The organism is Methyloglobulus sp., assembly GCF_964779595.1.
In genome coordinates, this window is record NZ_CBAROL010000001.1 from 57,672 (window position 1) to 114,928 (window position 57,257).

Genomic DNA, 57,257 nt, shown 5'->3' on the forward strand with positions numbered 1-57,257 from the left:
TAACCTTACTACCGTCAATTATTTTGCTTTTTTCGACGATGCCCACACAAAATCCGGCGAGATCGTACTCACCATCGGCGTACATACCGGGCATTTCAGCGGTTTCACCGCCTACCAATGCAGCTCCTGCCAGTTCGCAACCCGCACCTATGCCTTCGATAACAGCGGCGGCGGTATCGACATCCAACTTGCCAGTGGCAAAATAATCGAGGAAAAACAAGGGTTCTGCGCCCTGCACGATGATGTCGTTGACACACATCGCCACTAAATCAATTCCCACAGTGTTGTGGATGCCGGACTCAACTGCCAACTTTAATTTTGTGCCTACACCATCCGTACCGGATACCAAGATGGGGTTTTGGTAGCGGTCTAAAGGCAGTTCAAACAGGGAGCCAAAGCCGCCCAACCCTGCTAATACACCGGCTGTTCGCGTTCGTGCTGCGATGGGTTTAATCCGCTCGACTAACGCACTCCCAGCGGCAATATCGACTCCGGCACTTTTATAATTCAGACTTTCTTGATTTTGTTCGCTCAATGGTGGTTCTCTTGCTAAAATTGCTGTTGCTGGTATTGTACAAGACAACATAAAAGAAAAATAATCAAAGCGGCTTTGCTCCCCATTTTGGGGCAACAATTATTATCAAAAATCAACACACACCGAGGATGGACGATGAAAATACTCACCATAATAAAGTTTTTAGCGTTGCTTACTGTGACTCTGTGCAGTTTTGAAGCGTATGCTTACGAAGATGACAAAAAAAAAGACATCTGTAGAAACCCGAAAGTCCAAGAGTTTACCCTTCCAGAATATATTGGGGTGCAAAAAAAGGAAGCGCCAGCTGAGACGGATTTTAGCTTTATTGTCTCCGGCTGGACAGATGTAAAAAAAATAAAATTATTGGCTAAAGACCAACCTATTCCATTTACTGTTGAAAGTACTGATACTTTTCATAAGGTTAAGGCAAAATTACCGGCTGCGTTAACCGGAAAAGTTATTCGTATTAATGTCCGCATTCCAGCATTATTAGGTTGTTATACATCAATGGGTTGGCTGATTAAAGTGGCTGGTGCGCCAGCACTAGAAACACCTAAAGCGTCAGCAACAACTGATCCTGCTGTTCAAAACGACGTAGTTTCACCACCCGCTAGTTCAACACCCATTCTACAAAATCAACAAAACATACAAAATGCAGTTTCACCTTAAGGGGTGCAATTGTTCACACTTTAAAAAGGGCGGATTCAACTCCGAAGTGCAATCTTAGTAATCATGCGGCTTCTAGCAAATTATCTGCAAAAAAGACCGCATGGGGTGTTCTGTAATTCAGGGTTTTCTGGGGTCGGTGGTTGAGTTTTTCCATCACGTTGTCAACGTCTTTGTCCGTTATGTTCTCAAAACGGCTGCCTTTGGTAAAGTATTGCCTGATCAAGCCATTGGTGCTTTCGTTCAGGCCGCGCTCCCACGAGCTGTAAGGGTGGGCAAAGTAAACCTCCGCAGCCAGCGCCGCCTTGATTTTTTCATGCCCGGCAAACTCTTTGCCGTTGTCTGCGGTGATGGTCAAGGTCTTGTCCAAATAAGGTCTTAGCAACGTGATGGTGGCTTCTGTCACGACTTCGGCGTGTTTGCTGGTCACCTTTTTGATTAAGGTAAACTTGGATACCCAGTCAACTATTGTGACCAATGCGCCTTGATGATGTTTACCGATGACGGTGTCTATCTCCCGACCTCCAGGGATGGAGGAAGTGCAGCGGCGGGTAGGGAACCCGCAGTGCCAATCGCCAAGGCGGGTTTTTTCACTGACTATCAGTGGACGGTCATCAATACTGACCCGGTTCCTGATCTGCCCCCGCTTGTCCTTAGAACCGTATTGCTTGCGTTTCTTGCCGCTGTACCGAAGGTGCTGGTACAACGTGCCGCCATCCGACTTGTCTGTCCAGATATGCTGATAGATCCGCTCATGACTAATCGCGATGCCTTGTGTTTGTTTTAACCAGCCTGAAACCTGTTCAGGACTCCAGTTGATGCCAAGCTTAGCCTCAATCAAATCAATAACTGCCCATGTCATTTTCAACGGCTTCACCGCCCGTTTCCTTCGGGTTTCGGCCTTGCGTTGCGCCTGTTTGGGCCTATAGCCCCGCTTGCCTGTATTGCGTTGCAATTCACGGCATATCGTACTGGGCGAGACATTAACCAACCCCGCTATGGCTTTTTGATTCTTACCGGCTTTCTTTAATATCTCAATCTGGTATCTTAGGCCTTGTGTTAGCTGACTATAGTTTTTCAAGTGCTTTCTCGTCTTTGGTCGGATTGAAAAAAGATTGAAACTATATCAGCTAACCTTCTTCATATCCTGTTAAGGGCGATTGCACTTCAGAGTTGAATCCGCCGTTTCTTAAGTTACTATTCTTTTGGAGGACAGTCATGGGCCGAACAATCACGTTTTTATTACTGTGTATATTTTTCACTGCTTACGCCCATGCCAAACTACTAACCCCAGAACAAGTCCCTGAACCCCTAAAACCCTGGATTAACTGGGTCTTACAAGATCAGCCTGAGCTTGCCTGTCCATTCATCTACAACAGTTACGAGCAAAAACGCTGTAGCTGGCCTAGCCAGTTGGACTTGGATTTTACTGCCACTAAAGGCACGTTTGCGATTAGCTGGGATGTCTACAAGGAAAGCTGGGTGACGCTACCGGGCGATCAAAAACATTGGCCGCAAAATGTCACCTCCAATGATAAGGCTGCGACCGTGCTGGACAGGAATGGCGTTCCGTCCATAAAACTGGCGGCTGGCACTTATCACATCAAGGGCGATTTTTTTTGGGATGCGATTCCTGAAAGCCTAAGTATTCCAGCAGATACTGGGCTTATCAGCCTGAGTATTAATAGTGCAGCGATACCCATGCCCAGCATCAGAGATGGGCAACTGTGGTTGACTGAAAACGACATCGGCCAAAAAAAACCGGAGAACGTCCAAAACAGCCTGGACATCCAGGTGTTCAGGAAAATCGCCGATGACGTGCCGATGCAAGTGACGACCCGCTTGGTGCTGGAAGTCTCAGGCGAGCAGCGCGAAGTCAAACTGGCGAAGCCCGTCCTCAACGATTTTATCCCATTGAGTTTGCAAAGTCCGCTGCCGGCTCGTATTGAGCCAGATGGGCAGTTATTGATACAAGTGCGTCCAGGCCGTTGGCAGGTGGATATTGAAGCCAGAAGTATCAAGGAAACCAATGCCATTGCCTTGGCTGCAAGCAATCCAGACTGGCCGAGTTCGGAAATCTGGATGTTTGACGCCCGTCCTGATTTACGTGTTGTTGAGGTCGAAAAGCTGGTGTCGATTGATGCCAGCCAGACCAATGCACCTGAGGAATGGCGGCATTTGCCCACGTATAAAATCAACCAGGGCGAAAACATGGACTTGAAAGTCATCCGTCGGGGCGATCCCGAACCTGAGCCTAACCAACTGTCGATCAACCGGAAATTGTGGCTGGATTTCGACGGCGCGGGTTACACCATCAACGACACGATCAGCGGCAAAATGACCAAGGGCTGGCGGCTGGATGCCTTGCCGGAAATGCAGTTGGGTAAGGTCAGCCTGGACGGCAAAAGCCAGTTGATTACCCTGACGGGATCCGGCAAGCAGGGCGTAGAAGTCAGGAAAGGCACGATTGCGCTGGATGCCGATAGCCGTAGCGTGGGCAATATTAGGTCGATAAGCGCCGTGGGTTGGGCGCAAAATTTCAATCAAGTGAACGCGGAATTGAATTTACCCCCAGGCTGGCGTTTGCTCGCCACCAGCGGGGTTGATAATGTGCCGGATACTTGGATAGCACGGTGGACCTTACTGGATTTGTTTTTGGTGTTGATTGCGGCATTGGCAACCAGCCGCTTATTTGGTCGGCTGTGGGGGTTGTTTGCCTTGTTGACGCTGGTTTTGATTTGGCATGAAGCGGGTTCACCCCAGTATGTCTGGCTCAATATCCTGGCAGCCACGGCGTTGTTAAAGGTACTGCCGCAAGGCAAGTTTTTGACCGGCATCACATGGTATCGCAATGCGTTTTGGCTGGCTTTAATCCTGATTGTCGTTCCGTTTATGGTCAACCAAGTGCGGACGGGGCTTTATCCACAGTTGGAATATCCGTGGCAACAGGCGGTGTTTCCGACCATGCCTAGCCCTACGCCTATTGTGATGAACCAGGCGACATCGGCAATGGATGCCGCCGCGCCCGCAGCCGAACCCATGCAGGAACAGGAAATGGCGAAATCCGTCATGCCAGAACAGAAAAGGAAATATGCTTCCAGTGGTTTAGCCAGTCCATCATACGAGTTAAGTACCGATTTCAGCCGCTACGATCCCGATGCCAAAGTGCAGACCGGCCCCGGTTTGCCGCAGTGGCAATGGCACCAGGTGCATTTGTCCTGGAATGGTTCGGTGGATTCTGGGCAGGAGTTGCGCTTATGGTATCTCTCTCCCACGCTCGTGATGTTGTTGAATTTCATTCGGGTTGCCTTGGTCACTGTACTGGCTATGCTCATGTTTGGTTTGGCTGAAAAGCTTAGTTTCAAATTCAAAGCCGCAGCCCCTGCCTTATTGTGGTTACTGCTGCTACCGCTCATGGCTATGCCAACCCAAAAAGCCTACGCGGATTTCCCAACACAAGAAGTGCTGGATGAACTGAAAAACCGCTTGCTGGAAGCCCCCGACTGTCTCCCTAACTGCGCCCAGATTCCGCACATGCAGGCGACGATAGACGATAAGGTATTGGCAGTTACCTTACAAATCCACGCCCAACAATCCGTTAACGTGCCGTTACCCGCATCTTATGAACAATGGTTTCCCAACCAAATTACGGTTGATGGCAAAGCCGCATTAGGGCTGTACCGTAGTAATAATGGCCTTTGGCTGAATGTACCGGAGGGTAAGCATGAAGTCGTCCTTCGTGGTGTGCCGCCGTTATTAGCGACATTTACCTTGCCATTACCCTTAAGGCCGAATCACGTAGTGGTCACTGCAACCAACTGGACTGTTAGCGGACTGCAAGACAACGGTCAGGCAGACAATCAATTACAGTTCAACCGCACCAGCAAGGAAGCCGATACCGCTAAAAGCACTAACCTTGCGCCTGGGATTCTGCCACCGTTTGTCAAGCTCGAACGCACTTTACAACTTGGTTTGGACTGGCGGGTAATCACCCAAGTCATCAGGCTGTCGCCAGCCGATTCTGCGGTTGTAGTGGAGATTCCCTTATTGGCTGGGGAATCGGTGACAACGCCTGGTATCCATGTCAAAAACGGCAAAGTCGAAGTCAATATGCCCGCGCAACAAGGTGTTATGCAGTGGGAATCGACGCTGGAAAAGTCCGAAAAAGTTACGTTTTCCGCCGCACAAACCAACCAGTGGATAGAAATTTGGAAAGCCGATGTCAGCCCAATCTGGCATATTGAGGCCAGCGGGATTACCGTCATCCATAACAACAACGAAGGACAATGGCTACCGGAATGGCATCCTTGGCCGAGCGAAACATTGGTCTTGCAAATAACCCGCCCCAAGACGCTGGAAGGGCAAACTTTAACCATAGACAACAGCCAGTTATCAATAAGGCCGGGCAAACGCGCACTGGATGCGGATTTAACAATGAGCATCAGGAGTTCGCAAGGTTCGCAACATACATTGACATTGCCGGAACAGGCCGTGCTGCAAACCGTGGCGATAAACGGGCAAACGTTGCCACTACGGCAAGAAGGCAGGAAGCTCATGTTGCCGATTAATCCTGGCAAACAGGATGTGACTTTAAGTTGGCAAGAACAGTCCGAAATCTCAAGTGTCACGAAAACACCACAGCTTGATTTAGGGCAACCAAGCGTGAATACCCGGCTTAATATCGGTTTAGGTCAAGACCGCTGGGTATTGTTTGTTTGGGGGCCAAAACTGGGGCCTGCGGTGTTGTTCTGGGGTGTGCTGGTGGTGATTGTTATTTTGTCTATGGGTTTGGGCAAGATACCGTTAACGCCCTTGAAACACTGGCAATGGTTCCTATTGCTGCTCGGATTAAGCCAAGTGCCAATGGAATCAGCATGCTTGGTGGTTGCCTGGTTGATGGTCTTGGGTTGGCGCGGGTTGCGACCCAATAACAATTTCAAATACTTCAATCTGTTACAGGTAATAATCGGCGTGTTCACCGTATTCTCCCTGGCAATACTGGTGTTTGCGGTGGAACAGGGCTTACTGGGCGGTTCACCAGATATGCAGATCACGGGCAACCAGTCTTCCGCTTATAACCTCAATTGGTATCAAGACCGCAGCCCATCTACCTTGCCGCAAGCAACTGTGGTATCTGTTCCTCTTATGGCTTATAGGTTGCTGATGTTGGTTTGGTCGTTCTGGTTGGCAGCGTCACTGCTCAACTGGCTGAAATGGGGTTGGAACTGTTACTCTACCAATGGGCTGTGGAATAAAAAAGTAGAGAAAAAAGAAAGCACAAAGACGGCTTCAGGACAAAAAGATTCAAGTAATTGAATTTATAGGCATTTACTACGAAAACTGATGGCGTATTGTATAAGTTGACGGAAAAAGTACTGAATATTTTAGTGGCTGATGACAGCAAAGATGTTTGAACTGAGGATCTTGCCCCCAATTTAATATAAGTGTACTTATGGAATGCTGATGAACGTACGCAACAAGAATGCCAGTACGTAGGGTTTCAAGATATTTGATTAAATCAAATTAATTATAAGCAACAAGTAGATTAACCATGTCAGCGTTCTAACGACACTGACATGGCTTTCTGAATTAAATCAATGGCTTCAAATCTTCAAAAGCTTTTGCTGCTTTTGTCAAATGTTCTTCGATACCTTGCATTGAGTTATTCTTCGCCATCGTTCTGGCTTTTTTCAATATTTCGTTAGCGCGTGAGCGTTCTCTGTCAACCACGTCGTTTGCATTAACTTCTTTGCTGTAATCCATGCCTTGTTTGATGATTTTGTAAACATCATCACCTTTTGCACCAGATGCGACAGCAGCTTGTGCTTCCTTGATTTTACCGATTACCAAGTCAATAGCATCGGCTGGTGAATACGAAACTCTGCCCTCACCAGCTTCTGCTAGAACGGCTGTTGAAAAAGCACCCATAGCCATAGCAATGAGGGAAGAAAGCACGATTGTTTTTAAGGTTTTCATATTTGGACTAATCCTCAAGTGTGTATAGCGTTGTTTTGGTCAATTATTATGCACCGCTTGCGATTCTATCATGTTTGGTAAGCTTTTACCCCAAAGTGGCTAAAAAGTTAGGTGATGAAGACTAACAAATCAATATTGATGGCAACAGAACAGGATTAAATTGGTTGTCTAATCATCATCTCTTTTAACATCAATATGAATGTCACCGAATTCATCCTCGGTTAATAGGAATAAAATAGGCGCACAGCAAACTGAACAATCTTCATAATAACTTTGCTCCCCTGATGAATCATCCACCAGAACAGTAATAGATTCACCACAATAAGGGCAATCGATAAAAGCCTCTTGTTGGAATAGCACTAAACGCTTCTAAGCAGCTTATCCAGCCAGGATGCTGGCAACAGACGTTTGAGGAAGGCAAAAAGATAGGTGGGGAAAGTGACGAAATAACGTATTTTGGGGTTTGCTGATTCTACGGCATGTATAACCTTATCCGCGACGGCTTTGGCTGGAAGAGTGAACGGAACTGCCGCGCCTTCTGTTTGCAAGCGTTCTTCCATACGTGCGTAGGTGGCTTTATGAAAGCTGGATTCGGTAGCTATGTTCTTTTTGTATAAAGTAAAAGAATTTTGCCTGAAATGGGTCAGGATAGGACCAGGTTCTATAAGTGAAACCGAGATGTTGCTGCCATGCAATTCCAAGCGCAAGGTATCTGCCAAGCCTTCCAGGGCATATTTGCTGGCGTTATAAGCACCTCGGTAGGTCATGGCGACCAGCCCCAAGATCGAACTATTGTAGATAATTCGTCCATGACCTTGTTTACGCATAATAGGTATTAGCAGATTGGTCAGTTCATGCGTGCCAAACACATTGGTTTCAAACTGAAATCTTAGGACTTCACGGCTTAAGTCTTCGACGGCTCCTGGCTGACCAAAAGCAGCATTATTGAATAGTACGTCAATGCCATTGTCAGTCAGTTCTAAAGCTTTTTTGACGGCTTTTGCAATGCTTTTACTGTCAGCCAAATCCAACTGAACGGTCAGGAAACCTTCTTCTTGCAAACGGGCAACATCTTCCTCTTTTCTCGCACTTGCGATAACTTTATGACCACGGGCTTTTAATTCAATAGCGGTGGCATAGCCAATACCGGTCGAACAGCCGGTAATGAGTATGGTTTTCGGCGGTATCATTGCGAATTTGTTGCCAATTCCTGCTCAGAGACATAGAATTTTTTCGCCGAGCTGCAATCCACAAGGATTACCAACCCATCTTTCGTACTTTTATCACTTAATTCCACGGATTCAACCCGTCCACATTGACCTGTGGCGAGCGACTTTTCAGCCGCTTGTCGTCTAAACCGTTCAATATCTGGCAGTCTATTTTGGTAAATTTTAACTAGGGGTGTTAAATCATCAAACTTATAGGGCGGAATGGCAAAGGCTGAATATTTTTGGGGATTATTTTTTATCAAAAACTGGTTTTTAGCACTTTCATCCAGAGTACTTTGTTTTAATTGCGTTTGTTTTTGGATTAGATCTTGTTCTTCAAGTTTTTTTTGTGCCTCTTTAGCTTCCTGTTCTTGTTGCGACAACGCTTTCTGGTTTTCTTGTTGATTAAGATCAGTGGAACCGCCTGTTTTCACATTCAGCTCGACTTTGTTTTGTCCTTCCGCACAGGGTTTTGAGCGATAGGTTTTATTGCCACTGGCATCCGTGCATTTATAAACGCCCGCTGATAATGGCATGGAAACAAGCAATCCCAAGGTTAGCAGTGTAAATTTCATTATTGCCTCAATTAGTACGTAAAAGTTCGTCCGTTAGAGTATAGAAGATATATTAGCCAAGGTCATCGCAGAAAGTGTTTTTTTCTTGGAAATGCGAACTTGTCCACAAGAATAATACCGTTGTAATCAACATTATAATAGTAAAAAACCAAAAATAGCTGGCACCCGCGAGTTTGCTGGTGCCATCGGCATTGTGAATAAAAAAATTGACCGCGCTGGTGAATAGATTGCCAACGGCTATCGACAAAAAATAAAATGCCATCACGAATGATTTCATGGTGTTAGGTGCTTGTCGATAGGAGAACTCTAGGCAAGTAATGGAGATCATGACTTCTGCCGAGGTGAGTATGAGGTAGGCGATAAGCTGCCAGCTAATGTTAGGGATATTGCCTTGGTCTAATTGCATTTGAATAAGACTGGCAGCAGCAAAGGCAATGACTGTGAGAAATAACCCGATGCCCATTTTTCTTATAGCGGTAAGATTAAACAAGGTATTTAAAAAGGGATAGAGGATGTAAGTGAACAGCGGTGTCAGTAACATGATGAGCAATGGATTCGCTGCTTGAATTTGTGATGGCAGCAATTCAACCCCAAAGACAACGCGATCCATTTTTTGGGCTTGCAATATCCACGATGAGCCAATTTGTTCAAAAAGTGCCCAAAAAACGGCAATAAAGATGTAAACAGACGCTAATTTTGCTAAAGTTGTCATTCCATATCGACTGAACATTGCTTTTATAAAGCCGATACCCGCAGGCTTAATATGGACGAACTGATAACGTCCAGACCAGAAAATAACGGTTGCAACCAACATCAATACGCCTGGAACTGCAAATGCTACCGATGCACCGTAATGTTGCAGTAGCCAAGGGCTAATTAACATGGCTGCAAAAGCCCCCAAGTTGATAGAAAAATAAAACCAGCTAAATACTTTACCAATCAGATGCTGATTATTCTCTCCAAATTGGTCGCCAACGTGGGCAGAAACACAGGGTTTTATGCCGCCAGCACCCAAAGCAATTAGACTCTGACCAAGTAGTAAGCCCATAAGTGTACTATCAATAGCCAAGGCTAAGTGACCTAAGCAGTAAACCAAAGATAGCAAAATGATGGTTCGATATTTGCCTAAAACGCCATCAGACACCAACGCGCCTAACATGGGCATAAAATAAACCGCCGACACGAATAGGTGGAAATAGCCTTGCGCTTCTTGTTCGGAGATGACCGCCAATGCGCCCATGCTGTTTGTCATATATTGTGTCATGAACACAACCAGAATAGCCCTCATCCCATAATAGCTAAACCGTTCTGCCGCTTCATTCGCCACTATATAGGGGATGCCTGTCGGTAGTGTGGTTTGGTGCGGTTCAGGCTGGTGTTTATAGGATTTCATGGCATATTACAGGCGATATGTTCTTTGGCATCAATAATTTCAGATTCAAATTTGCCCATAGATGCCTCAGTCCCGTAAAGGCTTTTGGGTAATGTCGGGCATTTGCTGAGGGTGTAATAATTTTAGGCAATGCAAAGCTAGGCTGCATCAAAATCTTATCCACATCCAGGTGGTCGTTAAACTAGGATTACGGCGGAGCTGAATCGTTTCCATGTTGTGCATGAGATGTTTATTTAGCTCAGTGCTTCCTGCAACTTTTGATAAATTCCCCCAAAACTGCCATTGCTCATCAACACAAAATGTCCGCCATAACTCGCTTCCAATTTGAGTTTTTCGATGATTTCATCCAGCGTCCGACAGATTTCAATATTCTCGGCATATTTAAGCAGGCCGCTTAAGTCCCAGCCCAGGTTGTCCGGTTGGTACAATATGGCCTTGTCGGCATCGTGTAAGGACAGTGCCAGGGTTTCTGTATGAACGCCGAGGCGCATGGTGTTGGAGCGTGGTTCGACGATGGCGATGATGCGTTCTTGACCAACCTGTTTCCGCAAACCGTCCAAGGTGGTTTCAATGGCGGTGGGATGGTGGGCGAAATCGTCATAAATCGTCACACCATTGATCTTGGCGATGACTTCCATGCGCCGTTTGACGTTTTTAAACTCGGCTAATGCAGCGATTGCGTCTTTAGGCAGGATGCCAATATGTTTGGCGGCAACAATGGCAGACATCGCATTGTAAACATTGTGGTCTCCAGTTAACGACCAATCGACACAGCCTTGCTCAATGCCATCAAAGCTGACTTTGAACTGGTTGCCGTCGGCTTTGACGAGTTCGGCATTCCATTGTGCGTTACCATTAATTGAAGTTCGTGCTACAGGGGTCCAACAGCCCATTTCCAGGATGTCGTCTATATTCTTTTCGCAGGCAGGGCTGATGATCAAACCTTCTCCGGGAACTGTCCTGACCAGATGGTGAAATTGTTTTTTGATGGCATCCAGGTCAGGGAAGATGTCGGCGTGGTCGTATTCCAGGTTGTTCAGGATTGCCGTGCGTGGGCGGTAATGGACAAATTTCGAGCGTTTGTCGAAAAATGCCGAATCGTATTCGTCCGCTTCTATCACAAAAAAATCCGACTCGCCCAACCGTGCGGAAATACCGAAATTCAGCGGTATTCCGCCGATAAGGAAGCCGGGCTTGAAGCCATTATGTTCCAAAATCCAGCTTAACATGCTGGTGGTCGTGGTTTTGCCGTGCGTCCCCGCAATGCCCAGCACCCACCGATTTTGCAAGACGTGTTCGGACAGCCATTGCGGCCCGGAGATGTAGCGAATACCTTGGTTGAGGACGGCTTCGACTTCGGGATTGCCACGCGATATGGCATTGCCGATGATGACCAAATCAGGCTTATTCGCCAAGTTTTCGGCATTGTAACCTTCCATCAGGTGGATGCCTTGCTCTTCCAGTTGCGTACTCATGGGAGGATAAACATTCTGGTCAGAACCTGAAACTTGGTAGCCAAGTTCCCGCGCAATCAGCGCAAGTCCGCCCATGAAAGTACCGCAAATACCTAGAATATGAATGTGCAATGCTTTAGTCCTATTTCTGTCTTTAAGATTGGTGAATTATTTTTAAGTCGATTTTTGTTATAAAATGCAAGCTTATATTAATAGGCTTAAGAGAACTTATAAAAATTCAAAATTCGCCTACTCCTTCTCCCTTGAGGGAGAAGGCTGGGATGAGGGGGATATAAACGCATGATTTTATTCTCCTCATCCCAGCCCTCTCCTCCTGGAGAGGGGGTTTTTGAGGTTCTCTTAAATTATAACAAACCGCAAATAAGCAGTATCATCCGATAATGACCGAAAAAAACAAAATTTTAGTTGAAGCAATTCCGCATTTTATTGAGGCGCAATCATCGCCCAACGAAGGACGTTATGTGTTTGCTTACACCATCACCATCACTAATGCGGGCATAATCCCCGCAAAATTATTGAATCGGCACTGGCTGATTACCGATTCCAACGGCAAAATTCAGGAAGTCAGGGGCGAGGGCGTGATCGGCGAACAGCCTTACCTTAAGCCAGGTGAGTCTTTCCGTTACACCAGCGGTGCGATGCTGGAAACGTCAGTTGGCACCATGCAAGGGCAGTACACCATGATTTCCGATGAAGGCGTTAATTTTAATGCCAGCATTCCCAAATTTACCTTGTCCATCCCAAGGACATTGCACTAATTAGATGGCGATCTACGCAATCGGCGACGTGCAAGGTTGTTACGATGAACTATTAAGGCTACTCGATACCATTGCATTTAATGAACACAATGACCAGCTTTGGTTTGTCGGCGATCTGGTTAACCGCGGGCCAAAGTCGCTTGAAACCTTACGGTTTATCAAATCATTAGGCGATTCAGCCATTGCCGTTTTGGGCAATCATGATATGCACCTGCTTGCTGCTGCCTGTTCAGTGCCATCAAGCAATACCAAAGCAGCACTCAAAGAAGTGTTAGCCGCGCCCGACCGAGATGAATTAATCGACTGGCTGCGGCATCGCCCCTTATTCCATCACAATGACCAGTTTTGTATGGTACACGCTGGTATTCCGCCGCAGTGGGATTTTAACCAGACCAAACAAATGGCACAAGAGGTTGAAAAAGCCTTACAAAGCAACGATTACAAAATCCTTTTGAAAGCCATGTACGGCGATAAGCCCGACATTTGGTCGCCCATGCTGCACGGCACGCCGCGCTTGCGGTTCTCCATTAACTGCTTTACCCGAATGCGTTATTGCGATGCGGAAGGAAGGGTGGAGATGAATTTTAACGGCTCGCCAGGATCGCAGCCCAATCACCTGATGCCCTGGTTCGCTGTACCTAATCGGAAAAGCTTAGATATGAAGATTGTCTTCGGGCATTGGTCTAGCTTGGGTTATTACGAAGGACACGACTGCTACGCTATCGACACAGGTTGTCTTTGGGGTGGGCAGTTGACGGCATTGAAGTTGGGTGAGCGGGTGGAGCGGTTTAGTATTGATTGTTCGGACACTAAAAATAAAGTTGGCAAAATTTAAAGCCGTAATTACCGCAATTTTCCTCAAGGAAAGCAGAGCATTGCTCAACCTTAACCTGTTACTCCGTTACTACAGTGACTGCCTCGTCTTGAATTCATTGAATTGAACGAAAGCCAGCTATGAATTCTTTATTTAAAGTTTGACTCAAAAGGGAGTAGTCATAGACAATACCGTGTTTCGATTCGTATTATTAACCCTTGCCAAATATGAGTGATAGTGTTCGCTCCCAAAACAGTTTAGTTGCAGTCCGAGGTTTATCGTTTTCGCGGGGTGACAATAAAATCTTCAAAGATGTGTTCATGGATTTTGAGCGCGGCAAAATTACCGCCATCATGGGGCCTAGTGGCACGGGCAAAACCACGTTGTTAAAGCTGATTGGTGGGCAATTACGACCAGCTCAAGGTTCTATCACGGTGGATGGCAGCAATGTCCACCGTTTACGCAGAAACGAACTGTTTGTGTTACGTAAACGCATGGGCATGTTGTTCCAAAGTGGCGCGTTGCTAACAGATATGAATGTTTACGATAATGTGGCTTTTCCGTTGCGTGAACATACCCATCTTTCTGAATCCATGATCCGAACGCTGGTTTTGATGAAGCTCCAAGCAGTTGGCTTGCGCGGTGCAAGAAACTTGATGCCGAACGAGCTCTCGGGCGGTATGGCGAGACGAGTTGCTTTGGCACGGGCTATCGCCCTGGATCCGATGATGATTATGTACGATGAACCATTTACTGGGCAAGATCCCATCTCCAAAGGGGTATTGGTGCATCTTATCAAGTCGTTAAACGCTACTTTAGGCCTGACTAGCATAATCGTATCTCATGATGTGCATGAAACCTCGGCGATTGCCGATTACATTTATGTGGTTTCGGACGGAAAAGTGATTGGTGAAGGCACGCCTACAGAAATAAAACAATCATCGTCAGAATGGGTCCAGCAGTTTATGGACGGCTCTGCCGATGGTCCCGTGCATTTTCATTATCCTGCCAAAGATTTACAGGACGATTTGATGTCCACCGGAAAACGTTATTAGGTTTGCTGCTTAAACATGATGGATTTTATTCAAACTTTAGGTAGAAATACCCGTGGCAGCTTTACCAAGCTGGGACGCGCAACGTTTTTCCTTGTGCAAACGATCACTGGGATTATCGAGATACTGCCGCGCCCTCGACTGCTACTTAAGCAGCTTTATTCAGTGGGCGTATTATCCTTTTTGATTATTTCTATTTCCGGCTTGTTTGTCGGTATGGTGTTGGGTTTGCAGGGTTTTTACATCCTATCCGATTTTGGTGCGGAGGAAACCTTGGGCGTGATGGTTGCCGCATCGTTAGTACGCGAATTGGGGCCGGTAGTTTCTGCCCTTCTATTCGCCGGACGCGCTGGCTCGGCCTTGACGGCGGAAATCGGCCTGATGAAAGCGACGGAACAATTGTCTGGCATGGAAATGATGGCGGTCGATCCAATCAAGCGCATCATATCGCCCCGCTTCCTAGCAGGTGTTATCTCCATGCCGTTGTTGGCGGCCTTATTCAGTGCTATTGGCATAATTGGCGGACAAATTGTCGGATCCGGTTTGTTAGGCGTTGACGAAGGTGCTTATTGGTCGCAAATGCAGGCTAAGATTGATTTTCAGGATGACATTATTAATGGCGTTATCAAGAGCCTGGTGTTTGGCTTTGTGACCAGCTGGATCGCCTTGTTTGAAGGCTATGATGCTATCCCTACTTCCGAAGGTGTTAGCCGCGCAACCACGCGTACCGTAGTAAATTCCGCTTTCAGTATTTTAGGTTTGGATTTCATCCTCACCGCACTTATGTTTGGAGACGATTAACATGCAGCACAGCAATACTCAGGACACGCTGGTCGGACTTTTTGTCGCGGCTGGTATTGCCGGATTATTTTTTCTTGCCTTACAAGTCAGCAACTTAAGTTCATTTACGGAACAAAAAGGCTATACCATTACCGCACGTTTTGAGAATTCCGGCGGATTAAAAGTTAAATCGCCCGTTTCTGCCGCTGGGGTCAAAATCGGTCAGGTCAGCGACATCAGTTTTGACCCAAAAACCTACGAATCCGTGGTTAAAATGCGGATAAATGCACAATACAACAGCATTCCCGATGATACGACAGCCAGCATCTTCACAGCCGGATTACTAGGTGAACAGTATGTCAGCTTAGAACCCGGTGGCTCTAGCGAGCATTTAAAACAAAATAGCAACATAGAAATCACTCAATCGGCAATTATTCTCGAAAAAGCCATCGGTCAGTTTCTGTTTAAATCCGCCGAAGAAAAGAAATGAGCAAACTGAGCATTGTTAATGAGGGTTCAGGGAATTTTATTGTCGATGGTGATCTCACTTTTTCTGCGATGGATAAAAAAACCGTCAGCTCATTTGCATTTTTAACCACGTCCAAACAAATCACTGTTGATTTAGGTGGCGTTGGCAATGCTGACAGTGCTGGACTCGCGTTAATGATTGAATGGGTAAAATATTCCCGCAGTAAAAGAGTACAATTGCGCTTTAGAAATATTCCCGAGCAACTCTTAAATCTGGCTAAATTAAGTGGACTTGATAAAACAAGTTATTTTATTTCAGCTAAGTCTGGGTTAGCCGTCACAGAATAGCCTGCGTAGATAATCAAAAAATAACACACTATGGATAAATTAATCATTACTGGCGGCAATCAACTCTGCGGCGAAATTCGCATATCCGGTGCTAAAAATGCCGCATTGCCCATTTTGGCGGCAACACTACTTTCCCATGCACCTGTCAGCATTGGAAATATCCCGCATCTTCATGATATTACAACCACGATGGAGCTATTGGGTCGAATGGGTGTGAGCTTGATGGTGGATGAGAAAATGAATATCGAGGTGGACAGCAGCACCATCAACAGCTATGAAGCACCTTATGAGCTGGTTAGAACTATGCGGGCATCTATACTGGTTTTAGGGCCTTTGCTGGCACGTTTTGGCGAGGCTCATGTATCTTTGCCAGGTGGTTGTGCTATCGGCACACGTCCGGTGGACATCCACATCAGTGGTCTTATCAAGATGGGCGCAGACATTACCGTCGAAGGTGGCTATATTCATGCCAAAGCCAAGAGGCTAAAAGGCTGTCGTTTAGTTCTCGATCAGGTAACAGTTACTGGTACGGAAAATTTGATGATGGCGGCTGCCTTGGCGGAAGGCATTACCATTATGGAAAACGCGGCAAGAGAGCCAGAAGTCACTGATTTAGCACACTTTCTCAATAAAATGGGAGCAAAAATAACCGGTATTGGCACGGATGTGTTAGTTATTGAAGGTGTTGAAAAACTGGGGTTAGAATCCATTCATTACGACATCCTGCCCGACAGAATAGAAACAGGTACTTATCTGGTCGCTGCTGCCATTACTGGTGGCAAGGTCAAACTCAAAAATACCCGTCCAGATATTCTGGATGCTGTTCTGGACAAGCTGATTGAAGCGGGTGCTGAAATTACCTCAGGCGAGGACTGGATTGCTCTCGATATGCACGGTAACAAGCCGAAAGCGGTGTCTTTACGTACTGCACCTTACCCCGCTTTTCCAACTGATATGCAAGCCCAGTTCATTGCAATGAACACAATCGCAAACGGCGTGGGCATTATTACCGAGACAATTTTTGAAAACCGCTTTATGCACGTGCAAGAGCTGCAACGTATGGGCGCAGATATAAAGCTGGAATCGAATACCGCTATCTGTACCGGTGTCAAAAAGCTAACTGCCGCACCTGTTATGGCTACCGATTTAAGGGCTTCAGCCAGTCTAGTCATCGCCGCGCTTGCCGCCGAGGGTGATACACGGGTAGACAGAATTTATCATATAGACCGTGGTTATGATCACATTGAAGAAAAGCTGTCGCAATTAGGCGCAACTATACGTCGAGTACCAAACTAATTTTATGCTAACAATTGCTGTATCTAAAGGCAGAATTTACGAAGAAGCTTTACCTTTTTTGGAAGCGGCTGGCATTACGCCCACAGATGATCCCGAAAAATCCCGCAAACTGATCCTATCCACAACGCGGGACGACGTGCAACTCGTCATCATCCGTGCCACCGATGTCCCCACCTTCGTCGAATACGGTGCAGCCGACATGGGCATAGCAGGCAAAGACATCCTCCTGGAACACGGCGCAGAAAGCCTTTATGAACCCCTGGATTTGGGTATTGCTAAATGCCGCTTGATGACGGCGGCACATAAGGACGCACCAATACCCAAAGGACGGATTCGTGTCGCCACCAAATACGTCAAAATCGCTCAACGCTATTTTGCCAGCCAGGGCATACAGGCTGAAATCATCAAGCTGTACGGCTCGATGGAACTTGCGCCGCTGGTTGGCCTAGCCGATTGCATCGTCGATCTGGTCGATACCGGCAACACACTACGCGCCAATAACCTGGAGCCACGGGAATTAATAATGAACATTAGCTCACGGCTTGTGGTCAACAAAGCTGCCATGAAAATGAAAAATCACGCCATAGCCAAATTGCTCGAACAATTTGAAGCAACGCTCGCCAAAAGGTAAGCCTATGTCAGAGATTACAATCACCGAACTTGATGCCGCATCCCCAGATTTTGCTGGGCAATTGCAGCAATTGCTGGCTTGGAATGAAACGGAAGATTTTGATATTCATCGGCAAGTTCTCGATATTATTGCCGACGTACGTAGCAATGGCGACAAAGCCGTTATTGCTTACACAAACCGCTTCGACCACCGCCAAGTTAGTGCTGCATCTGAGCTGGAGTTAAGCCAAGCCAGCTTGAAATCCGCTTTTGAAGCGATACCAACAAACCAAGCCGCAGCCTTGCAGACCGCAGCGGACAGGATTCGCGCTTATGCCGAACATCAAAAACTGCAATCCTGGGATTATACCGAAGCCGACGGTACGGTATTGGGACAAAAGATTACGCCGCTGGATCGCGTGGGACTGTACGTGCCGGGCGGCAAAGCCGCTTATCCTTCTTCTGTGTTGATGAACGCCATCCCCGCCAAAGTGGCAGGGGTCGGCGAATTGATTATGGTGGTTCCAACGCCCAAAGGCGAAAGCAACCAACTGGTATTGGCAGCCGCTTATCTGGCAGGTGTCGATAGGATATTCACCATAGGCGGCACACAAGCCATTGCCGCGCTGGCTTACGGTACAGAAACCATTCCCCCTGTTGCAAAAATCGTCGGCCCCGGCAATATCTATGTTGCCATCGCCAAGAAACTTGTGTTCGGTCAGGTGGGTATTGACATGATTGCTGGCCCTTCGGAAATCCTGATTATTTGCGACGGCCTTACCAATCCCGACTGGATTGCCATGGATTTATTTTCCCAAGCCGAACACGACGAGAACGCCCAGGCGATTTTGATTAGCGAGGACAGAGCTTATCTTGCAGCCGTCAAGCAAAGCATCAACAACTTGCTGCCGACTATGGAACGCGCTGACATTATCCGAACCTCCTTGTCCAATCGTGGCGCACTAATTAAAGTCAACGACTTGCTGCAAGCCGCCGAAGTCGCCAATACCATCGCGCCGGAACATTTGGAGCTTTCGGTGGAAAACCCCGAAGCCTTAAGCCAACACATCCGCCATGCTGGGGCGATCTTCATGGGTCGTTACACGGCAGAAGCCTTGGGTGATTATTGCGCGGGGCCAAACCACGTCCTGCCTACGTCGAGTACGGCGCGGTATTCATCACCCTTAGGAGTTTACGACTTCCAAAAGCGCACCAGCTTGATTAACTGTTCTAAAGCGGGAGCAAAAGAATTAGGCAAAACCGCTTCTGTACTTGCGCGCGGTGAAAGCCTGACCGCTCATGCGCGTTCTGCTGAATACCGAATTTAGGTTTTTTAAAGTGGTCTTGCGAGATGGCTTTTAAATGAAAATCTAAAAATCCACTTTTTAAAGTCATTATGATTTATTCCCAAAATTTCAAAACCGCAGCGATAGCCTTGTGCAATGCCGGAAAATTCATCGACAGCAAGGGCTGGGTGCCAGCGACCAGCGGCAATTTTTCTGCCCGATTGCCGGATGGTACGATTGCGATCACGACATCAGGCAAGCACAAAGGCTGTTTGCAAGTCGATGATATTATGTTGATTGATGCCGATGCCAACGTGCTGGACGGCAAGAAGCCATCAGCGGAAACAGGTTTACATACCAGTTTGTACAAGCGTTATCCAAGCATACAAGCCATTTTGCACCCGCATTCGATCAATGCCAATTTGGTTTCAAGGTTATTTGGTGATGAGATTATTCTGGAAAATTACGAATTGTTGAAAGCTTTTCGGGGTATTTCTACACATGAAACACAAATTACGGTGCCGATTTTTGCCAACGACCAAGACATTCCGCGCTTATCTCAAGTGGTAAATAGCTATCTGGATGCCGCAACTGATTGTTATGCTTATATAATCGCCGGACATGGTTTATATACCTGGGGTGAATCCGTACCGGAAGCCCTGCGCCATCTGGAAGCGTTGGATTATTTATTGGATTGCGAATTGCGACTGCGCGGAGTCAAAAAACCATGAGCTTATTGATCATTTACCCCGACAGTTATTCAAAAAACCAACCGGAAAAAGGTATCCGCTACACCAATTTTTCCGATATAGAACGGGAACTTGCGGGCATTGATGTCAAGTTTGAACGCTGGACGGCCAATCGTGAACTGACTGCCGATGACGACCAGGAAACTGTCATTGCCGCTTATCAGGAATCCATAGACAAGCTGAAGCAGCTTTATGGTTTTCAATCCGTGGACGTGATTAACTTAAGCCCCGATCACCCGCAAAAAGCAGAATTTCGGCAAAAATTCCTAGCTGAACACACCCATGACGATTTTGAAGTACGGTTTTTTATCGACGGCTGTGGGCTGTTTTATCTGCATGTTAACGGCAAAGTTTATGCGGTCTTATGCGAGAAAGGCGACCTTATCAGCGTTCCCGCCCACACCACACACTGGTTTGACATGGGGGAGAATCCCAGTTTTAAGGTTATCCGCCTGTTTACCACGCAAGAAGGCTGGGTTGCCAAATTCACCGGAAGTGACATTGCCAAAGCCTTCCCTACGCTTGATGAAACAGTGGCTGAACTTAAATGATTAAAGCCATCGTCACCGATATTGAAGGCACGACCTCGTCATTGTCTTTCGTCAAGGATGTGCTGTTCCCTTATGCCCGTACAAAACTGCCCAATTATGTCCGGCAACACCATGACGAACCTTATATCAAGCAACTTCTAGTCGATACATGTGATGAAGCGAATATTTCACTATCCGCTGAAAATGCCATCGAACAGTTAATCGAATGGATAGACCAAGACAAGAAAATCACGCCGTTAAAAGCCTTGCAAGGCTTGATCTGGGAAGCAGGTTACCAGCAAGGTGATTTTAAAGGCCATATATACCAAGATGCGATAGACAATCTTAAGGCTTGGAAAGCTAATGGAATTTCCTTGTATGTGTATTCTTCCGGCTCTGTGTTGGCGCAAAAACTGTTGTTTGGGCATACCGAAGAAGGCGACTTAACACCGCTATTTTCGGGTTATTTTGACACCTTGATTGGCGGCAAGAAAGAAGCCGATTCTTACCGTAAAATCGCCATCGAAATCGACTTTCCTACACATGAAATCCTGTTCCTATCTGATATTAAAGAAGAGTTGGATGCCGCAAAAGCGGTGGGCTATCAAACGATTTGGCTTACTCGCGACAATGCACCAGACCCTCAAGCCGAACATCCACAAGTCAGTAGCTTTGATGATATTGCGTTAGATAGCTGATAAAACCAGTTTTACGCATTTTAAGCGGTAAGATTCAATTGTTGAGTTTTGCTAGCTAATCAAATAATGTTATAACTAAGCCACTCAAGTTTCGTTCTTGAGGGTTTCTTTAATGATTTTGGCTTAATACGAAATCTGTTCTTTGCTCTACGTAATAATAAATCCACAATTTCAATCGAGGAGTTAATTATGACCATCGCAAAAGTAAGTGAAATAACCTCCAGTTCCGCCAAAAGTTTTGATGATGCCATCGAAAAAGGCATAAAACGCGCCAGTAAGACCATCCGGGGCATTCAAGGTGCTTGGGTTCAAGACCAGAAGCTGGTTATTAATGACGGCAAGATTGTCGAATACCGTGTCAATATGAAGATCAGCTTTGTCCTTGATTGAATCAAGAACCCCTGAAAAAGTCCTTCGACAGGCTTAGGACGAACGGCAACGGGTTGATTCCGTTCGTGGTGAGCTTGTCGAACCATGAGTGGAATCAACTTGTTGAGATTCCTTAAACCGATACCACTTCAGTCATTTTTTCCGTTTTAATGTGGCTACCCCACAGTTCTGAGATCACCCCATCAGCTATGCCGTTTTCAGCACTGCTATAAAATTGCACAGAGCCTGTTTGTTGGCTTTCTGATGACAAGCCATGATGATGGAGCAAGTGGTGCAAACGCCTAGCAATGGCCGCGCCAGAATCAATAACTTTAATGGTTGCTCCAGCAATCTCCTGGATAATCGGCTTCAAAAACGGGTAATGGGTACAGCCCAACACCAGAATATCGGCATTCTGCGCCAATAACGGTTGCACATATTGGGCGACCAGTGCGCGGGTTTCCGCACTGTCGAGGTAGCCTTGCTCCACTTGGTCAACCAAGCCGGGGCAGGCTTGGGGGATAACCTGCACCTGATCGGCAAACCGGGCAAACAAGACCTGGAAATTGTTGCTATTGATCGTCCTGCTGGTCGCCAGTACGCCGATGATGCCAGTTTGGGTTTGTTCGGCGGCAGGCTTAACCGCTGGTTCCATCGCTACCATTGGTAAGTTGTAAATGCCACGCAATTCCTTGACGGCGGCAGCAGTTGCGGTATTGCAGGCTACTACGACAGTCTTGACCTTATGGCTTAAAAAAAACTCGAAGATGGCAGTAGACCGTTCCAGGATAAATTCTTTGGACTTATCGCCGTAGGGCGCATGGGCGGAATCGGCGACGTAGATAAGATCTTCTCGCGGCAGCAGATGATGAATTTCGCGCAAAACCGACAATCCACCTACGCCCGAATCAAAAACACCTATGGGATGATCTGAGTGCATCTACGGTTAAGTTTATGATTGTTATGTGAGTAGGTTACCAACATTCTGGATGAAAATAAGCTTATAAAGAAAACAACTCGCGCATTTTTTGCCCTGGACTTTCTGCCCGCATAAAAGTCTCACCCACCAAAAAGGCGTAAATCTCGTTATCCAGCATCAGTTGGACATCCTTTTGGGTATGGATGCCGCTTTCGGTAATGATGATTCGATCAGACGGAATCATTACCTTAAGGTCTAACGTCGTTTGCAAGGACGTTTCAAACGTACGCAGATTGCGGTTGTTTATTCCCATCAGTTTAGTATCCAATGCCAAGGCACGTTCCAGTTCTGCTACGTCATGCGATTCAACCAACACATCCATGCCCAGCTTGGTCGCAGTATCGGACAATTCTTGCATTTGCCCATCACCCAAAGCAGCAACAATCAACAAAATACAGTCCGCTCCCAAGGCACGGGTTTCATAGATTTGGTATGGATCAATCATGAAATCTTTGCGGATGACCGGCAAGGGGCAACGTTGTCGCACCATTTGTAAATAAGCCTCGGCACCTTGAAAAAATTCTTTATCAGTCAGTACTGATAAGCAGGTTGCACCGTTCATGGCATAATCTAAACCGATAGTGATAGGTTCAAAATTTTCCCGAATCACGCCTTGGCTGGGTGATGCTTTTTTGATTTCAGCGATAACCGCAGGTTTTTTTGTACCAACTTTATGCTGCAAAGCTTTATAAAATCCACGCGGCCTTTCAACGCCTTGGGCAATCTCTTCAAGATCGGCAATGCTCATGCGCTGTTTGCGATTGGCAACTTCTTCGACTTTTTTAGCTAGGATTTTTTTTAAAATGTCTGGGGTGTCGGTCATTGTTTTTGTTGTGTTATTTTTGTGGAATATTGAATCAGCGCTTCCAGCTTTGATAAGGCCGCACCGCTGGCAATGGCTTCACGAGCTTTGTTAATTCCATCAACAAAGGTGTCGGTGATATTCGCTGCATAAATCGCTGCACCAGAATTTAACAGCACGATGTCCAGTGCCGCACTGGGCTGATTATTCAAGACAGATTTTATCATGTCCAGGCTGGTTGCGGCGTTAGTTACTGATAACTCAGCTAAACTCGCCCGTCGCAAACCGAATTGCTCTGGCGTTACGGTATACGTCGAAACTATGCCATTTTTCAGTTCGGCAACATGCGTGGCTGAAGCAATGCTGATCTCATCCAGGTCATCGTCGGCACTGACCACCAACACATGCTGGCTGCCGAGTTTTTTTAACACCTGCGCCAATGGCTCTACCCAGTCTTTGGAAAAAACGCCGATCAGTTGGTTAGGTGCTGATGCAGGGTTAGATAAGGGCCCGAGCAGGTTAAACAGCGTTCTTACGCCCATTTCCTTGCGTACATTGATGGTGTGTTTCATTGCGCCATGATGTTTGGGGGCGAATAAAAAGCCCACTCCGATGTCGCGTACGCATTCTGTCACCTGTTCTGCCGATAAATCCAGGTTAACACCCGCCGCTTCCAGCACATCGGCGCTACCGCAACTGCTGGATACCGAGCGGTTGCCGTGCTTGGCTACCTGCCCATCCGCTGCGGCAACCACAAAAGCACAGGTCGTCGAAATGTTAAACGTATTCGCGCCATCACCACCGGTTCCGCAGGTATCGACTATATGATCGCCTGTTATCGGCACTTTGCTTGCCAGTTCGCGCATCACCTCAACGGCGGCGGCAATTTCATCGACAGTTTCGCCTTTGCAACGTAAGGCAATCAAAAATCCAGCAATCTGAGCATCGGTCGCACCGCCGCCCATGATTTGCCGCATCACATCCCGCATTTGCTCGGCACTGAGGTTCCGCTTATTTAATAAGGAGGCTAGAGCTTGTTTTATATCCATTTTGGCGTTGTTCATCAAACCTATCTTCTGACTGAAAATATGATGGCTTTATTAAAGCCGATCATAAGGTTTAGACCTAATAAAGTCAGCTGAAATGTGTTGTAATCCGTTCGTGCTGAGCCTATCGAAGCATGGGCGGACTACAACACATCTCACCAATTGAGTTAACCTTCTAAATCCCACCTACCCTTCGACAGGCTCAGGGCGAACGGAATTTAGAAGGTTCAGCTTTTTTTACGAAACTTTCTTCAAAAAACAGGTTTTGAGTATCAGCCCTTTGACTTTATCCGCATTGCATTCAATCAATTCTTCATCGTCAGTCAGGCGGATATTCTTGATGACCGTTCCGCGTTTAAGGGTAACGGAAGTTCCTTTTACTTTTAAATCCTTAATCACTTGTACAGAATCGCCGTCATTAAGTTCAGTACCGTTACTGTCTTTTATTGTCATGGTCTCTATAATATTTTAAATTACTCTACATCAATATGTACTTCATTGCGACGCAGGAATGACAACGTCCAAGGCGGATCAAAACCTGCTGAACGCGGCGAAGAAATGGCTTTGTAACCGTTAGCATCGAGCCAACTTTTCAATTCACTGGTTTTTTCATCAATCGCTTGCTCAGAAAGAAATCCGGTATAACTCAGGACGGCGACTTTCTTGCTCGGTATTTCTTTGAGGACAATCGTACAATCCAGCGGTACTGGTGCGGTTGCCAGGGTGTAATCTGCTGGCAAGACAAACGACATAAACCAAGTCTTGCCGGATTTCTCCTGAAACACCGGCGCAGTCATAGCAATTTCTTCCGATTGTTTTTCCTGAATAACAGGTGCGGTCATCGCAATTTTTTGCTGGGCTTTATTGTTGCCGGAAATGTAATCAAACAAGCGTTGAAATGCTTTTTTACTTGCTTCATCGTAACTCGCATCAACTTCCGTTTGTGCAGCCAAAAGCGGCTTATATTGCCTGATCTGGATGGTATCGTGTTTCTTAAGTACGTCATAACCCGCTTCTTCGACTGAGGGCATGCCGAATACGCTACAGGCAGCTAAAAACAGGGTGTTTAATAAGACTAATAACTTATTCATTGAAATCCTTCAATTGCCGGACAGGGGGATAATGCTCGGTACGCAGGTTTTTCCGTTAAGCGAGTAAAGGTGTAGGTTACTCTTCATAAAGATCTGTCTGAGATTCTTTGAGCTTTTGAGTATGCCGATATTTCTTTCCTTGTATGGTTCGATAGGATACATCACCGTCTGTTTTTTCTATGACTACTGGTACAGAGTAACCTGTTATTTTGATGTCTCCAATTTCGTCAATTTCACGATGTGTGATCAAAACGCACTTTATAAACGAACCATTTTGAAATGGTATTTTTTCTAGCAACACGGCATCTTTGAATTCTGAATCCTGCATGTCAAAACTAATCGGCAGCTCGTTATATATACCTTTCCATTTATATGACCCTTCTTTTAACACAGGGGATACTATTTCAATTACAGCATTATCATCCTTGTTAGATTTCAATTTATTGCTGGCTAGAATAAATTTTCTAAAATCAATTCGATTGACAGAAATTTCATCGGCAGTTGGATGCCAGTTTGAATCCAACGGAATAACCCCAATTCTTTTAACTTTTTGATGTTTTTCTAAGTGGGCATAAAAGTTAGACTTTCTTTTAATTATTTTTAGATTGCTGCTCACTGAATTGGCAGCATCTTTAAGAGTCTCTTTGCTATGTTCACCATCCTGCAACTCTTGCTTTAGCTTTTCAATGCTAAGTTTTTTCTCTTCAATATTTAATCGAGTTAGTTCTTTTTCTAAGTCTTTATCACTACGGTCAAACAATTGGACGGTAGTTATTATGATTGGGATCAAAACCAGAAGTACATTTATCTGAGCTGAATTATCACCAACAAACTTCCAAAAATCTCTAAACCCCCCTTCTTGATGCGCTTCTGTAATAAATTGTGCATCAATGTTCAGAATCTTAGCGGCTTCAATTAACAATGCCAGTAACTCAGACTCACATTTGTTGCGAAATAATGCATCTATTTGGTGACTATCGTCATCAAAGTAATAGTGAAGTTCTAGTCTATTAGAGCCTTCCATTTATGAATTTATTGTGGTTTTAAACATTTGCGTTATGTTTAGTGGCATCTATTATGTTACCAGCTACGTTTAACATAATACCACTTAATAAATATAGTAACCTATTGATATTATTTATAGTAATTGTCTTTTATTGGTAGCCATCAAAGGAAACCGTTCAGGGTGTTTAATCATTTCTAGTGTCAAATCAACATCAATCTTTTGCCAATAAAAATGCCCTTGCGAAACTTCTTCAACGGCGATAATGGCACTTACTGGCTGATTTTTAAACCAAGGAAAATCCTCGTAGGACATAAACAATTCTTCTTCATGTGCCAATAACCATATACCGTGACTGGAAATATGGGTTATTTCAACTGCCGAAATGTCTTTGCCATGCGCTAATGAGTTCATCATAATGACCTTCCACTAATCTCGATAACTTTTAACTGCTTTCTTGAGTATCGGTAATTTCTTGCCAGCTCAATTTCTGGCTCTAACCAAAACTTTGCTTCACCGTCTTCCGAAACAATATGGACATGCATTCTAGGCTCTTCTCTCGAAAAGAAAAAGAACCGAAAGCCAGCTTCCTTAAAGACGGTTGGACTCATCTTTCCAAAAAATTCCTCAACAAATCGTGACCATGCTCCGTCAAGATCGACTCGGGATGGAATTGTACGCCTTCAATATCCAAGGTTTTATGGCGAACGCCCATGATTTCGTCGATATTGCCTTGCTCGTCCTGCGTCCAGGCGGTAATTTCCAGGCAATCGGGCAGTGCTGCCTGTTCGATGACCAGGGAATGGTAGCGAGTTGCGGTGAATGGGTTAGTTAAGCCTTTGAATACGCCTTCATTCTTGTGATAAACCTGTGAAGTTTTACCGTGCATGATGCTTTTGGCATGGATGATGTTGCCGCCGAAGGCATAGCCGATGCTTTGGTGTCCCAAGCACACGCCCAAAATAGGAATGTGTCCGGCAAATTTTTCGATTGCTGCTACGGAAATACCTGCCTCTTTCGGTGTACAAGGACCGGGGGAAATCACGATTTTATCGGGATTTAATGCGGCAATTTCATCAACGCTGACTTGGTCGTTACGTAAGACGGTAACATCCGCACCTAACTCGCCGAAATATTGCACGAGGTTGTAGGTGAAAGAATCGTAATTGTCGATCATCACTACGTTGACTGCGCTCATGCTTGCCCTCCCTGTTGTTCGCTATCAAGCCCTGCTTCCGCCATGCTGACGGCACGGAACACGGCGCGGCCTTTGTTCATGGTTTCATCCCATTCGCTTTGGGGAATAGAATCATACACGATGCCCGCCCCTGCTTGAATATGTAGCCTATTGTCCTTGATAACCGCAGTCCTGATCGCAATCGCGGTATCAAGGTTGCCTGACCATGAAATATAGCCAACAGCACCGGAATACACCCCGCGCTTGACGGGTTCGAGCTCATTGATAATTTCCATCGCGCGTATTTTAGGTGCGCCGCTGACGGTGCCCGCCGGAAACGTCGCCGCCAGCACATCGAACGCATTCTTGCCTGACTGCAATTGTCCCGTGACATTGGACACAATGTGCATAACGTGCGAATAACGTTCGACGATCATCTTATCGGTCAATTCCACGGTGCCAATTTCAGCCACGCGTCCGGTATCGTTACGGCCTAAGTCGATCAGCATAAGATGTTCGGCGAGTTCTTTGGGATCAGCCAGTAACTCTTGTTCCAGTTCCAGATCCAGTTCCGGTGTTGCACCTCGACGGCGCGTACCGGCAATCGGTCTGACGGTAATCTGGTCATCTTCCAACCTAACCAGAATTTCTGGCGAAGAACCTGCAATGTGGAAATCGCCCAAATTAAGGAAAAACATATACGGCGACGGGTTTAGGCAACGTAAGGCGCGGTATAAATCCAGCGGCGGCGCACTATATGGGATGGACATGCGCTGGGATAACACCACCTGCATAATATCGCCATCGGTGATGTAATCCTTGGCTTTTAGCACCGCATTTTTATAGCCATCTTCCGTAAAACCGGAGACAAAATCCGATTCCCGCACTTTGGCAGGATTGGTGTGCTTGGCTGGCTCGGCTTTCATCTCACGCAGCTTTTTTGCCAGATTGTTCAAGCGCGTTACGGCGAGATTATAGGCGTTGTCTTCTGCTGGATCGGCATGGGTAAGCAATAGCATTTTGCCGGACAGGTTGTCGAACACCAAGATTTCTTCCGACACCATCAGCAAAATATCCGGGCAACCTAAAGGATCAGGCTTATCGACACGTAAACGCGGCTCGATATAAGCAATGGTTTCATAGCCAAAATAACCGACCAAGCCACCGCTAAAACGCGGCAATTCATCAATATCCGGCACTTTATAGCGCTCTTTGAAGTCTTCAATCCAGATTAAAGGATTATCATGGGTTACGCTTTCAAGTACCTCGCCGTCTTTTTCCAGCCGGATTTCATTGCCATTAACCTTAACCAAAGTCTTACAAGGCAAACCAATAATCGAATATCTACCCCATTGTTCGCCGCCGTGGACAGATTCAAACAGATAAGAATACGGGCCATCGGCCAGTTTTAGGTACGCGCTTAGGGGCGTATCTAAATCAGCCAGCACTTCTCGGCAAACTGGGATGCGGTTGTAGCCCTGTCTGGCGTAGGTGTTGAATTGTTCGGGGGTCATGAATGTTTATGCGAAAGGGAAAAAACTAATTATTAACTTTTATTATTTCAGTGACTTCAAGTCCAATACTTCTAGCTTGTTTAATGAATTCTTCCATATTTCCCACACCCCATTGGTTCGATATCGCATGTTGTGATCCATCAGGTAAAGAAACAATTTCATTTTCTGCTAAAAAATGACGTGGAATATTTGTTCGCTGAAAGATTTCTTTTGCCTCAATTAAAGAGGTAAATATCTTGACAGTTATATTCCCTTGAGGAAAAGCCGCTGATAGTTCAGATAGCGCATTTGGTTTATTATCTTTTATCCATTGATGTATCACAGCCAGAACCAATTTTCTTTTGTTATACTGCGTACCCATAAATATATAACGGGTAAAGTCTCTTTGCGACTCACGCGCTTCGCGCCTTTCTTCAGACTGCTGCCTAATTTTAATTTGGTAACTTTCAACTTCCGGCAATGGAATGATTTGTTGAACATCTATGAATACTTGATTTTCATATTTGTAAGGGATAATTCGAACACATCGAATATTTACATTTCTTTCATTTAGCCACATAACTGAAGTAGTCAGTTCTTTTGAAAAATTGGATGAGACTAGGATAATAAGCACATCCAAAGCAAAATTTTCTTCTTGTGGCTCGTCCCACCCTAGAAAATCCATTAGGCTATTTTTTGCATTTAGCTCACTATCTATAGATAATAAGTATTTTTGGTAAATATCAATTGCACGACTAAAAGTAAGCGTAGAAACCATTGCGGCATAACGTAATGCCTGCAATTCCATATAATCTCCCGTTTCATTTCTTTTTAATTCAATTACTACGAGGTTTGCTTGTTTATCGATAGCAAGCAAATCGATTCGACGAAATGATCCAGCCCATTCTGAAAACTCTTCGGATATAACTAAGCAATTAGGAGCAATTATATCGATTTGCCGTTTAAGGGCTGTTTGTAAATGATGTCTCTCTAACAGCCCTTCGGCACTAAAGGTCGTAGCCCCGATTTTTTCAAAAAAGTTATCTTTGAAACTATAAATAGTCATATAGCTCTTGAATTAACTACTAACCAACCTTCGCCATCTCCGCCCGCATCTCATCAATAATCGCCTTATAATCCGGCTTGCCGAAAATGGCGGAACCAGCCACAAAAGTATCCGCACCTGCCGCTTTAATCGCGCCGATGTTAGCACCATTAACACCGCCATCGATTTCCAAGCGGATGTTAAAACCGCTTTCATCAATGCGTTTTCTCACTTCACGCAATTTGCCTAAAGCAGAAGGCAGGAAGGATTGTCCGCCAAAACCAGGGTTAACCGACATCAACAAAATCATGTCCAGTTTATCCATGACATAATCCAGGTGGTTTAAGGGTGTGCCGGGATTGAACACTAAACCCGCTTTGCAACCGCAATCTTTAATCAACTGCAAGGTGCGGTCAATATGCACAGACCCTTCTGGATGGAAGGTGATGATAGACGCGCCTGCTTTGGCAAAATCAGGGATGATACGATCTACCGGCTCAACCATCAGATGTACGTCAATCGGTGCGGTAACACCATGTTTACGCAAGGCTTCGCAAACCAGTGGCCCGATGGTCAGGTTAGGCACAAAATGGTTGTCCATTACGTCAAAATGGACAACGTCTGCGCCAGCGGACAATACGTTATCGACTTCCTCGCCCAATTTGGCAAAATTGGCGGACAAAATGGAAGGGGCGATCCAGTTTTCGTTCTTCATGTTCTTTCCTCGTTCAGATTAATTGCTTATCAAATTGTGCGATTATATCTTGTTTTTGCGCTTTGGGCTTCGTATACGATAGACTCAGCAATCGTTAAGCCGTTCGTGATGAAGAGACAAACTCAAGCTGATCGGTTAACCTAAATTTACAGCTATTATTCAATCACTTATTAACACACTCGCAAATTATGAAATTAGTCACGTTTAGCCACAATCATTTTTCCCGTTTTGGCGCAGTTGTTGGTGACGAGGTGGTTGATGGCGTGGGTGAAACGAATATGCCAGGGGCAATGATTAATTTTATCTCGGCTGGCGAAGCTGCATTGCAAGCCATGCACAAACGCATTGCCAGCGGTAACCACCGGATTCCTTTAGCGGAAGTCAAATTACAAGCCCCTATACCCAGGCCAGGAAAATATCTGGCTATCAGCCTTAACTATGCCGACCATATCGCCGAAACCGGACGCGACAGGCCAGAATTTCCCAGTTTTTTTACCAAACAAAGCACGTGTGTGATTGGTAATGGCGATGCCATTCACCTGCCAAAAGTATCCGACAAGCTGGATTATGAAGGCGAATTGGCATTTGTGATCGGCAAACGCTGCCGCCATGTGCCTGTGGATGAAGCGCATAAGGTAATTGCCGGTTTTACGATTGCTAATGATGTGTCGGTACGGGATTGGCAATTCCGCTCGCCCACGTTTACGGTAGGCAAATCATTCGATACTTGCGGTCCACTAGGGCCTTGGATTGTGACTAGCGACGAAATCAGCGACCCCCATAATCTCAACATCAAAACCTGGGTAGATGAAGAATTGAGGCAGAATTCCAACACCCGTCACATGCTATTTAACTGCTATGAAATGATCGCTTACTTGTCGCAAGCCATGACTTTGGAGCCAGGGGATGTGATTAGCACAGGTACGCCCAGTGGCGTTGGCGTAAAGATGGAGCCACGGGGCTATCTGAAATCGGGGCAGACGGTTAGCGTTGAGATTGAAGGAATTGGGACGTTAAGTAATCCGGTGATTGATGAACCTTAAGTAATATCCCAAGAATCTTGATTATGTTCTTCGATAAGATCAGAAACGCCTAAGCTTTAGCGCTATGCTTTTCTGAGGTAGCTTCCAAGACTAGATTATCCGCTTTCCGTCTAGGCACAGGGAATATCACAGTCACCTTCAAACCCCCAAATTGCGATACACCCAGAGCCAATTCAGCACCGTACATAGTCGTAATCCGCTCTACAATTGAAAAGCCTAAACCGCTGCCTTGTACAGTTTGGGCGGTTTCTACGCAGCGGTGAAAGCGTTTGAGGGAATTTTCGTATTGATCTGATGGAATTCCTGGGCCTGAATCTTCTACTCTGAATTGCAACTGCTTTTCGCTGCCTTCCAGATAAATCATGATGTTGCCGTTAGCAGGAGTGTATTTGACAGCGTTATCAATAACATTTCTGACCAAAATCGTAATTAGCTGCGTATTGGCGAGGATAGGCGTGGCATTTTCTTCAACAAACTCCATTTGGATACGTTTTTTGTGTGCAGCAGGTTCAAGTTCGGTAATCACTTGAATAATTTCCCGGTTCAATAAGGTAACTTCTTTGGCAAGATATTCTTTACCGGATTCGATACGCGAAAAGGTCAGTAATTGCTGCACCATATTTGTCATTCTGTGAACAGCTTGCGAAATTCGCAGCAACGCCTGTTTGCGTACCGCATCGTCAGTCGTCCGCAATGCGACTTGTGCTTGGGTTAGCAGGCCAGCCAAAGGTGTTCTTAGCTCATGGGAAGCGTCTGCCGTAAAGCGGCGTTCGTGTTCAAAAGCTTGCTCAAGCTGTGCAAACAGATTATTGATTTCATTAACAACAGGAACAACTTCTTTAGGTAATTTTTTGGTATATAAGGGCTTGAGGAAGCCAGCTTCACGTTTGGATAATGCTCTTTCCAAGCGATTAAGCGGCTTTAAGGTATAGCCGACAATAAACCAGATAACCACGCCCAATAACGGCAACCCGACCAGAAACTGAGTGACTAACTGCCGGGAAATATCGTCGGTCAGTTGGGCGCGTATTTCCTCTTTTTGGCCGACATGAATGACGTAATCGCCGGTAGCATTGGTAATACTAAAAACATGCCACAAATGATCGTCGATGGTTGTTGCGCTGAAACCGCGAATAGATGAGGAAAACGCAAATTTAGGCGCGCTTTCTGATCGCAGCAGCAAGCCATTACCCTTAGACCATAGCTGAAAGGCTATTTTCCGTTCGTATTTATGACCAAAAGCATCGCTTTGCAGCATTTCATCAAAAACATCCCATAAAGGATCATCATTTTTAGCATCGTTAGCGCCTAAAACCGGAAAGTTTTGGGCAGCTTTTGAATGCAGCAACAAGCCGTCATTTTCAGATTTGAGTTGGTAGGCGATTTTCCGGTCATAATCTTGACCTGATGCGTCGGTTTGGACGAGTTTTAAGCGTTCTTCCAAGGCGCTGTCTTGGGGAAGACCATCCAAAAACGCCAGCAATACCTTTCCCGACTGGGCCAATTCAGCATCAAAAAGAGAGGCAACTTCATCGCGGGTGACGCGGTAATTAATATAGGCAGTAATTCCCCATATCAGCATGGAGGCTGACAATAAAGTCACTAACAACAGTTGTCGTAGCGAATAATAGTTCATTCTTCATCTTCTGAATCAGAACCTGTTTCATTTTCTGAATCAATGATATAGCCTACTCCCCTGACGGTACGGATGATACCCGATTCGAGTTTTTTCCTAAGATAATGGATATGCACTTCCACGGTGTTGCTTTCAATGTCGGAACTCCATGAGTACAGGCTTTCCTCCAGCCTGGCACGGGATACCACGCGGCCAATATTGCCCATCAGAAAGCTGAGAATCTCAAATTCTTTTTGGGATAGCTCCACTTTTTCGTCGTTGAAAGTCACCTGATGCGAGGCAGGGTCAAGTACGATGCCTTTGTACTCGATGGTTGGTGTGCTTCTGCCCTCGTTTCGTCGTGCCAATGCCCTTAATCTAGCGCACACTTCATCCAACTCAAAGGGCTTGATGACGAAATCATCCGCGCCGCTGTCCAAGCCTTCTACCCGGTCAGGTACGGTATCTTTGGCGGTCAGCACCAACACGGGCGTTTCATCTTTGCGCGCCCTTAATGCACGCAAAATGGACAAGCCATCCATGTCCGGCAAATTCAAATCCAGGACGACCAGCTCATAGCAATTCATTTTGAGCGCTTCGTCAGCCAGCTTGCCATTGGTCAGCCAATCCACGGCATAACCCTCCATTTTCAGGCCAGCAGCCAAGCCATCGCCCAATATTTCATCATCTTCTACCAGTAAAAGCCGCATTGTGACTCCATAATTAGTTGCTATTGACCAACACAACGTAAACAAAAAAAGTTAACTCTGCCTTAAGATTTATTCTAAGCCTGTTGCCGCAAGATAAATAGTGTTGTTTGTTATTCGGATAAAGCCGTTAATGTTAAACTGACCGCCAGATTAATAAACCACCTGAAGACCCTTTTGCCGCCACTTAGTCTATACGTCCACATCCCCTGGTGCATCAAAAAATGCCCTTATTGTGATTTTAACTCCCACGCAAAAAAGGCGGATTTGCCGGAATCGGCTTATATTGATGCTTTATTGTCGGATTTGTCATTAGACATCGAAAAGTATGCCATCACCCGCCCCATCCATAGCATTTTTATCGGCGGAGGCACACCCAGCCTGTTTTCGCCTGAGTCGGTAGATCGCTTAATTACTGGAATTAGGCAGCGCGTTACGTTTGAAGAAAACCTAGAAATCACCCTGGAAGCCAATCCTGGCACGTTTGAAAGCGAAAAATTCAAAGAGTTCAATACCTTGGGCATTAACCGCTTATCCATCGGCGTACAAAGTTTTAATGAGGATCTATTACAAAGGCTGGGGCGTGTACATTCTGCTCAGGAAGCGGTTAAAGCTGCCGAAATAGCACACGATGCAGGATTCACCAATTTCAACCTGGATTTGATGTTTGGCTTGCCCAGTGCGGTTTCCGGCGATAGCGAAAAAGACATAGCAACAGCCATCGCCCTTCAACCCACGCACATTTCCTTTTACCAGTTAACCCTAGAACCCAACACCTTATTCCATAAATACCCGCCCAAACTGCCTGACGACGAGTTTATTTTCACCACCCAAAAGCATTGCCAAGGCTTATTGGCCGATAATGGCTATCAACAATACGAAATTTCGGCGTACAGCCAGCCTGGTAAAGAATGTCGCCATAATGTCAATTACTGGCAGTTTGGCGATTATCTGGGTATCGGCGCGGGCGCACACGGCAAAATCACAGAAACTTTACCAAACCGAATTACCCGCAGTTCTAAAGCCAAAAGTCCAGAACTTTACCTACAAAACCCGTCTCAAAACGGCGGCAGCCAAGCTATTGCAATATATGAACTGCCCCTAGAATTTATCATGAACCAATTACGGCTGCGTGACGGATTCACCTTAAATCATTACCAAAACATGACCGGATTGGCGGCAAGCACCTTGCAACCCGGATTGTCCGATTGCCAGCAACAAGGCTTAATCACCTTGGAAAACGGTTATTATGCCTGCACGGATAAGGGTTGGAATTTTTTGGATACGGTTTTGGGGAAGTTTATTGTTTGAAAAATGGGTTTTTTGTCCCTATTACTGGTTTTTTATTTAGTGTTAGCTAAACAATACACCGTCATTCCGGCAGGGATTGCCGGAATCCAGGACACAGGGATGTGATCTTGATTAGTGTGTCGCTAACGCGACGATAATTTGAATGTGGGTTCTCGTACCCACGGACGAGATACTTTTCTTTGTTCGGACAAAGAAAAGTATCCAAAAGAAATCCGCCCGATGCCGCTTGCTTCCTGCGCTTCTCGCATTTACCGGGGGTTGCCGGAAGGGACTTCCCTGTCCCTCCGGCAACGTGCGGCATCCCTGCCGCACCCCTTCGGGCAATTCCCGATAAATGCTCCGATGCTCGGCGCGGCATACGGGAATGGGTGATTGTCATGGCATAGCAGTGTAGCTTAATACGTAGGTCACATTGCCGCGATAGCGGTTATGTGACATTTTAGGCATCCTTGTGTCAGGTAGCGCTCAGGCGCAACCTGACCTACTAGGCTGGTTAATCGTTATCCTTAGGAATCAATTATGCGAAATATCGCCCTTCAATGCTTACAGCGTGCAAAAGATTTAATCGTTAAAGATGATGAAATATCTGCTAAATACGCGTGTCTCGAATTACGCTTCTGTATTGAATATATTACCTATTCGCAGTTGCAGACTTACATTCAAGAAGTTCCTGATGAAACAGTAAAAAAATGGACGCCGAAACAAATTATAAGTGTATTGCGCGAGGCAGATCCTAACGCTGATAAAAATCATAAGATTTCCATTGGAAAACAAGATGCAAAAGGTATTACGGCTAAAACAATGAAATATTTAGGGGAAGAACAGCGTTTTTCATTGGAATGGGCAAATACACGACATAATGCTCTTGGAAATTTTCTTCATGCTCCAACTCTATCCCAAATAGAAAATTATGAATCACCAACTAAAGAAAAAATTCTAAAAAAGGCAAATGAAGTAGTAGCTGAAATAGATAAAATTCTGAGTTCGCCAATATTTAATGTTAATTTTGGGGTATTTTATGAGTTCGTTTGCACATTTTGTAACACGAAAATTAAATGCCGTAATAAAAGCATTAGCAAAGAACTCGGTATTGTTTGTACAAGCTCAAGATGCAAGGCAGTTTATGATATTGTTTCCGAACAGAATGATGATGTTGTTTTCAAACTAAGAGAGATGGAAATCATATGTCCTTCATGTGATAAATCTAACTTTGTCGGTTCTCATTTGATTGCTTATGGCAACTCATTTCCATGTGTTCATTGTGGAGGAAAAGCAGAAATCCAATATGCGTTAGTGCCGTTATAAATACTGTAGCCTGGTGGACACATGCTGTTCGTACCCAGGCGGAATAAATTGATGATGCAAACGGTGGGCAAAAAAACTGCCCACCCAACCTTACTACAGACTTATTCTTTCCAGCGAGTAGACAAAAACATGAATCGACCTCTAAGTAATGATATGAAATGTCTTCTGCGAAGTATGGTTAGGGGCGAAAGTGTTTCCATCAGCGGAGCGACCCTACGTGGGCTTACCATAAGAGGATTCTGTGACCAGGAAGGATCGCTTACACTTAAAGGCTGGCAAGAAGCCGTTACTATGCTTCCACTTGCTGAACAGTGCCGACTCTTAGGTGTCACGTACGAGAAATTAGCGGGCTTGTCATACGGGAAGCAACCAGAATTAGAGGCTTTGCGCTACTACGCAACCCAAGGGTACATAGGCGCTTATTGTGAGGGTGGCCCGATCCTTCTCCTTATTAGGTCTGCGGCATTGGATACCTTAGCGCAGCTCAACATTTTTGGTCGAGGAGACGCTTGTACTAGGTTCACGGAGGCACAGCTTATAATTAATAGGGAGAATTCTAATTTAATCCTAAATGCTATTCGAGCTTCTGATGTAGATCATGTTGTTCGCCATTTTGAGGAAATCTATACATCGCCGATGGTAAAGGAGTGGTATCCAGGGCTTAACATAGATACGATGGCATCGTTATTTGCCACTATCGGAGCAGAACGGTTAGCTCAGATTACTACAGTGATTATGGAGGATCCTTCGTATCGAGCTGGCTGGCCGGATCTCACGATGGTGAATGGGGCTGAAATGCTTTGGGTAGAGGTTAAAACTACGGATCGATTGCACATGAGCCAGATTTCGACAATTCATCGTATGAAACCGCTGCTTCCGGGAGACGTTCGTGTTGTGCAACTCGTATAGATTGCGTACGGCGGATTAATCGTACCTCGTACGGTGGGTTAGTTGTAGGGCGCGGTTAGCCGCGCAAACCCACTGTGCCTAAACAACTACTGGTGTTCATGCGCGGCGTAACCCGCCGAATGTGATGGGCTTCGACATGGTGGATTACGACGCGCGGAAAGTTATTACTTACCTGAAAACTAAGAGGTTTTGCGCGTCTCGGCAATTGCTCCTGCATTGCCCTACCTCCTGCATCCATGCAGTCGTAATCCAACCTACGCTACGACAAATGCACCATTCCCGTATGCCGCGCCGAGTAGCGGAGGTTTTGGCGGGAATCGCCCGAAAGGGTGCGGCAGGGATGCCGCACGTTGCTGGAGGGACAGGAAGTCCCTTCCGGCAACCCTCGTCAAAACTGAGGAACGCAGGAAGCAAGCGGCATCTGGGTCGCCTTTTCTTTGGATACTTTCTTTTGCGGAAAACTGCTCCTGCATTTTCCGCATTCACCACATCCATGTGGCTTGGCGAAGCAAAAGAAAGTATCTCGTCCGTGGGTACGAGAACCCACATTAAAATAACCGTCGCGTAAGCGACACCTTAGATTTTCACATCCCTGTGTCCTGGATTCCGGCAAGCGAAGCAAGTTCCTACTTGCTTGCCCGCACTTGACCCACAGGGATGTGGGGAATGCTGGCAACCGTATGGAACGGTTGCAGCCCCGCCATCCTTGGCGGTCGTCCATGCCGGAATGACGATTAAAACCAGTTAAAATAAAACAAATAAAAAGCGCAGCGAACCATCAAGCCATGAAAGTGTCAGAAATCCTAACTTTGCTTGATAATGATGGCTGGTATCTTGTCACTACACGAGGTAGCCATCGGCAATTCAAGCATCCGGTTAAATCGGGACGTGTTACTGTTCCTGGTAAAACTAGCGATGACTTGGCTCCCGGCACTTTGAGCAGTATTCTCAAACAAGCACAGTTAAAGAGGTGAAATTATGCGTTATGCAGTGATTATCGAACAAGCCGAAGGCAACTATTCTGCTTATGTACCTGATTTGCCAGGTTGTATTACAACTGGCACAACTATTGAAGAAATAGAGCAAAATATCCGTGAAGCAATCGAACTGCATCTGGAAGGCTTACGCGAAGACGGCTTGCCAATCCCTGTTCCTTCAACAGTTGTTGAGTATTGCGAACTAGTGGCCTAGAAAAGGACTTACTTCCCGTATTTCGCTTTGCTTCATACGGGCTACGATATTACAAAGAATTTTTAAAGCTTAACAACCAATACTATGTCAGAACAACATCAAACCAGCCCCACACAATCCGCATTAATACGATTAAAAAACCACATCAACCAAGAAATCATCGGTCAGGAGATTTTAGTTGAGCGAATGTTGATTGGCCTGTTGGCTGATGGTCACCTTCTTGTTGAAGGTGCTCCAGGCTTGGCTAAAACCCGCGCCATCAATGTCCTCAGCAAAGGCATACAAGGCGATTTTCACCGAGTGCAGTTTACCCCGGATTTACTTCCCGCCGATTTGACCGGGACTGAAATCTATCGTCCCCAGCAAGGTACGTTTGAATTCCAGAAAGGGCCGTTGTTCCATAACCTGATCCTGGCTGATGAAATCAACCGTTCCCCGGCGAAAGTCCAGGCGGCTTTGTTGGAGGCTATGGCAGAGCGGCAAATTACGGTGGGGCAGGCAACTTACCCACTGCCGCAGTTATTCATGGTAATGGCAACCCAGAACCAGATTGAGCAGGAAGGGACCTATCCCTTGCCGGAAGCCCAACTAGACCGCTTTTTGTTGCATGTAAAAGTCGATTACCCCAAAGCGGAACATGAAAAAAGCATATTGCATTTAGCACGGTCAGAAGCACGCACCGAGGCCGCAAAACTAAAGCAGCCCTTTGAAGCCATCACCCAAAGCACCTTATTCGCCGCACGCGAGGAAGTGCTAGATATGTACATGACCGATAGCTTAGAGGATTATTTGTTGCAAATCGTCCTGGCAACCCGAAACCCATCCGTGTACGGAAAAGATCTCGCAAGCTGGCTGCAATACGGTGCCAGCCCCAGGGCCAGTATTGCCCTGGATCGTTGCGCCAAAGCCAAGGCCTGGTTATCACAACGGGATTTTGTCAGCCCTGAAGACATTCAGGAACTGGCTTTTGATGTGTTACGCCACCGCTTGATCCTGTCTTACGAAGCGGAAGCCGAAGGCATCACGACCGATCAGGTTATCAAGGAACTCATTGCCAGAATTGCAGTGCCTTGATGGGTATATTTGATTTTTAATTAAATAAATTTAATGTGTGATGAAAAACTTAGATGAACTAATCGACTTTACAAAAGCAGATGGTCGTATATGCCCCCCAACCTCAAAAATGGAATGAAATGTGGGAAATGCTTCCAAATCGGAAAAGGGTTGATAATGGCTGGCAACCACCTTTACCCTTGATTTTAACAGCTTGGCATCACACTTCCGACGAAGAAAAAAGAGACCGCTTTCTTATACACTTGCAATATGCGGCTGACCATAATGTGTTTCCTCAAGTTGCAGCATTCCTATCATCTCTTTCAATGAATGAATGGTATTGTGGGTAACTTGCTTATTTTCAATACTCAGTACACGAAGGTATTTGTTTTTGCCACTGCTTATATTTTGAAATTTCCTGATGTTACTCGCAAAAAAAATTGAACCCACCGCTAAACCTGTTGATTCTAATGGGCTGGTTTCAGTAACTCTAAAAACACTAATTGGCCTGGCGAAACCCGCATCGGGCTTAAACCTGCACCGCCTGACGATCCGCGCCCAGCAAAGCGGCGGTTATTTGTCTGCCTTTAAAGGCAGAGGCATGGAATTTGACGAGACTCGGCTTTATCAACCGGGCGACGATATACGCAGTATCGACTGGCGGGTAACTGCACGGACGGGTAAAACCCATACCAAACTGTTCAGGGAAGAACGCGAAAAGCCCGTATTTATTTCCGTAGATAACCGCCCGGCTATGCAGTTTGCTACCCGTGGCGTGTTCAAGTCCGTGCAAGCCAAAAAACTCGCGGCTTTGCTAGCCTGGGTTGCCAACCAGCAGGGCGACCGTATCGGCGGACAGGTTTTTTCCCAATCGTCCTGCAAAGAACTTAAGCCCCAAAACGGCAAGCATTCGGTACTGCATTTCTTGAATGCCCTAGTTGTTCCTGATATAGCGGAAGATAATAATGATTTTACTTTTGCTCAAGCACTATTCAGGTTATCACAACATGCCAGGCCAGGGAGCTTGGTATATATTATTAGTGACTTTCGCGGCATAAACGAGCAAACGGAAAACTATTTGCTGAAGTTATCGGAACATTGCGACGTGGTATTGATCTTTGTTTACGATCCGCTAGAAAAAGGACTGCCCACGCAAGGCCGTTACCGATTTACCCATGATGATAAGGATGTACTGATTGACACCAGCGATAAGCAAAGGTTGACTAACTACCAGCTCCGCTTTGAGGAACGGCTACGAAAAATAAAACGCATCTCCTCAAGGCGTGGCGTGGCGTTGATGCAGTGCGGCACCCAGGATGATCCCGTGCAATGCCTAAGACATCCATTGGGATCTCGATAAAATGGAATCCGGTAAACTTCCACTCCGCGACATTCACCTGCCAGAAGCAATTGGTTGGTGGCCGCCTGCAATTGGTTGGTGGATATTGGCGATCCTGATTCCCTTATTGATTGCGTTAATGTTTTGGCTATATCGGTACTTCACCCGAAAGACAGCCATTAAAGCCGCAAAAAAACTTCTGCTGGAAATTAAACAAGATACCCAGCGCGAAAACAGCCAAAAACTGAAAGATTTATCTGCGCTCATTCGACGTATGGCAATTAGCACAAACGTAAGAAATGAATGCGCTGGGTTGACGGGACAACAGTGGCTGGAGTTTCTTGACCGCTCGGTAAAAGGATCACCATTTACAGAAGGCGCTGGGAGATTGTTGGCAGACGCACCTTATCGAAACAACCAACCGACAGAACAGGAAATATCCCAACTCACCAACCTGTGTGAAGATTGGCTTAATGCCCAAACCAAACGACAACGATGATTCACTTTGAATGGCCTTGGCTCCTACTTTTATTGCCGCTACCGCTGTTAGTGCGTTGGCTATTTCCTGCTCGAATGACAGTCGAGCAAGCCGCTTTAAAAGTCCCATTCCTTGATGATTTTTCTGATGCCGAAACCAAATTTGTTACCCAAAATCTAAAGTGGCCGTTATGGTTAGCCTCAATTGCCTGGGTTTTGTTGGTGATAGCCTGCACCCGCCCACAATGGTTAGGCGATCCCATTGAACAGGCCGTTAGTGGACGTGACCTGATGCTGGCTGTGGATTTGTCTGGCAGTATGGAAGTGCAGGACTTCATCATCAACAAACGCCCCGTGGATAGGCTCACCGCGATCAAATATGTCGCCAACGATTTTATTAACCGTCGAGTGGGTGACCGGCTGGGCCTGATCCTGTTTGGCACTCAAGCCTACCTACAAACGCCGCTGACCTTTGACCGGAAAACGGTCATGACCTTATTGGATGAATCAGCCATTGGACTTGCTGGCGATAACACCGCCATCGGCGATGCGATTGGTTTGGCGATCAAACGCCTTAAAAACCAACCCGCCGACAGCCGGGTTTTGATCTTGCTTACCGATGGCGCAAATACCGCTGGTGAAGTGTCACCCTTAAAAGCGGCGGAATTGGCGGCGGCAAATAAACTCAAAATCTATACGATAGGGGTGGGCGCGGATGAAATGATCGTCCGCAGCTTTTTCGGTTCCCGTAAGGTCAATCCTTCTACCGATTTGGATGAAAACACCCTGGTTAAAATTGCCGAAAGCACTGGTGGTCGATATTTTCGCGCCCGAAATGCTGAGGAATTGAACAACATTTACATGCTACTGGATCAGCTTGAACCCATTGAAAAAGACAAACAATTTTTCCGTCCACATACCGATCTTTTTTACTGGCCTTTAGGGCTGGCATTGGCTCTGTCAGGTTTGATAGGTTTTTATAAAACAAAATGGTCATGAACTTATCCGAATTCCATTTCATTAGGCCTTATTTGCTGCTGGCACTGCTACCTTACGCAGTTTTATTGGTCATGCTGGTCAGAAGTAAACTGAGCCACGGCAACTGGGCAGCCGTGTGCGATGAGGCACTACTGCCTTATCTATTGCAGGATAAGGCCGTCGCGCAAAGCCGCTGGCCTTTAGTAACGGGCGCTGTTGCCGCTTTGTTTGCAATCATCGCCCTGGCAGGGCCGACGTGGGAACGTTTACCAACGCCCGTGTTCAGGAACGATTCTGCTTTGGTTATCGTGCTGGATTTATCGCGCTCGATGGATGCCGCCGACATCAAACCTAGCCGTTTGGTGATGGCACGTTACAAAATTGCCGATATTTTAAAACAACGCAAAGATGGGCAAACCGCATTATTGGTCTATGCTGGCGACGCATTCACCGTCACCCCGCTCACCAACGATACCGAAACCATAGACAGTCAGTTATCCGCCTTAACAACGGGTATTATGCCCACCGATGGCAATAATATGGCGCGGGCTTTAGAAAAAGTGCAAGGCTTGTTCAAGCAAGCCGGTTTGCAAAAAGGACAAATTCTCCTCGTGACTGATGGTGGCAATATTGATGATGCCTTATCCAAAGCCAAATCGTTAGACGCTTACCAATTACTGGTACTGGGAGTAGGCACATCCGATGGTGCGCCGATTGCCTTAGACACGGGCGGCTTTTTAAAGGACGAGCAAGGTAGTATTGTCGTTGATAAACTGAATGTTAATGAATTGGAAAAACTAGCTCAGGCAGGGCAGGGTGCTTATCAATCGCTAACGGCGGACGATGTCGATATTCAGGCTTTGCTTTCTACTGTGGCGACACATGCTCGTGAGAAAGGTGAGAAAAATGAAAACCTGTTGCTGGATCAATGGCGTGATGTAGGCCCGTGGCTGTTGCTGTTGGTTTTGCCGTTAGCGGCATTGAGTTTCAGGAAAGGCTTGCTTGGTATTGTCTTTTTATTGCTATTGCCATTCCCAAAAAACAGCTACGCCCTTGATATGAACAGGGAATGGGAAGACTTATGGAAAACCAAAGACCAACAGGCTCAGGAGGCTTATAACAATAAGCAATACGATAAGGCGGCGGAGTTGTTTGAAAATCCTGATTGGCAAGCAGCCGCTCAATACAAGTCAGACCAAACAATAAAAGTTGAAATGAAAGATGCCAAAACTGCCGTTGGCGATTACAACCAAGGTAACGTCTATGCCGTTCGTCAGGAATATGAGAAAGCTATAGGAACTTACGCTAAAGCTCTAAACAAATTTCCAGATAAACTACTTAAAGAAGACATTGAATACAACAAGAAATTAGTCGAAGAAGCACTTCAAAAACAGCAACAGGAAAAAAAACAAAACCAACAAAACAAAGACAATAAACAAGATTCCCAAGATAAAAAAAACCAGGAACAAAATAAAGGCGGCGACAAGTCAGGCCAGCCTGAGCAAGATAAAAACCAAGAAAAACAGGACGAGCAAAAGGAAGCCGATAAAAAACCTGAGCAAAAACCCGAGCAGTCACAAGAAAGTGCGGAACAACAGGCTGAAAAAAAAGAAGCTGAAAAGCAGGAGCAAGAAAATCAGCCAGAAGCAGCAAAACCGGAACAAACCGATCCCAAAAAAGAGGATAAAAAACCGGATGCAGCATCAACAAAACCTTTAGATGCAATGACTAATGAAGAAAAACAAGCTAATGAGCAATGGCTCAAACGAATTCCAGATGATCCCGCAGGGTTATTGAGACGCAAATTCAAGTATCAGTATGATCAGCGTGGACAACAATAATTACTTAGCAGAACCCGAAAGATAGTCTTATGAAGCGTATTAAATCAATCATTGAAACTTTTGACGTTCGTTTTCTCCCAGTAGGTGAAGGGGTATTTGGACGTTTCTTGTTAATAATTTTGATGGCTTTCGGCATTGCATCACATCCGACTTTTGCTGCTGAAATTACCACTTCTGTTGATCGAAATCCTGTCAGCATCGATGAATCATTCAAGATTTTTTTTACGGCGAGTGATACGCCCGATGGCGATCCTGATTTTGCGCCGCTCGAACAAGATTTCTCCATCCTTAACCAAGGGCAAAGCAGCAGCTCATCCTGGGTCAACGGCACCTACAGCAAGTCGATCCGATGGACGGTTGAAGCCACGACGAATAAGGCTGGTAAGCTGGTTATACCAGCCATACAGTTTGGCAGTGATGCCAGCAAGCCGCTTCCTATCATGGTCAACCAAGGCGCATCGGACAGTGATGCCGCTAACACCAACGAAGACATCTTTCTGGAAGTCAAAGCGACACCCGAACAGCTTTACGTGCAATCACAAATCGTATACACAATACGCTTGTACAGGCGCGTGGATGTCGCGCAAGCCGAATTGAGCGAACCGGAATTGGCCGATGCCGTTATCGAAAAACTGGGCGAAGACAGCAACTTCAATACGGTGGTGAACGGTGTGTCTTACCTCGTCACGGAACGCAAATATGCCATCTTCCCGCAAAAAAGCGGCACGATGACCATCAAGCCATTATCCTTGACGGCGGCGGTTATTATGGATCGCCAGCCTGATTTCAGGGATTTTTTTGGTTCCAGGATGACCAAGACCAAGCGAGTTGTATCCAAGGAAGTCGTCCTGAACGTCAAGCCTGCACCGCCCAGCTTTACCGGCAAGGATTGGCTTGCCGCCGAAAAAATCGAACTGTCACAAGAATGGTCGGGCGACATCCAACAAATGAAAGTCGGCGAACCCTTAACCCGAACTCTGACGTTGCACGGTGTAGGCACAACTGTAGGCCAACTGCCTGAACTAAGCGCGGTAAAAACCGATGTCAACCTTAAGGCATATCCCGACCAACCCGTATTGAACGAACAGAAGCTGGCCGATGGCATCACCGCATCCAGGCAAGAAAAAATAGCCCTGATCCCATCGACGGCAGGCAAGCACATCCTGCCGTCGATTGAAATTTCCTGGTTTAACACCAAGACCCAAACAACGGAAATTGCCCGTATTCCAGAAACTACGATCAATGTTGCCGGGGTGAGTGAAAACCAACCTGAAACAACACCTCCGCCGAAACCTTCAGTTGTGCCTTCAACGCCTATTTCTAAACCTGATGCAAATACTCAAATCCTGATCAACACTCAAACCGGAGAGCAAAATATCTGGCTGTGGACATCGTTATTTTTAGCCTTAGGTTGGTTACTTACCTTGGTTTATTTTTTGCGTAAGCGACCCAAAAAAATCGCTTCAGATGTAGATGAGCAACGACTTATAACCGAAACCAACATCAAAGAAAGCATCAAAAAACTTAAGGAAGCCTGCGCCAATAATGATGCACTAAGCGCCAAAATCGCCCTGCTTTCATGGGGTAAGCAAAAGTTTAATGCCAACAACCTTGGCGCGATTGCAGGCTGTTGTGGTGCACGGCTTAGGGATGAAATTCTTGAGCTAAACCAGACATTGTATGGCAAAAATAACAGCGGGTGGACGGGCAAAAAATTGATGCAAGCGTTTACCGAAAATAAGGCCAGGGAAAAGAGTGCGAGTAACGATGAGTCAGTCCTGAAACCTTTACATCGCTTATGAGCGTTTTTCGATAGACTAGTACAAATGACTTCTTAGTTAGAATAAAAACGCGCTTTTTAAGCTATTTTGAGTATTTTTACTCTGGCAATTAATTACAAATGGTTAACTGGCGCTTGCGGGATAACTCCGTCCAATGCAACGGAAAACGGCAAAAAACAGCCAAGGTATTATAAAAATGGAGCGATAAATACGTATTCCAGCCGAATATTGCCTTTTAAGGCGAATGCCTATTCAAAAAAATCGGCATTTGACCATTCAACCAAAGTTTCTGCTGTGCGTGCAAAGGTCTCTATATGTACTAGCCAAGTTATTTATCTCTATCCCCAATCGGAGCGGCAAAAGCATCAGAAATCAATTCTTCGGTATTGTCTCCCGTTAACGATTCCAAAAATACGGTGAGATCGTCTATTTCCGTGCTGGTAAGATGTAATGGCTTGATTAAAGGATCAAGGTTTTCATTAGCAATTCCACCGCGATTATAGAATTCAACGACTTCCCGCAAGCTGGTGATACTGCCATTGTGCATATAAGGTGCGGTCAGTTGCACGTTACGCAAGGATGGTGTTTTGTAACGCCAGCGGTCTTGCGGGTTTTGGGTGACTTCGTAGCGGCCTAAATCGTTGGCTTTGGGTTCGGCAACAGAAGCTATTATTTCAGGTGCAACATCGACATAAACGCCTGGTGAGACCTGAACTCGCTGCGCGGGTTTAGTTGTTTTGTCGGTCATCGCATCCGCATAGCCTAGACCTGTGTTATGCAGCTTGTTGTTGGTAAATAAAGCGTATTCCTTGTTAATTGTATGGCATTGGCTGCACCCCGCTTTGCCGGTAAATAATTGCAAGCCGCGCTGGGCATTGGCAGCTAGGGCTTTGCTGTCGTTACCATAATACCAACGATCAAACGGTGAGTTGGCCGAATTCAATGCACGTTCGTAACTGGCTATCGCCATGCCAATGGTTTCCATGCCAGGTGGTTTGCCGAATGTCTTTTCAAATAAGCCATCGTAATCGGTGCTGTCTTTTACTTTATCAATGACGTAACCGATAGAAGGGTTCGCCATTTCATTGTGTGCCAATAATGGCCCCCAGACCTGTTGCTCCAAGGTGTTTTCCCGGCTGTCGTGAAATAGCGATTTCATATAAGCGACGTTATACAAGGTTGGGCTGTTGCGCCTGACGGTACGACCCTCAACGCCAACGGCAGTTGCCATCTCATTACTGGTAAAGCCTTGTTCGGGGATGTGGCACACGCCGCAGGAAAACGTATTGTTAATGGACAGGCGGCGGTCATAAAACAGCTTTCGCCCTAAGCTGATTTTTTCTACTGTGATGGGGCTGTCTTCTAGCACAGGAACGGAAGGCAATCCCAGCGGCGCTTGAGTTATGGTTTTCTGTAAATCAGCGGGTTGCCCTTTGCGTCGAGCCAGTGCTATCGAGTTGGTTTGGTAATCTTTGTTTTGGTAATCTAATTTATTATCACCCGCGCCATACAAAGTCGATTTATCAAGGTTGTTTGGGGTGGATTGTGAAATTTTCGCTTCCGGTTGTAGTAACGTCTTGATGTCACTGATAAGCGTATCAGAATGCAGCAATTCCGTGTTGTAGATATTGCGTAGTTGTTTGTGCTGATCGATCAAGTAAACCCGTAAGTTATGATTATAGGTATTGGTGAACTTTCCCTTAGCATCATAGATTTTTTCTGTGGTCTGCTTATAAGCCTTCAATATCGGTTGGAGTTCCTTTTCTGATTGGGTCGTCAGGAAGTGCCATTCAACCCCTTTGCCCTCCAAAGTTGCACCGTACGCCTTCATCCGCTCCGACGTATCATGTTCTGGATTAAAACTTAAGGTGATTAACCGTAACCGACTTGCCAAGTCAGGTTCTTTTTCCAGCCTATTTTTGATTTTATGGAAGACTGCCGTTGCCAACGGGCAACCGTTGATGTCGCTGCAAGTCGAATAGATAAAACTCAGCAAGACGACTTTATCAGGATTGCCCATCAAATTGTGTAAGCTGGTCGCACGGCCTTCGCTATCCAACACATTCCCGTCACTGGCTAGGCCTAAAGCAGGTAGCTTATAAGTGCCAGGTATGGGTACGGTAAATTTTAGATCACTGTATCCTGGTGCAAGCGGTTGTGCGGATTGCTTAATGTCTGCATTTGCCTGTGGCAAAGCAAAAACTGCGAATACCAGAAAAAATGTCTCGTACGCTTTCAAAAGTTTATCTGTCTCCACATCAGTCCAACTGGCAAGTCCAACGACCACGCTTTTCATGCCCACATTGTAGTGCCATCTATTGTACAATAATCGGTTATTCCAAACTTATTGCACCCGTTATGACCAACGAAAAAAAATTGCTCCGCTCCGACATCATTAAGGAATGTGGCGCAAGTTTTTATGATCGCGGTAAACAATACTACGAAACAGGGCTGGTGGAGCAGTGTAAAGTCACCAGTGAAGGCGCACTTTTCACCCAATTAAACGCAACCGTCGAAGGCAGTGCCAGCAGCCCGTACAAGCAGAATATACGCATCGTCTGGCGACCTGACTTTCGCTCTGCCGAGATCGAAGGCAGTTGTTCTTGTCCTGTCGGTTATAACTGCAAGCATGTAGTCGCCGTTTGTTTGACCTACCAAGGTGGTGGCCTTGAGGAAGTGCAGAAAAATTCGGGTGCAAGTTGTTTTCTATGGTTAGACAAAATGCAGCAACCGTCCGTTGCTCCAAAAAATGACAGCGCGGAAGAATTTGTTGCCTATGTCTTGAAGCCTGCAAAAGTCAAAAACGAGTTGACGATTGACCTTATTGTTACTAAAGAAAAAAAATTCGGCGGTCTTAGCAAAGGTCGTAAAACCAGTTTGCAAAATCTGCGCTACAGCTTTTCGTATTATTCTTATGTTAAACAAGAAGATAGCGAACTCATCAAAATCATTCTCGCATTGGATAATTCTTTCGGTGGAGAACCTTTGGTTACCGGCTCTATGGGTGCTATCGCCCTGTCAAAATTATTACAAACAGGCCGATTGTTCTGGCAAGATTTGGACGCGCCAGCACTTAAACTCGGTGCTGCCCGTACTTTGCAGTTTGATTGGCAACAGACCGATAAAGGCGATTACCAATTATATATCGCTATCGAACCTGCGGCATTGCCAATATTGATTGATCCACCGCATTACCTGGATGCCGAAGAAGGCACAATCGGTGCATTTACGTCAGCTAGCATTAGCCAAGAACAACTCAGAAATCTGCTTACCGCACCGCCTGTACCGGAAAAGGTTGCCGATGAATTCAGTTATCGACTGACGGTAGAACACCCCGAACTGCCCTTGCCGCCACCCAAAAAAGTTGCCTTGACGGAAATTTTGGATTTAGAACCCATTCCTAACCTGATTTTGTTTGGGGAACAGGTCAACCCTAAGCAATATGTGCATTTCATGCAGGTAAATTTCAAGTATGGCGATTGGTTGCTACCCGCTAATGAGCTTAGGGACTATAACGTAATAAAAACAGCCCAGGGCTTGGCACGAATCAAGCGGTCGCTTGAAGAGGAAAACGCGGCTATTGCTCGACTGGTTCGGCTGGGCTTTACGTCAGCACCTGCTATAGCAACAGTATCTAAAGAACTCGTGCTGGGCAGTTACGCAAAATCCTCAGTGGAAAGTGCGACCCGCTGGGGAAATTTTCTGGAAACCGTACTGCCAGAATTGCAAGAGGGAGGTTGGTCTGTTGAATTCCGAGACAGCTTTTTGCTGGATTTTCAAGCCGTAGACAATTGGGATGCTGAAATCAGTGATAGCCAGAATGACTGGTTTGAAATGCGCTTTAATATCGAGGTTGCTGGGCAATCAATACCGTTATTGCCATTGATTATGCCCGTACTGGAAAATTATGATCTGCACAATCTGCCAGAATTACTGAATATCCCAGTCAGTGATTACCGCTATCTGACTATCCCAAGTGAAAAAATAAAACCGTTTTTGGCGATTTTATTGGAGTTATTCAGCGGTAGCAGCTTGGACAAAAACGGCTCGCTAAAAATATCCCGCTTTAATGCTGCCAGCCTTGCCGAGATGGAAGCGCACAGCTACGGCCTATTTTCGATAAAAGGCGGTGAGGAACTTAGAAAACTGGCGCAAAAATTGAGGGATTTTAAAGGCATAGCCGAAGTGCCTGTACCTGAAAATCTCCGCGCAATCTTACGGGATTACCAAAAACTAGGGCTAAACTGGCTGCAATTTTTGCGGGAATATTCATTCGCAGGGATACTCGCCGACGATATGGGGCTGGGCAAAACTGTACAAACCCTGGCGCATCTATTGGTAGAAAAGCAAAGTGGACGGATGAAAAATCCCAGCTTGATTATCGCCCCGACCAGCTTGCTCAGTAATTGGCGACGTGAGGCAGAACGCTTTACGCCAGACCTTAATATGCTGATTCTGCAAGGTACGGAGCGTAAGCAATTATTCTATAAAATCAGGGATTACGATCTGATTATGACCACTTATCCCCTGCTACCCAGAGATGAAGAAACGCTGCTGGAACACCAATATCATTATCTGATCCTGGACGAAGCCCAAATCGTCAAAAATCCACAGTCCAAAGGCGCGCAAATCGTGCGCCAAATCAAGGCCAGCCATCGGCTGTGCTTAACGGGTACGCCAATGGAAAACCATTTGGGCGAACTCTGGGCGCAATTTGATTTCTTGATGCCGGGCTTTTTAGGCAATAGCGCGGCGTTCAAAAAACTGTACCGCACGCCCATCGAAACCTTCGGCAATAGTGAGCAAAAAGTGCGGCTATCGCAGCGCGTTGCGCCGTTTATGCTGCGCCGTACCAAGCAGGAAGTCGCGTCAGAATTACCAGCAAAAACCGAAATAATTCGCTCCGTGCCGCTGCTTGAAAAACAGGCCGCGTTGTATGAGAGCATCCGCCTGACGATGGAAAAGAAGGTTCGCGATGCCATTGCCGAACGCGGTCTTTCGCGCAGCCACATCACCATCCTCGATGCGCTGCTGAAACTGCGGCAAACCTGCTGCGACCCACGCACGTTACCGTTAGAGCAAGCACAGAAAATCAATGAGTCCGCCAAGCTGGACCTACTGATGGAAATGTTGCCTGAAATGCTGGAAGAAGGTCGGAAAATACTGGTATTTTCCCAATTTACCCGCATGATTGCCCTCATCGAAGACGAACTCAACAAGCGGTCTATCGCCTACAGCAAGCTGACCGGGCAAACCAAAGACCGCGATGCCGCCATCCAGATGTTCAAAAGCGGCGAGGTTGATGTGTTCCTGATCAGCCTGAAAGCGGGCGGTATCGGGCTGAACCTTACCGAAGCCGATACCGTGATCATCTATGATCCCTGGTGGAATCCCGCCGTAGAAACCCAGGCCGCAGACCGCGCCCACCGCATCGGGCAAGACAAACCCGTGTTTGTCTACAAACTCATCACCGAAAATACCGTAGAAGAAAAAATGATCGCTATGCAAGACCGCAAACGCGCCCTGGCGGACAGCATTTATACCGAAGGTGCTAAAGAGGAGTCTTTGCAATTGACGGCTGACGACCTTACGGCTTTGTTTGAGCCTTTGTGAGCTTGGCTAGACGGGCATATTCCCAGTCCCTGGAGTTTTAAGAAATTCAGCGTTTTACAGTACTTTTTGGTATCACATAAAAAAGGCAGAAGTCCTATGAGAACGTTCTGCCTTAAATGACAATTATTAAAACCGGATAATTTACTTTTGCATTTCTTGCTTAAAATAAGCATCCAGATTCTGGTTAGTTTGATCGGAATAGTGCTGTGTTTGGTCATCAATCGGTGCAATAACGGCAACTGGTCGTGGCGGTGGAGCTACGTAAGGTTCTATCGGCGGATTGTCAACTAGCCGGAATACCTGACCGTAGGAGTTAGTTTTGTCGAAATCATCCCAAACATATCTTGGTTGTACGATAGGCTTGGTGGGCAGTGGTGCTGTGACTAAATCCGTAACACCCGTCATGATTCTACCTGTAGCATTGAGTGCGCCACTAATAACACCACCAAATATGCCGTAAACGATGTTGTCGTCGGGATCGCTGTTAGTGTCGTTACTGTTGTTATTACTGCCGTAATTGTTACTGTAATTATAGTTAACCTGATTGATGATACTTTTAGGTAACTCTAGTGGGCCAGTAACGACATTAGTGAAACCATTCAAGGCTTTATCGCCGACTTGTCTGATGTAACGATCCTCCTCCATGTTTTTTTGGAGCGCAAGCTGGCGTTTGAGCAACTGTTCGTTTTGCAACTGTTGCTGGTAATAATCAGCCGCCGCAAATGTGGGTATTTGCGCCAGTAACAAGGTCAAGAACAGCGTGACTATCGCGATTTGTCTGAATGGGGTCATGTTGAATCCTGTAAATCAGTTTTTGATAAGGATCAGTATAGCAGAGCTTTTATTATTTACCTTTTCAAAGCTTTGGCAAACGCATTCGCCATCGGACTTTGGGGCTGCGCTGCTTGCTGCTTAGGCTTATGGACAGCTTTTTGCGCGGGTTGTTCAGGTTTTGGTTTATGTTCCTCAGGTGAAACTTCTGATTTCATTGATAAGGAGATACGTTTCCGTACAACATCAATCTCCAGTACCCGCACGTTGACAAAATCACCGGTTTTAACGGCATCCCTGGGATCTTTGATGTAGGTATCCGAAAGATGCGAAATATGCACTAAGCCGTCCTGATGTACGCCAATATCGACAAATGCGCCGAAATTAGCGACATTTGTTACCACGCCATTCAACCTCATGTCGGGTTCTAGGTCAGATATTTTTTCTACACCGGATTTGAATTCAACACTTTTGAATTCTGGCCTTGGGTCACGTCCTGGTTTTTCCAACTCCTTTAAAATATCGGTGACTGTCGGTAAGCCAAAGTTTTCATTGGTATATTTCGCTGGATCAAGATTCCGCAGTATTTGGCTTTGCCCTATTAAATCACGGATGGATTTTCCGGTATCTTTAATGATGGCTTCGACAACTGGATACGCCTCTGGATGCACTGAGGAAGCATCTAATGGGTTAGCTCCATTCATGATACGCAGGAATCCTGCCGCCTGTTCGTAAGCCTTATCGCCCAGGCGCGGCACTTTTTTGAGCTGTTTGCGGTCAGAAAAAGCGCCATTTTCATTGCGGAAAGCAACGATATTCTCGCTCAAAGTAGACGATAACCCCGATACTTGTTTGAGCAAGGCGACCGATGCCGTGTTAACGTCCACGCCCACGGCATTCACGCAATCTTCTACGACATTATCCAGCCCGCGGGCTAACTGGGCTTGGTTGACATCGTGCTGATACTGTCCAACCCCAATGGCTTTTGGGTCGATTTTAACCAATTCTGCTAACGGGTCTTGTAAACGTCTGGCAATGGATACCGCGCCACGTATTGAGACATCCATGTCGGGAAATTCTTTTGCCGCCAGTTCCGATGCCGAATAAACCGAAGCGCCGGCTTCTGAAACGGTAATTTTCCTAAAGTTAAGGTCTTTATGCAGCTTCATGACATCGGCAACCAGTTGATCGGTTTCCCTGGAAGCTGTGCCGTTACCGATGCTGACCAGATCAACTTTGTGCTGCTGAATCAGTTTGGCTAAGGTGGCAATTGACTGATCCCATTGGTTTTTAGGTTGGTGAGGATAAATAGTTTCGGTAGCCAATACTTTTCCGGTCGCATCGACAATGGCGGCTTTAACTCCGGTACGAATGCCTGGATCTAGCCCCATCGTGGCTTTTGCACCAGCGGGTGCAGCCAACAGCAAATCTTTTAGATTGCTGGAAAATACCTTGATGGCTTCCAGTTCGGCGGCTTCCCGCAAACGCAGCTTTAAGTCCAGGTCTATCCGCGTGAACAACTTGATTTTCCAGGCGTAACGCGCTGTTTCAGCCAGCCAGGCATCGGCGGGTATACGGTTATCGGTAACCATCAAACGGCTTGCAACAAGCTGGGTGCAATAATCGTGTCCAATTTGTTCGTCCTGTTCTGGCAGCAGGTTGAGCGACAAGATGCTCTCATTGCGACCACGGAATAAGGCCAAAGCGCGATGCGAAGGGATTTTATTGATCGCTTCTTTGTAATCGAAATAATCAGTAAATTTGATGCCTTCCTGTTCTTTTCCTTTAACAACAGTGGCATGGATTAAGCCTTTTTGCCAGACGTGTTCCCTAAGATTAGCCAACAGCTCTGCATCCTCAGATAGTCGTTCCATAATGATTTGCCGTGCGCCTTCCAAAGCGGCTGCGGCATCTGCAACGCCAAGTTCGGCATTGATATAAGCGATGGCTTGCTGCTCTGGAATAACAGTCCGGTCATCCAAAATAGCATCAGCTAATGGCTCTAGCCCAGCTTCCCGTGCAATTTGGGCTTTGGTGCGTCGTTTGGGTTTGTAAGGTAAATACAGGTCTTCCAACAATGTTTTGGTATCAGCAGCTAGAATGGCAGCTTCCAATTCTGGCGTGAGTTTGTCTTGAGAGAGAATGCTGGCAAGAATGGAATCTCGTCGATCATTGAGTTCGCGCAGATAGCCTAACCTTTCTTCCAGATTCCGTAATTGCGTGTCGTCAAGACCACCCGTTACCTCTTTTCGGTAACGGGCAATAAACGGTACGGTAGCTCCTTCGTCGAGTAACAATACAGCAGCTTTTACCTGTCTGGCGTTGATCGATAATTCTTCGGCGAGTCGTTGTATTACATCCATTTCATTAATCAATCAGTCGGCAGGTGGGCATTGTAGCAATATGTAATGAGATAAAAAGGCTTTTCGTGTAAGCTTTCTTTAACTTGTCGGCGTGGTTTAACTTGGCGCGTTGACAAGGAACACTGTTGTATCTGCACAATACCATAGGACGATATGAAAGCAAGAGATAGACGGCACGGATTGGTCGTAGTTAACACTGGCGAAGGCAAAGGCAAGTCGTCCAGTGCCTTGGGCATGGTGTTTCGAGCCGCAGGCTGGGATATGAAAGTTTGCGTTATTCAGTACATTAAGGGCCAATGGCAAACTGGGGAACAAAAAGCCGCGACGCACTTCGACAATATCGAGTGGCATGCACTGGGCGATGGTTTTACCTGGGACACCAAAAATCCAGAGCAAGACATCAAGACCAGCCGCGAAATCTGGGAATTCAGCAAGCAAAAAATCCTGTCCGAAGAATTTGATGTTGTCTTGTTAGATGAAATCAATTATTGCTGCGGCTATAACTGGATTAGCGGCGATGAAATCGCCGATTTTATTCTTAACCATAAGCCGCGTTGGCTGCATTTAATTATGACGGGGCGTAATGCTGCTCCCGAAGTCATTGCAGTTGCCGATACCGTGACTGAGATGACCAAAATCAAACATGCCTACGAGCAAGGCATTATGGCGGAACAAGGCATTGAATTCTGAACGGTTTGAATGGTCGCAATAGCTGTGATGTAAGGTGCAAAACGGAGCATCATGGTTCTAAATTTACCGAAGAATTTGGTACGGACGGCGGTAACTTCATCAATCCTTGATCTAAATCAACTAATTCAGCAGTTTCATTATCAAGCTTGATTGCTGTAGTTGAGTAATAGGCATAGAATCCAAGTGTGCAATCAGACAAATCGTAATAATCATAATGAGGTAGCAAAATGTCAGAAGAAGAAACAAAAGAAAAAATGTCGGAAACCACTAAGTTAGCGATAGCCATCGTAGGTGCAATTCTGGTGGGATTCGCACTGGTTGGGCTTAATAATCAACAATCAACCGAACAGAAAGAATCATCGGCTATGGTCAGGAATTATTTTAACTTGCAAACTATGGCAACCGAAGCCTGTCCCAAAGCCATCAAGGACGCAACAGGGGAGCAGGTGTATTTCCCGTCAGCAACGGAAAGCGATAAAGATAGCTATATCACCTTGAAATGGGTGGGTGAGAATAAAGCTGGGTTTAAAAAAGCCTCCTGCACCATAAAGTCGGTAATGGGCGGTATTTCCGAGTTAATTATTGATGATAAGGCCATCATTCAGAGAAAATCTAAATGACTCAGTGCTGAATTATCCAAAGCATCGGATAATCAGCATTCTAATTAGGAAATCTTCATTCGTTTGGGTGGTAGAACTTTGAATGCATTTTATCATGCTATTCAAGGGGCAACTGCTCAAATATTGACTTGCAATCAAACACGGGTACAACATGAATGGACTCATAAAATAAATCCGCGTTTTTGAAGCCGTGTTATATGGGCATCTCGCAAAAACGCCAAGATAGCTAACAAAAGACAATTCAAGCTTACCTTCCTGGATCAGCCAATGTTGGTCAGCGCAGTAACAGCCAGTATCACAGACCTATAATTAAATTATTTTTATGACAAAACCAGTATTAAAAGGGGTTTTAAAAACGTGGAAAGAAGACCGAGGGTTTGGCTTTATTACCCCCGATAACGCAGGCAGGGATGTGTTCATACATATCTCCTCTCTCGGAGACACAGCGCGTCGTCCCGTACCTGGCGACATTATTTATTATCAAGTAGCAAGAGATAAGCAGGGCAAATTCAGGGCTGTCAATGCCAGTATTGAGGGCGTTAACACGCAACATTCCAATACAAACAGCGCTAATAAAGAAAAAACCAGTTTGAAATGGGTTATAGCAGCAGCACTGGGTTTGTTGGTTATAGCTTCGGTAGCAGGGTTTATGTATCTTCGTGCTAGTGGATTAGTTTAAAAACTAAACCCGCACACGGGCAAAATGGCTTAGGA

The 57,257-nt window shown here is 45.9% G+C and carries 59 protein-coding genes (1 of these 59 only partly in view); 31 read left to right on the top strand and 28 right to left on the bottom strand.

Annotated features, from left to right (window positions below; genetic code table 11):
• Window positions 1–535, bottom strand: partial view of a phosphoribosylformylglycinamidine cyclo-ligase gene (purM, locus tag AC1YY3_RS00280; protein ID WP_481824298.1) — the 5' portion only. 509 nt of this gene lie to the left of the window's left edge; only the first 535 of its 1,044 coding nucleotides appear in the window; the start codon lies at window positions 533–535; the stop codon falls past the left edge of the window.
• 135 nt (window positions 536–670) lie between these two features.
• Between purM and AC1YY3_RS00285 the strand changes: the two genes are divergently transcribed.
• The gene (locus tag AC1YY3_RS00285; protein ID WP_481824299.1) at window positions 671–1,204 is read left to right on the top strand and encodes a hypothetical protein; all 534 of its coding nucleotides are present in this window, start codon (window positions 671–673) and stop codon (window positions 1,202–1,204) included.
• Window positions 1,205–1,265: 61 nt separating this feature from the next.
• Here the strand turns inward: AC1YY3_RS00285 and AC1YY3_RS00290 are convergent, their stop codons facing one another.
• Complete coding sequence (locus AC1YY3_RS00290; protein WP_481824300.1) at window positions 1,266–2,282, bottom strand: IS30 family transposase; 1,017 nt, start codon at window positions 2,280–2,282, stop codon at window positions 1,266–1,268.
• A 137-nt stretch (window positions 2,283–2,419) separates the two neighbouring features.
• Between AC1YY3_RS00290 and AC1YY3_RS00295 the strand changes: the two genes are divergently transcribed.
• Complete coding sequence (locus AC1YY3_RS00295; RefSeq protein ID WP_481824301.1) at window positions 2,420–6,517, top strand: hypothetical protein; 4,098 nt, start codon at window positions 2,420–2,422, stop codon at window positions 6,515–6,517.
• A 273-nt stretch (window positions 6,518–6,790) separates the two neighbouring features.
• Here the strand turns inward: AC1YY3_RS00295 and AC1YY3_RS00300 are convergent, their stop codons facing one another.
• From AC1YY3_RS00300 to mpl, 6 genes are all read right to left on the bottom strand, one after another.
• Window positions 6,791–7,177, bottom strand: a complete 387-nt coding sequence (locus AC1YY3_RS00300; protein ID WP_481824302.1) for a hypothetical protein — start codon at window positions 7,175–7,177, stop codon at window positions 6,791–6,793.
• 168 nt (window positions 7,178–7,345) lie between these two features.
• Entirely contained in the window at window positions 7,346–7,537 is a 192-nt protein-coding gene (locus tag AC1YY3_RS00305) for a CPXCG motif-containing cysteine-rich protein (protein ID WP_481824303.1), read from the bottom strand.
• Window positions 7,537–8,367 (bottom strand): SDR family oxidoreductase, encoded by an 831-nt coding sequence (locus AC1YY3_RS00310; RefSeq protein WP_481824304.1) that lies wholly within the window; start codon window positions 8,365–8,367, stop codon window positions 7,537–7,539. Before AC1YY3_RS00310 ends, AC1YY3_RS00305 begins: the two co-directional genes overlap by 1 nt.
• Entirely contained in the window at window positions 8,364–8,960 is a 597-nt protein-coding gene (locus AC1YY3_RS00315; protein ID WP_481824305.1) for a DUF4124 domain-containing protein, read from the bottom strand. Before AC1YY3_RS00315 ends, AC1YY3_RS00310 begins: the two co-directional genes overlap by 4 nt.
• 52 nt (window positions 8,961–9,012) lie before the next feature.
• On the bottom strand, window positions 9,013–10,353 hold the full coding sequence (locus tag AC1YY3_RS00320) for a POT family MFS transporter (protein ID WP_481824306.1): 1,341 nt from the start codon (window positions 10,351–10,353) through the stop codon (window positions 9,013–9,015).
• Window positions 10,354–10,586: 233 nt separating this feature from the next.
• Complete coding sequence (gene mpl, locus AC1YY3_RS00325) at window positions 10,587–11,939, bottom strand: UDP-N-acetylmuramate:L-alanyl-gamma-D-glutamyl-meso-diaminopimelate ligase (RefSeq protein WP_481824307.1); 1,353 nt, start codon at window positions 11,937–11,939, stop codon at window positions 10,587–10,589.
• Window positions 11,940–12,208: 269 nt separating this feature from the next.
• Between mpl and apaG the strand changes: the two genes are divergently transcribed.
• From apaG to AC1YY3_RS00390, 13 genes are all read left to right on the top strand, one after another.
• The gene (apaG, locus tag AC1YY3_RS00330) at window positions 12,209–12,586 is read left to right on the top strand and encodes a Co2+/Mg2+ efflux protein ApaG (protein WP_481824308.1); all 378 of its coding nucleotides are present in this window, start codon (window positions 12,209–12,211) and stop codon (window positions 12,584–12,586) included.
• 4 nt (window positions 12,587–12,590) lie between these two features.
• The gene (locus AC1YY3_RS00335) at window positions 12,591–13,421 is read left to right on the top strand and encodes a symmetrical bis(5'-nucleosyl)-tetraphosphatase (protein WP_481824309.1); all 831 of its coding nucleotides are present in this window, start codon (window positions 12,591–12,593) and stop codon (window positions 13,419–13,421) included.
• A 206-nt stretch (window positions 13,422–13,627) separates the two neighbouring features.
• Complete coding sequence (locus tag AC1YY3_RS00340; protein WP_481824310.1) at window positions 13,628–14,455, top strand: ABC transporter ATP-binding protein; 828 nt, start codon at window positions 13,628–13,630, stop codon at window positions 14,453–14,455.
• Window positions 14,456–14,470: 15 nt separating this feature from the next.
• Window positions 14,471–15,253 carry a lipid asymmetry maintenance ABC transporter permease subunit MlaE gene (gene mlaE / locus AC1YY3_RS00345; protein WP_481824311.1) on the top strand — a complete coding sequence of 261 codons (783 nt, stop codon included), beginning with the start codon at window positions 14,471–14,473 and terminating at the stop codon, window positions 15,251–15,253.
• Between the two features lies 1 nt (window position 15,254).
• Window positions 15,255–15,722, top strand: a complete 468-nt coding sequence (mlaD, locus tag AC1YY3_RS00350; RefSeq protein ID WP_481824312.1) for an outer membrane lipid asymmetry maintenance protein MlaD — start codon at window positions 15,255–15,257, stop codon at window positions 15,720–15,722.
• Window positions 15,719–16,048 carry an STAS domain-containing protein gene (locus AC1YY3_RS00355; RefSeq protein ID WP_481824313.1) on the top strand — a complete coding sequence of 110 codons (330 nt, stop codon included), beginning with the start codon at window positions 15,719–15,721 and terminating at the stop codon, window positions 16,046–16,048. Before mlaD ends, AC1YY3_RS00355 begins: the two co-directional genes overlap by 4 nt.
• 30 nt (window positions 16,049–16,078) lie before the next feature.
• Window positions 16,079–17,344, top strand: coding sequence for a UDP-N-acetylglucosamine 1-carboxyvinyltransferase (gene murA / locus AC1YY3_RS00360; RefSeq protein WP_481824314.1), 1,266 nt, complete (start codon window positions 16,079–16,081; stop codon window positions 17,342–17,344).
• Between the two features lie 4 nt (window positions 17,345–17,348).
• Window positions 17,349–17,975, top strand: coding sequence for an ATP phosphoribosyltransferase (gene hisG / locus AC1YY3_RS00365; protein WP_481824315.1), 627 nt, complete (start codon window positions 17,349–17,351; stop codon window positions 17,973–17,975).
• Between the two features lie 4 nt (window positions 17,976–17,979).
• Complete coding sequence (gene hisD, locus AC1YY3_RS00370; RefSeq protein ID WP_482194232.1) at window positions 17,980–19,281, top strand: histidinol dehydrogenase; 1,302 nt, start codon at window positions 17,980–17,982, stop codon at window positions 19,279–19,281.
• Between the two features lie 68 nt (window positions 19,282–19,349).
• Window positions 19,350–19,970 carry a methylthioribulose 1-phosphate dehydratase gene (locus AC1YY3_RS00375; protein WP_481823723.1) on the top strand — a complete coding sequence of 207 codons (621 nt, stop codon included), beginning with the start codon at window positions 19,350–19,352 and terminating at the stop codon, window positions 19,968–19,970.
• Complete coding sequence (locus AC1YY3_RS00380) at window positions 19,967–20,539, top strand: 1,2-dihydroxy-3-keto-5-methylthiopentene dioxygenase (protein WP_481823722.1); 573 nt, start codon at window positions 19,967–19,969, stop codon at window positions 20,537–20,539. The genes AC1YY3_RS00375 and AC1YY3_RS00380 overlap by 4 nt, the downstream gene beginning before the upstream one ends.
• Complete coding sequence (gene mtnC / locus AC1YY3_RS00385) at window positions 20,536–21,216, top strand: acireductone synthase (protein ID WP_481823721.1); 681 nt, start codon at window positions 20,536–20,538, stop codon at window positions 21,214–21,216. The genes AC1YY3_RS00380 and mtnC overlap by 4 nt, the downstream gene beginning before the upstream one ends.
• Before the next feature lie 189 nt (window positions 21,217–21,405).
• Window positions 21,406–21,606: a dodecin family protein gene (locus AC1YY3_RS00390; protein WP_481823720.1), complete on the top strand. Its 201-nt coding sequence runs from the start codon at window positions 21,406–21,408 to the stop codon at window positions 21,604–21,606.
• A 112-nt stretch (window positions 21,607–21,718) separates the two neighbouring features.
• Here the strand turns inward: AC1YY3_RS00390 and murI are convergent, their stop codons facing one another.
• From murI to rpe, 12 genes are all read right to left on the bottom strand, one after another.
• Entirely contained in the window at window positions 21,719–22,525 is an 807-nt protein-coding gene (gene murI / locus AC1YY3_RS00395; RefSeq protein ID WP_481823719.1) for a glutamate racemase, read from the bottom strand.
• Window positions 22,526–22,586: 61 nt separating this feature from the next.
• Complete coding sequence (gene trpC, locus AC1YY3_RS00400) at window positions 22,587–23,387, bottom strand: indole-3-glycerol phosphate synthase TrpC (protein WP_481823718.1); 801 nt, start codon at window positions 23,385–23,387, stop codon at window positions 22,587–22,589.
• Window positions 23,384–24,415 carry an anthranilate phosphoribosyltransferase gene (gene trpD, locus AC1YY3_RS00405; protein ID WP_481823726.1) on the bottom strand — a complete coding sequence of 344 codons (1,032 nt, stop codon included), beginning with the start codon at window positions 24,413–24,415 and terminating at the stop codon, window positions 23,384–23,386. The genes trpC and trpD overlap by 4 nt, the downstream gene beginning before the upstream one ends.
• A gap of 234 nt (window positions 24,416–24,649) precedes the next feature.
• The gene (locus tag AC1YY3_RS00410) at window positions 24,650–24,865 is read right to left on the bottom strand and encodes an alkylphosphonate utilization protein (protein WP_481823717.1); all 216 of its coding nucleotides are present in this window, start codon (window positions 24,863–24,865) and stop codon (window positions 24,650–24,652) included.
• A gap of 20 nt (window positions 24,866–24,885) precedes the next feature.
• A complete protein-coding gene (locus AC1YY3_RS00415; RefSeq protein WP_481823716.1) occupies window positions 24,886–25,503 on the bottom strand; it encodes an SOUL family heme-binding protein in 618 nt (205 codons plus the stop codon).
• Between the two features lie 76 nt (window positions 25,504–25,579).
• Entirely contained in the window at window positions 25,580–26,527 is a 948-nt protein-coding gene (locus AC1YY3_RS00420) for a hypothetical protein (protein WP_481823715.1), read from the bottom strand.
• A gap of 114 nt (window positions 26,528–26,641) precedes the next feature.
• Window positions 26,642–26,923, bottom strand: coding sequence for a DUF2442 domain-containing protein (locus tag AC1YY3_RS00425; RefSeq protein ID WP_481823714.1), 282 nt, complete (start codon window positions 26,921–26,923; stop codon window positions 26,642–26,644).
• The gene (locus AC1YY3_RS00430; protein ID WP_481823713.1) at window positions 26,920–27,117 is read right to left on the bottom strand and encodes a DUF4160 domain-containing protein; all 198 of its coding nucleotides are present in this window, start codon (window positions 27,115–27,117) and stop codon (window positions 26,920–26,922) included. Before AC1YY3_RS00430 ends, AC1YY3_RS00425 begins: the two co-directional genes overlap by 4 nt.
• Window positions 27,114–27,704, bottom strand: coding sequence for an anthranilate synthase component II (locus tag AC1YY3_RS00435; RefSeq protein ID WP_481823712.1), 591 nt, complete (start codon window positions 27,702–27,704; stop codon window positions 27,114–27,116). The genes AC1YY3_RS00430 and AC1YY3_RS00435 overlap by 4 nt, the downstream gene beginning before the upstream one ends.
• Window positions 27,701–29,197, bottom strand: a complete 1,497-nt coding sequence (trpE, locus tag AC1YY3_RS00440; protein ID WP_481823711.1) for an anthranilate synthase component I — start codon at window positions 29,195–29,197, stop codon at window positions 27,701–27,703. Before trpE ends, AC1YY3_RS00435 begins: the two co-directional genes overlap by 4 nt.
• Before the next feature lie 25 nt (window positions 29,198–29,222).
• Entirely contained in the window at window positions 29,223–30,242 is a 1,020-nt protein-coding gene (locus AC1YY3_RS00445) for a hypothetical protein (protein WP_481823710.1), read from the bottom strand.
• Window positions 30,243–30,261: 19 nt separating this feature from the next.
• Window positions 30,262–30,936 (bottom strand): ribulose-phosphate 3-epimerase, encoded by a 675-nt coding sequence (rpe, locus tag AC1YY3_RS00450; RefSeq protein WP_481823709.1) that lies wholly within the window; start codon window positions 30,934–30,936, stop codon window positions 30,262–30,264.
• 188 nt (window positions 30,937–31,124) lie between these two features.
• Here rpe and AC1YY3_RS00455 point away from each other — a divergent pair, with 188 nt between their 5' ends.
• Window positions 31,125–31,979 (top strand): fumarylacetoacetate hydrolase family protein, encoded by an 855-nt coding sequence (locus AC1YY3_RS00455; protein ID WP_481823708.1) that lies wholly within the window; start codon window positions 31,125–31,127, stop codon window positions 31,977–31,979.
• A 49-nt stretch (window positions 31,980–32,028) separates the two neighbouring features.
• Here the strand turns inward: AC1YY3_RS00455 and AC1YY3_RS00460 are convergent, their stop codons facing one another.
• Both AC1YY3_RS00460 and AC1YY3_RS00465 read right to left on the bottom strand, forming a co-directional pair.
• Window positions 32,029–33,615: an ATP-binding protein gene (locus tag AC1YY3_RS00460; RefSeq protein WP_481823707.1), complete on the bottom strand. Its 1,587-nt coding sequence runs from the start codon at window positions 33,613–33,615 to the stop codon at window positions 32,029–32,031.
• Entirely contained in the window at window positions 33,612–34,304 is a 693-nt protein-coding gene (locus AC1YY3_RS00465) for a response regulator (RefSeq protein WP_481823706.1), read from the bottom strand. The genes AC1YY3_RS00460 and AC1YY3_RS00465 overlap by 4 nt, the downstream gene beginning before the upstream one ends.
• Window positions 34,305–34,478: 174 nt before the next feature.
• Here AC1YY3_RS00465 and hemW point away from each other — a divergent pair, with 174 nt between their 5' ends.
• Window positions 34,479–35,612: a radical SAM family heme chaperone HemW gene (hemW, locus tag AC1YY3_RS00470; protein ID WP_481823705.1), complete on the top strand. Its 1,134-nt coding sequence runs from the start codon at window positions 34,479–34,481 to the stop codon at window positions 35,610–35,612.
• Between the two features lie 61 nt (window positions 35,613–35,673).
• Here the strand turns inward: hemW and AC1YY3_RS00475 are convergent, their stop codons facing one another.
• Window positions 35,674–35,991, bottom strand: a complete 318-nt coding sequence (locus AC1YY3_RS00475) for a hypothetical protein (RefSeq protein ID WP_481823704.1) — start codon at window positions 35,989–35,991, stop codon at window positions 35,674–35,676.
• Window positions 35,992–36,131: 140 nt separating this feature from the next.
• Here AC1YY3_RS00475 and AC1YY3_RS00480 point away from each other — a divergent pair, with 140 nt between their 5' ends.
• Both AC1YY3_RS00480 and AC1YY3_RS00485 read left to right on the top strand, forming a co-directional pair.
• A complete protein-coding gene (locus AC1YY3_RS00480; protein ID WP_481823703.1) occupies window positions 36,132–36,917 on the top strand; it encodes a hypothetical protein in 786 nt (261 codons plus the stop codon).
• 51 nt (window positions 36,918–36,968) lie between these two features.
• Window positions 36,969–37,826, top strand: a complete 858-nt coding sequence (locus AC1YY3_RS00485) for a hypothetical protein (RefSeq protein WP_481823702.1) — start codon at window positions 36,969–36,971, stop codon at window positions 37,824–37,826.
• 55 nt (window positions 37,827–37,881) lie between these two features.
• Here AC1YY3_RS00485 and AC1YY3_RS00490 read toward each other — a convergent pair whose 3' ends face one another.
• Window positions 37,882–38,064, bottom strand: coding sequence for a hypothetical protein (locus AC1YY3_RS00490; RefSeq protein ID WP_481823701.1), 183 nt, complete (start codon window positions 38,062–38,064; stop codon window positions 37,882–37,884).
• A gap of 16 nt (window positions 38,065–38,080) precedes the next feature.
• Entirely contained in the window at window positions 38,081–38,308 is a 228-nt protein-coding gene (locus AC1YY3_RS00495) for a hypothetical protein (protein WP_481823700.1), read from the bottom strand.
• A gap of 309 nt (window positions 38,309–38,617) precedes the next feature.
• Between AC1YY3_RS00495 and AC1YY3_RS00500 the strand changes: the two genes are divergently transcribed.
• From AC1YY3_RS00500 to AC1YY3_RS00535, 8 genes are all read left to right on the top strand, one after another.
• Entirely contained in the window at window positions 38,618–38,800 is a 183-nt protein-coding gene (locus AC1YY3_RS00500) for a type II toxin-antitoxin system HicA family toxin (protein WP_481823699.1), read from the top strand.
• A gap of 4 nt (window positions 38,801–38,804) precedes the next feature.
• Entirely contained in the window at window positions 38,805–39,017 is a 213-nt protein-coding gene (locus AC1YY3_RS00505) for a type II toxin-antitoxin system HicB family antitoxin (protein ID WP_481823698.1), read from the top strand.
• A gap of 84 nt (window positions 39,018–39,101) precedes the next feature.
• Window positions 39,102–40,091, top strand: a complete 990-nt coding sequence (locus AC1YY3_RS00510; RefSeq protein WP_481823697.1) for an AAA family ATPase — start codon at window positions 39,102–39,104, stop codon at window positions 40,089–40,091.
• A gap of 400 nt (window positions 40,092–40,491) precedes the next feature.
• On the top strand, window positions 40,492–41,430 hold the full coding sequence (locus AC1YY3_RS00515; protein WP_481823696.1) for a DUF58 domain-containing protein: 939 nt from the start codon (window positions 40,492–40,494) through the stop codon (window positions 41,428–41,430).
• A gap of 1 nt (window position 41,431) precedes the next feature.
• Window positions 41,432–41,908, top strand: coding sequence for a DUF4381 domain-containing protein (locus AC1YY3_RS00520; protein ID WP_481823695.1), 477 nt, complete (start codon window positions 41,432–41,434; stop codon window positions 41,906–41,908).
• Window positions 41,905–42,885, top strand: coding sequence for a vWA domain-containing protein (locus AC1YY3_RS00525; protein ID WP_481823694.1), 981 nt, complete (start codon window positions 41,905–41,907; stop codon window positions 42,883–42,885). Before AC1YY3_RS00520 ends, AC1YY3_RS00525 begins: the two co-directional genes overlap by 4 nt.
• The gene (locus AC1YY3_RS00530) at window positions 42,882–44,705 is read left to right on the top strand and encodes a vWA domain-containing protein (protein ID WP_481823693.1); all 1,824 of its coding nucleotides are present in this window, start codon (window positions 42,882–42,884) and stop codon (window positions 44,703–44,705) included. Before AC1YY3_RS00525 ends, AC1YY3_RS00530 begins: the two co-directional genes overlap by 4 nt.
• A 29-nt stretch (window positions 44,706–44,734) precedes the next feature.
• Window positions 44,735–46,507, top strand: coding sequence for a BatD family protein (locus tag AC1YY3_RS00535; RefSeq protein ID WP_481823692.1), 1,773 nt, complete (start codon window positions 44,735–44,737; stop codon window positions 46,505–46,507).
• A 307-nt stretch (window positions 46,508–46,814) separates the two neighbouring features.
• Here AC1YY3_RS00535 and AC1YY3_RS00540 read toward each other — a convergent pair whose 3' ends face one another.
• Window positions 46,815–48,812, bottom strand: coding sequence for a cytochrome c peroxidase (locus tag AC1YY3_RS00540; RefSeq protein WP_482194233.1), 1,998 nt, complete (start codon window positions 48,810–48,812; stop codon window positions 46,815–46,817).
• Between the two features lie 32 nt (window positions 48,813–48,844).
• Here AC1YY3_RS00540 and AC1YY3_RS00545 point away from each other — a divergent pair, with 32 nt between their 5' ends.
• Window positions 48,845–52,099 (top strand): DEAD/DEAH box helicase, encoded by a 3,255-nt coding sequence (locus AC1YY3_RS00545; protein ID WP_481823690.1) that lies wholly within the window; start codon window positions 48,845–48,847, stop codon window positions 52,097–52,099.
• A gap of 141 nt (window positions 52,100–52,240) precedes the next feature.
• Here the strand turns inward: AC1YY3_RS00545 and AC1YY3_RS00550 are convergent, their stop codons facing one another.
• Window positions 52,241–52,891 carry an exosortase system-associated protein, TIGR04073 family gene (locus AC1YY3_RS00550; protein ID WP_481823689.1) on the bottom strand — a complete coding sequence of 217 codons (651 nt, stop codon included), beginning with the start codon at window positions 52,889–52,891 and terminating at the stop codon, window positions 52,241–52,243.
• A 56-nt stretch (window positions 52,892–52,947) separates the two neighbouring features.
• Entirely contained in the window at window positions 52,948–55,233 is a 2,286-nt protein-coding gene (locus AC1YY3_RS00555; protein ID WP_481823688.1) for a Tex family protein, read from the bottom strand.
• A 153-nt stretch (window positions 55,234–55,386) separates the two neighbouring features.
• On the opposite strand from AC1YY3_RS00555, the gene cobO reads away from it, so the two are divergent.
• The 3 genes from cobO to AC1YY3_RS00570 all read left to right on the top strand — a co-directional run bounded on the left by cobO (window position 55,387) and on the right by AC1YY3_RS00570 (window position 57,222).
• The gene (gene cobO / locus AC1YY3_RS00560) at window positions 55,387–55,923 is read left to right on the top strand and encodes a cob(I)yrinic acid a,c-diamide adenosyltransferase (RefSeq protein ID WP_481823687.1); all 537 of its coding nucleotides are present in this window, start codon (window positions 55,387–55,389) and stop codon (window positions 55,921–55,923) included.
• 227 nt (window positions 55,924–56,150) lie between these two features.
• Window positions 56,151–56,543 (top strand): hypothetical protein, encoded by a 393-nt coding sequence (locus AC1YY3_RS00565; protein WP_481823686.1) that lies wholly within the window; start codon window positions 56,151–56,153, stop codon window positions 56,541–56,543.
• A 322-nt stretch (window positions 56,544–56,865) separates the two neighbouring features.
• On the top strand, window positions 56,866–57,222 hold the full coding sequence (locus AC1YY3_RS00570) for a cold shock domain-containing protein (RefSeq protein WP_481823685.1): 357 nt from the start codon (window positions 56,866–56,868) through the stop codon (window positions 57,220–57,222).
• The last annotated feature ends 35 nt before the right edge of the window (window positions 57,223–57,257 follow it).

Bases quoted from the DNA above. Each gene is read 5' to 3' on its own strand.
- cobO (WP_481823687.1), top strand. From the start codon at position 55,387: ATGAAAGCAAGAGATAGACGGCACGGATTGGTCGTAGTTAACACTGGC.
- murA (WP_481824314.1), top strand. From the start codon at position 16,079: ATGGATAAATTAATCATTACTGGCGGCAATCAACTCTGCGGCGAAATT.
- AC1YY3_RS00300 (WP_481824302.1), bottom strand. From the start codon at position 7,177: ATGAAAACCTTAAAAACAATCGTGCTTTCTTCCCTCATTGCTATGGCT.
- mtnC (WP_481823721.1), top strand. From the start codon at position 20,536: ATGATTAAAGCCATCGTCACCGATATTGAAGGCACGACCTCGTCATTG.
- AC1YY3_RS00315 (WP_481824305.1), bottom strand. From the start codon at position 8,960: ATGAAATTTACACTGCTAACCTTGGGATTGCTTGTTTCCATGCCATTA.
- AC1YY3_RS00480 (WP_481823703.1), top strand. From the start codon at position 36,132: ATGCGAAATATCGCCCTTCAATGCTTACAGCGTGCAAAAGATTTAATC.
- AC1YY3_RS00570 (WP_481823685.1), top strand. From the start codon at position 56,866: ATGACAAAACCAGTATTAAAAGGGGTTTTAAAAACGTGGAAAGAAGAC.
- AC1YY3_RS00425 (WP_481823714.1), bottom strand. From the start codon at position 26,923: ATGATGAACTCATTAGCGCATGGCAAAGACATTTCGGCAGTTGAAATA.
- AC1YY3_RS00420 (WP_481823715.1), bottom strand. From the start codon at position 26,527: ATGGAAGGCTCTAATAGACTAGAACTTCACTATTACTTTGATGACGAT.
- AC1YY3_RS00555 (WP_481823688.1), bottom strand. From the start codon at position 55,233: ATGGATGTAATACAACGACTCGCCGAAGAATTATCGATCAACGCCAGA.
- AC1YY3_RS00310 (WP_481824304.1), bottom strand. From the start codon at position 8,367: ATGATACCGCCGAAAACCATACTCATTACCGGCTGTTCGACCGGTATT.
- AC1YY3_RS00510 (WP_481823697.1), top strand. From the start codon at position 39,102: ATGTCAGAACAACATCAAACCAGCCCCACACAATCCGCATTAATACGA.
- AC1YY3_RS00515 (WP_481823696.1), top strand. From the start codon at position 40,492: ATGTTACTCGCAAAAAAAATTGAACCCACCGCTAAACCTGTTGATTCT.
- AC1YY3_RS00295 (WP_481824301.1), top strand. From the start codon at position 2,420: ATGGGCCGAACAATCACGTTTTTATTACTGTGTATATTTTTCACTGCT.
- trpE (WP_481823711.1), bottom strand. From the start codon at position 29,197: ATGACCCCCGAACAATTCAACACCTACGCCAGACAGGGCTACAACCGC.
- AC1YY3_RS00340 (WP_481824310.1), top strand. From the start codon at position 13,628: ATGAGTGATAGTGTTCGCTCCCAAAACAGTTTAGTTGCAGTCCGAGGT.
- AC1YY3_RS00460 (WP_481823707.1), bottom strand. From the start codon at position 33,615: ATGAACTATTATTCGCTACGACAACTGTTGTTAGTGACTTTATTGTCA.
- AC1YY3_RS00545 (WP_481823690.1), top strand. From the start codon at position 48,845: ATGACCAACGAAAAAAAATTGCTCCGCTCCGACATCATTAAGGAATGT.
- AC1YY3_RS00525 (WP_481823694.1), top strand. From the start codon at position 41,905: ATGATTCACTTTGAATGGCCTTGGCTCCTACTTTTATTGCCGCTACCG.
- apaG (WP_481824308.1), top strand. From the start codon at position 12,209: ATGACCGAAAAAAACAAAATTTTAGTTGAAGCAATTCCGCATTTTATT.
- rpe (WP_481823709.1), bottom strand. From the start codon at position 30,936: ATGAAGAACGAAAACTGGATCGCCCCTTCCATTTTGTCCGCCAATTTT.
- AC1YY3_RS00455 (WP_481823708.1), top strand. From the start codon at position 31,125: ATGAAATTAGTCACGTTTAGCCACAATCATTTTTCCCGTTTTGGCGCA.
- AC1YY3_RS00490 (WP_481823701.1), bottom strand. From the start codon at position 38,064: ATGGATGCAGGAGGTAGGGCAATGCAGGAGCAATTGCCGAGACGCGCA.
- mlaE (WP_481824311.1), top strand. From the start codon at position 14,471: ATGATGGATTTTATTCAAACTTTAGGTAGAAATACCCGTGGCAGCTTT.
- AC1YY3_RS00285 (WP_481824299.1), top strand. From the start codon at position 671: ATGAAAATACTCACCATAATAAAGTTTTTAGCGTTGCTTACTGTGACT.
- AC1YY3_RS00520 (WP_481823695.1), top strand. From the start codon at position 41,432: ATGGAATCCGGTAAACTTCCACTCCGCGACATTCACCTGCCAGAAGCA.
- AC1YY3_RS00375 (WP_481823723.1), top strand. From the start codon at position 19,350: ATGATTTATTCCCAAAATTTCAAAACCGCAGCGATAGCCTTGTGCAAT.
- AC1YY3_RS00445 (WP_481823710.1), bottom strand. From the start codon at position 30,242: ATGACTATTTATAGTTTCAAAGATAACTTTTTTGAAAAAATCGGGGCT.
- AC1YY3_RS00380 (WP_481823722.1), top strand. From the start codon at position 19,967: ATGAGCTTATTGATCATTTACCCCGACAGTTATTCAAAAAACCAACCG.
- AC1YY3_RS00495 (WP_481823700.1), bottom strand. From the start codon at position 38,308: ATGCGGAAAATGCAGGAGCAGTTTTCCGCAAAAGAAAGTATCCAAAGA.
- AC1YY3_RS00530 (WP_481823693.1), top strand. From the start codon at position 42,882: ATGAACTTATCCGAATTCCATTTCATTAGGCCTTATTTGCTGCTGGCA.
- hisD (WP_482194232.1), top strand. From the start codon at position 17,980: ATGTCAGAGATTACAATCACCGAACTTGATGCCGCATCCCCAGATTTT.
- AC1YY3_RS00505 (WP_481823698.1), top strand. From the start codon at position 38,805: ATGCGTTATGCAGTGATTATCGAACAAGCCGAAGGCAACTATTCTGCT.
- AC1YY3_RS00390 (WP_481823720.1), top strand. From the start codon at position 21,406: ATGACCATCGCAAAAGTAAGTGAAATAACCTCCAGTTCCGCCAAAAGT.
- AC1YY3_RS00335 (WP_481824309.1), top strand. From the start codon at position 12,591: ATGGCGATCTACGCAATCGGCGACGTGCAAGGTTGTTACGATGAACTA.
- trpC (WP_481823718.1), bottom strand. From the start codon at position 23,387: ATGACCGACACCCCAGACATTTTAAAAAAAATCCTAGCTAAAAAAGTC.
- AC1YY3_RS00565 (WP_481823686.1), top strand. From the start codon at position 56,151: ATGTCAGAAGAAGAAACAAAAGAAAAAATGTCGGAAACCACTAAGTTA.
- murI (WP_481823719.1), bottom strand. From the start codon at position 22,525: ATGCACTCAGATCATCCCATAGGTGTTTTTGATTCGGGCGTAGGTGGA.
- AC1YY3_RS00435 (WP_481823712.1), bottom strand. From the start codon at position 27,704: ATGAGCGCAGTCAACGTAGTGATGATCGACAATTACGATTCTTTCACC.
- AC1YY3_RS00535 (WP_481823692.1), top strand. From the start codon at position 44,735: ATGAAGCGTATTAAATCAATCATTGAAACTTTTGACGTTCGTTTTCTC.
- AC1YY3_RS00320 (WP_481824306.1), bottom strand. From the start codon at position 10,353: ATGAAATCCTATAAACACCAGCCTGAACCGCACCAAACCACACTACCG.
- AC1YY3_RS00415 (WP_481823716.1), bottom strand. From the start codon at position 25,503: ATGAATAAGTTATTAGTCTTATTAAACACCCTGTTTTTAGCTGCCTGT.
- AC1YY3_RS00410 (WP_481823717.1), bottom strand. From the start codon at position 24,865: ATGACAATAAAAGACAGTAACGGTACTGAACTTAATGACGGCGATTCT.
- AC1YY3_RS00465 (WP_481823706.1), bottom strand. From the start codon at position 34,304: ATGCGGCTTTTACTGGTAGAAGATGATGAAATATTGGGCGATGGCTTG.
- mlaD (WP_481824312.1), top strand. From the start codon at position 15,255: ATGCAGCACAGCAATACTCAGGACACGCTGGTCGGACTTTTTGTCGCG.
- AC1YY3_RS00475 (WP_481823704.1), bottom strand. From the start codon at position 35,991: ATGACAATCACCCATTCCCGTATGCCGCGCCGAGCATCGGAGCATTTA.
- trpD (WP_481823726.1), bottom strand. From the start codon at position 24,415: ATGGATATAAAACAAGCTCTAGCCTCCTTATTAAATAAGCGGAACCTC.
- AC1YY3_RS00550 (WP_481823689.1), bottom strand. From the start codon at position 52,891: ATGACCCCATTCAGACAAATCGCGATAGTCACGCTGTTCTTGACCTTG.
- AC1YY3_RS00485 (WP_481823702.1), top strand. From the start codon at position 36,969: ATGATGCAAACGGTGGGCAAAAAAACTGCCCACCCAACCTTACTACAG.
- AC1YY3_RS00430 (WP_481823713.1), bottom strand. From the start codon at position 27,117: ATGAGTCCAACCGTCTTTAAGGAAGCTGGCTTTCGGTTCTTTTTCTTT.
- hisG (WP_481824315.1), top strand. From the start codon at position 17,349: ATGCTAACAATTGCTGTATCTAAAGGCAGAATTTACGAAGAAGCTTTA.
- AC1YY3_RS00355 (WP_481824313.1), top strand. From the start codon at position 15,719: ATGAGCAAACTGAGCATTGTTAATGAGGGTTCAGGGAATTTTATTGTC.